This is a genomic window from Streptomyces sp. NPDC032472, assembly GCF_040636955.1.
GTDB lineage: Bacteria > Actinomycetota > Actinomycetes > Streptomycetales > Streptomycetaceae > Streptomyces.
Genome location: NZ_JBEZVK010000030.1, coordinates 1 through 57,671 on the forward strand (window position 1 = coordinate 1; position 57,671 = coordinate 57,671).

The 57,671-nt window shown below is 71.6% G+C and carries 52 protein-coding genes (1 of these 52 running past the window's edge); 5 read left to right on the top strand and 47 right to left on the bottom strand.

What is annotated here, in order from left to right:
* Positions 1 to 1,525 precede the first annotated feature (1,525 nt).
* Positions 1,526 to 2,986: a transcription antitermination factor NusB gene (locus AB0F11_RS21115; RefSeq protein ID WP_362175828.1), complete on the bottom strand. Its 1,461-nt coding sequence runs from the start codon at positions 2,984 to 2,986 to the stop codon at positions 1,526 to 1,528.
* A gap of 81 nt (positions 2,987 to 3,067) precedes the next feature.
* Entirely contained in the window at positions 3,068 to 4,012 is a 945-nt protein-coding gene (fmt, locus tag AB0F11_RS21120; RefSeq protein ID WP_362175831.1) for a methionyl-tRNA formyltransferase, read from the bottom strand.
* A 333-nt stretch (positions 4,013 to 4,345) separates the two neighbouring features.
* Here fmt and AB0F11_RS21125 point away from each other — a divergent pair, with 333 nt between their 5' ends.
* Complete coding sequence (locus AB0F11_RS21125) at positions 4,346 to 4,867, top strand: hypothetical protein (protein ID WP_362175834.1); 522 nt, start codon at positions 4,346 to 4,348, stop codon at positions 4,865 to 4,867.
* A 205-nt stretch (positions 4,868 to 5,072) separates the two neighbouring features.
* Here AB0F11_RS21125 and AB0F11_RS21130 read toward each other — a convergent pair whose 3' ends face one another.
* The 15 genes from AB0F11_RS21130 to pyrR form a co-directional block, all read right to left on the bottom strand.
* The gene (locus AB0F11_RS21130; protein WP_362175837.1) at positions 5,073 to 7,205 is read right to left on the bottom strand and encodes a primosomal protein N'; all 2,133 of its coding nucleotides are present in this window, start codon (positions 7,203 to 7,205) and stop codon (positions 5,073 to 5,075) included.
* A 95-nt stretch (positions 7,206 to 7,300) separates the two neighbouring features.
* On the bottom strand, positions 7,301 to 7,801 hold the full coding sequence (locus AB0F11_RS21135; RefSeq protein ID WP_362175840.1) for a hypothetical protein: 501 nt from the start codon (positions 7,799 to 7,801) through the stop codon (positions 7,301 to 7,303).
* Between the two features lie 60 nt (positions 7,802 to 7,861).
* Positions 7,862 to 9,070, bottom strand: a complete 1,209-nt coding sequence (metK, locus tag AB0F11_RS21140) for a methionine adenosyltransferase (RefSeq protein ID WP_362175842.1) — start codon at positions 9,068 to 9,070, stop codon at positions 7,862 to 7,864.
* 195 nt (positions 9,071 to 9,265) lie between these two features.
* Complete coding sequence (coaBC, locus tag AB0F11_RS21145) at positions 9,266 to 10,480, bottom strand: bifunctional phosphopantothenoylcysteine decarboxylase/phosphopantothenate--cysteine ligase CoaBC (RefSeq protein ID WP_362175845.1); 1,215 nt, start codon at positions 10,478 to 10,480, stop codon at positions 9,266 to 9,268.
* 129 nt (positions 10,481 to 10,609) lie between these two features.
* Positions 10,610 to 10,882 (bottom strand): DNA-directed RNA polymerase subunit omega, encoded by a 273-nt coding sequence (gene rpoZ / locus AB0F11_RS21150; protein WP_004948662.1) that lies wholly within the window; start codon positions 10,880 to 10,882, stop codon positions 10,610 to 10,612.
* Positions 10,883 to 10,951: 69 nt separating this feature from the next.
* Complete coding sequence (gene gmk / locus AB0F11_RS21155; protein ID WP_362175848.1) at positions 10,952 to 11,515, bottom strand: guanylate kinase; 564 nt, start codon at positions 11,513 to 11,515, stop codon at positions 10,952 to 10,954.
* Positions 11,516 to 11,576: 61 nt separating this feature from the next.
* Positions 11,577 to 11,900, bottom strand: a complete 324-nt coding sequence (locus tag AB0F11_RS21160) for an integration host factor (RefSeq protein WP_008740406.1) — start codon at positions 11,898 to 11,900, stop codon at positions 11,577 to 11,579.
* A gap of 303 nt (positions 11,901 to 12,203) precedes the next feature.
* Positions 12,204 to 13,034: an orotidine-5'-phosphate decarboxylase gene (gene pyrF, locus AB0F11_RS21165; protein ID WP_362176027.1), complete on the bottom strand. Its 831-nt coding sequence runs from the start codon at positions 13,032 to 13,034 to the stop codon at positions 12,204 to 12,206.
* Positions 13,035 to 13,087: 53 nt separating this feature from the next.
* On the bottom strand, positions 13,088 to 14,200 hold the full coding sequence (locus AB0F11_RS21170; RefSeq protein ID WP_362175851.1) for a quinone-dependent dihydroorotate dehydrogenase: 1,113 nt from the start codon (positions 14,198 to 14,200) through the stop codon (positions 13,088 to 13,090).
* An 86-nt stretch (positions 14,201 to 14,286) separates the two neighbouring features.
* Positions 14,287 to 17,595 (bottom strand): carbamoyl-phosphate synthase large subunit, encoded by a 3,309-nt coding sequence (gene carB, locus AB0F11_RS21175; RefSeq protein WP_362175854.1) that lies wholly within the window; start codon positions 17,593 to 17,595, stop codon positions 14,287 to 14,289.
* Positions 17,588 to 18,736, bottom strand: coding sequence for a glutamine-hydrolyzing carbamoyl-phosphate synthase small subunit (carA, locus tag AB0F11_RS21180; RefSeq protein WP_362175857.1), 1,149 nt, complete (start codon positions 18,734 to 18,736; stop codon positions 17,588 to 17,590). Before carA ends, carB begins: the two co-directional genes overlap by 8 nt.
* On the bottom strand, positions 18,733 to 19,323 hold the full coding sequence (locus tag AB0F11_RS21185; RefSeq protein WP_362175860.1) for a hypothetical protein: 591 nt from the start codon (positions 19,321 to 19,323) through the stop codon (positions 18,733 to 18,735). The genes carA and AB0F11_RS21185 overlap by 4 nt, the downstream gene beginning before the upstream one ends.
* Positions 19,320 to 20,609: a dihydroorotase gene (locus AB0F11_RS21190; RefSeq protein WP_362175863.1), complete on the bottom strand. Its 1,290-nt coding sequence runs from the start codon at positions 20,607 to 20,609 to the stop codon at positions 19,320 to 19,322. The genes AB0F11_RS21185 and AB0F11_RS21190 overlap by 4 nt, the downstream gene beginning before the upstream one ends.
* A gap of 2 nt (positions 20,610 to 20,611) precedes the next feature.
* Complete coding sequence (locus AB0F11_RS21195; RefSeq protein ID WP_362175866.1) at positions 20,612 to 21,607, bottom strand: aspartate carbamoyltransferase catalytic subunit; 996 nt, start codon at positions 21,605 to 21,607, stop codon at positions 20,612 to 20,614.
* A 107-nt stretch (positions 21,608 to 21,714) separates the two neighbouring features.
* On the bottom strand, positions 21,715 to 22,263 hold the full coding sequence (gene pyrR / locus AB0F11_RS21200) for a bifunctional pyr operon transcriptional regulator/uracil phosphoribosyltransferase PyrR (protein ID WP_362176030.1): 549 nt from the start codon (positions 22,261 to 22,263) through the stop codon (positions 21,715 to 21,717).
* Between the two features lie 298 nt (positions 22,264 to 22,561).
* On the opposite strand from pyrR, the gene bldD reads away from it, so the two are divergent.
* The gene (bldD, locus tag AB0F11_RS21205) at positions 22,562 to 23,062 is read left to right on the top strand and encodes a transcriptional regulator BldD (RefSeq protein ID WP_030841550.1); all 501 of its coding nucleotides are present in this window, start codon (positions 22,562 to 22,564) and stop codon (positions 23,060 to 23,062) included.
* A gap of 160 nt (positions 23,063 to 23,222) precedes the next feature.
* Here bldD and nusB read toward each other — a convergent pair whose 3' ends face one another.
* The 15 genes from nusB to rpsD form a co-directional block, all read right to left on the bottom strand.
* Positions 23,223 to 23,654 (bottom strand): transcription antitermination factor NusB, encoded by a 432-nt coding sequence (gene nusB / locus AB0F11_RS21210; protein ID WP_362175869.1) that lies wholly within the window; start codon positions 23,652 to 23,654, stop codon positions 23,223 to 23,225.
* 2 nt (positions 23,655 to 23,656) lie between these two features.
* Entirely contained in the window at positions 23,657 to 24,223 is a 567-nt protein-coding gene (gene efp / locus AB0F11_RS21215; protein ID WP_362175872.1) for an elongation factor P, read from the bottom strand.
* 59 nt (positions 24,224 to 24,282) lie between these two features.
* Positions 24,283 to 25,392: an aminopeptidase P family protein gene (locus tag AB0F11_RS21220; RefSeq protein ID WP_362175875.1), complete on the bottom strand. Its 1,110-nt coding sequence runs from the start codon at positions 25,390 to 25,392 to the stop codon at positions 24,283 to 24,285.
* 237 nt (positions 25,393 to 25,629) lie between these two features.
* A complete protein-coding gene (locus AB0F11_RS21225; RefSeq protein WP_362175878.1) occupies positions 25,630 to 26,421 on the bottom strand; it encodes an AAA family ATPase in 792 nt (263 codons plus the stop codon).
* Positions 26,422 to 26,532: 111 nt separating this feature from the next.
* Positions 26,533 to 26,973 carry a type II 3-dehydroquinate dehydratase gene (gene aroQ, locus AB0F11_RS21230; protein ID WP_362175881.1) on the bottom strand — a complete coding sequence of 147 codons (441 nt, stop codon included), beginning with the start codon at positions 26,971 to 26,973 and terminating at the stop codon, positions 26,533 to 26,535.
* A complete protein-coding gene (gene aroB, locus AB0F11_RS21235) occupies positions 26,970 to 28,061 on the bottom strand; it encodes a 3-dehydroquinate synthase (RefSeq protein ID WP_361909123.1) in 1,092 nt (363 codons plus the stop codon). The genes aroQ and aroB overlap by 4 nt, the downstream gene beginning before the upstream one ends.
* A complete protein-coding gene (locus AB0F11_RS21240) occupies positions 28,058 to 28,576 on the bottom strand; it encodes a shikimate kinase (RefSeq protein ID WP_361909120.1) in 519 nt (172 codons plus the stop codon). Before AB0F11_RS21240 ends, aroB begins: the two co-directional genes overlap by 4 nt.
* Positions 28,573 to 29,757 carry a chorismate synthase gene (gene aroC, locus AB0F11_RS21245; RefSeq protein WP_362175885.1) on the bottom strand — a complete coding sequence of 395 codons (1,185 nt, stop codon included), beginning with the start codon at positions 29,755 to 29,757 and terminating at the stop codon, positions 28,573 to 28,575. Before aroC ends, AB0F11_RS21240 begins: the two co-directional genes overlap by 4 nt.
* Positions 29,758 to 29,965: 208 nt before the next feature.
* A complete protein-coding gene (locus AB0F11_RS21250) occupies positions 29,966 to 30,793 on the bottom strand; it encodes a shikimate dehydrogenase (RefSeq protein WP_362175888.1) in 828 nt (275 codons plus the stop codon).
* Between the two features lie 7 nt (positions 30,794 to 30,800).
* Complete coding sequence (mltG, locus tag AB0F11_RS21255) at positions 30,801 to 32,501, bottom strand: endolytic transglycosylase MltG (protein ID WP_362175891.1); 1,701 nt, start codon at positions 32,499 to 32,501, stop codon at positions 30,801 to 30,803.
* A gap of 126 nt (positions 32,502 to 32,627) precedes the next feature.
* The gene (gene ruvX, locus AB0F11_RS21260) at positions 32,628 to 33,098 is read right to left on the bottom strand and encodes a Holliday junction resolvase RuvX (RefSeq protein WP_361909109.1); all 471 of its coding nucleotides are present in this window, start codon (positions 33,096 to 33,098) and stop codon (positions 32,628 to 32,630) included.
* Between the two features lie 2 nt (positions 33,099 to 33,100).
* Positions 33,101 to 35,770 (bottom strand): alanine--tRNA ligase, encoded by a 2,670-nt coding sequence (gene alaS, locus AB0F11_RS21265; protein WP_362175894.1) that lies wholly within the window; start codon positions 35,768 to 35,770, stop codon positions 33,101 to 33,103.
* Positions 35,770 to 36,126: a hypothetical protein gene (locus tag AB0F11_RS21270; protein WP_362175897.1), complete on the bottom strand. Its 357-nt coding sequence runs from the start codon at positions 36,124 to 36,126 to the stop codon at positions 35,770 to 35,772. The genes alaS and AB0F11_RS21270 overlap by 1 nt, the downstream gene beginning before the upstream one ends.
* A gap of 8 nt (positions 36,127 to 36,134) precedes the next feature.
* Positions 36,135 to 36,569, bottom strand: a complete 435-nt coding sequence (locus AB0F11_RS21275) for a DUF948 domain-containing protein (RefSeq protein WP_362175900.1) — start codon at positions 36,567 to 36,569, stop codon at positions 36,135 to 36,137.
* A gap of 239 nt (positions 36,570 to 36,808) precedes the next feature.
* Entirely contained in the window at positions 36,809 to 37,420 is a 612-nt protein-coding gene (rpsD, locus tag AB0F11_RS21280) for a 30S ribosomal protein S4 (RefSeq protein ID WP_361909097.1), read from the bottom strand.
* Positions 37,421 to 37,986: 566 nt separating this feature from the next.
* Here rpsD and AB0F11_RS21285 point away from each other — a divergent pair.
* Positions 37,987 to 39,507, top strand: coding sequence for a UvrD-helicase domain-containing protein (locus AB0F11_RS21285; protein WP_362175903.1), 1,521 nt, complete (start codon positions 37,987 to 37,989; stop codon positions 39,505 to 39,507).
* A gap of 31 nt (positions 39,508 to 39,538) precedes the next feature.
* Here the strand turns inward: AB0F11_RS21285 and AB0F11_RS21290 are convergent, their stop codons facing one another.
* From AB0F11_RS21290 to AB0F11_RS21305, 4 genes are all read right to left on the bottom strand, one after another.
* Complete coding sequence (locus tag AB0F11_RS21290) at positions 39,539 to 40,897, bottom strand: replication-associated recombination protein A (RefSeq protein WP_362175906.1); 1,359 nt, start codon at positions 40,895 to 40,897, stop codon at positions 39,539 to 39,541.
* A gap of 40 nt (positions 40,898 to 40,937) precedes the next feature.
* Positions 40,938 to 41,543 carry a vitamin K epoxide reductase family protein gene (locus AB0F11_RS21295; RefSeq protein WP_361909090.1) on the bottom strand — a complete coding sequence of 202 codons (606 nt, stop codon included), beginning with the start codon at positions 41,541 to 41,543 and terminating at the stop codon, positions 40,938 to 40,940.
* A 191-nt stretch (positions 41,544 to 41,734) separates the two neighbouring features.
* Positions 41,735 to 42,997, bottom strand: a complete 1,263-nt coding sequence (hisS, locus tag AB0F11_RS21300) for a histidine--tRNA ligase (RefSeq protein ID WP_362175909.1) — start codon at positions 42,995 to 42,997, stop codon at positions 41,735 to 41,737.
* 10 nt (positions 42,998 to 43,007) lie between these two features.
* Positions 43,008 to 43,718, bottom strand: a complete 711-nt coding sequence (locus tag AB0F11_RS21305; RefSeq protein WP_362175912.1) for an MBL fold metallo-hydrolase — start codon at positions 43,716 to 43,718, stop codon at positions 43,008 to 43,010.
* Positions 43,719 to 43,882: 164 nt separating this feature from the next.
* Here AB0F11_RS21305 and AB0F11_RS21310 point away from each other — a divergent pair, with 164 nt between their 5' ends.
* Positions 43,883 to 44,665, top strand: coding sequence for a peptidylprolyl isomerase (locus AB0F11_RS21310; RefSeq protein ID WP_362175915.1), 783 nt, complete (start codon positions 43,883 to 43,885; stop codon positions 44,663 to 44,665).
* Positions 44,666 to 44,856: 191 nt separating this feature from the next.
* The gene (locus AB0F11_RS21315; RefSeq protein WP_361909078.1) at positions 44,857 to 46,086 is read left to right on the top strand and encodes a DUF349 domain-containing protein; all 1,230 of its coding nucleotides are present in this window, start codon (positions 44,857 to 44,859) and stop codon (positions 46,084 to 46,086) included.
* Positions 46,087 to 46,160: 74 nt separating this feature from the next.
* On the opposite strand, the gene AB0F11_RS21320 is transcribed toward AB0F11_RS21315, so the two are convergent.
* The 11 genes from AB0F11_RS21320 to pdxS all read right to left on the bottom strand — a co-directional run.
* Complete coding sequence (locus AB0F11_RS21320; RefSeq protein ID WP_362175918.1) at positions 46,161 to 48,584, bottom strand: bifunctional (p)ppGpp synthetase/guanosine-3',5'-bis(diphosphate) 3'-pyrophosphohydrolase; 2,424 nt, start codon at positions 48,582 to 48,584, stop codon at positions 46,161 to 46,163.
* Between the two features lie 421 nt (positions 48,585 to 49,005).
* The gene (locus tag AB0F11_RS21325) at positions 49,006 to 49,557 is read right to left on the bottom strand and encodes an adenine phosphoribosyltransferase (RefSeq protein WP_362175921.1); all 552 of its coding nucleotides are present in this window, start codon (positions 49,555 to 49,557) and stop codon (positions 49,006 to 49,008) included.
* A complete protein-coding gene (gene secF, locus AB0F11_RS21330; RefSeq protein WP_362175924.1) occupies positions 49,554 to 50,615 on the bottom strand; it encodes a protein translocase subunit SecF in 1,062 nt (353 codons plus the stop codon). Before secF ends, AB0F11_RS21325 begins: the two co-directional genes overlap by 4 nt.
* A 3-nt stretch (positions 50,616 to 50,618) precedes the next feature.
* On the bottom strand, positions 50,619 to 52,409 hold the full coding sequence (gene secD / locus AB0F11_RS21335) for a protein translocase subunit SecD (RefSeq protein WP_362175927.1): 1,791 nt from the start codon (positions 52,407 to 52,409) through the stop codon (positions 50,619 to 50,621).
* Positions 52,410 to 52,565: 156 nt separating this feature from the next.
* A complete protein-coding gene (gene yajC / locus AB0F11_RS21340; protein ID WP_362175930.1) occupies positions 52,566 to 53,045 on the bottom strand; it encodes a preprotein translocase subunit YajC in 480 nt (159 codons plus the stop codon).
* Positions 53,046 to 53,209: 164 nt separating this feature from the next.
* Entirely contained in the window at positions 53,210 to 54,286 is a 1,077-nt protein-coding gene (ruvB, locus tag AB0F11_RS21345) for a Holliday junction branch migration DNA helicase RuvB (RefSeq protein ID WP_362175933.1), read from the bottom strand.
* Positions 54,287 to 54,499: 213 nt separating this feature from the next.
* Positions 54,500 to 55,135, bottom strand: a complete 636-nt coding sequence (ruvA, locus tag AB0F11_RS21350; RefSeq protein WP_362175936.1) for a Holliday junction branch migration protein RuvA — start codon at positions 55,133 to 55,135, stop codon at positions 54,500 to 54,502.
* The gene (gene ruvC / locus AB0F11_RS21355) at positions 55,132 to 55,662 is read right to left on the bottom strand and encodes a crossover junction endodeoxyribonuclease RuvC (RefSeq protein ID WP_362175939.1); all 531 of its coding nucleotides are present in this window, start codon (positions 55,660 to 55,662) and stop codon (positions 55,132 to 55,134) included. The genes ruvA and ruvC overlap by 4 nt, the downstream gene beginning before the upstream one ends.
* A 119-nt stretch (positions 55,663 to 55,781) precedes the next feature.
* Positions 55,782 to 56,534 (bottom strand): YebC/PmpR family DNA-binding transcriptional regulator, encoded by a 753-nt coding sequence (locus tag AB0F11_RS21360; RefSeq protein WP_362175941.1) that lies wholly within the window; start codon positions 56,532 to 56,534, stop codon positions 55,782 to 55,784.
* 58 nt (positions 56,535 to 56,592) lie between these two features.
* A complete protein-coding gene (gene pdxT / locus AB0F11_RS21365; RefSeq protein WP_362175943.1) occupies positions 56,593 to 57,186 on the bottom strand; it encodes a pyridoxal 5'-phosphate synthase glutaminase subunit PdxT in 594 nt (197 codons plus the stop codon).
* Between the two features lie 13 nt (positions 57,187 to 57,199).
* Positions 57,200 to 57,671: the 3' portion of a pyridoxal 5'-phosphate synthase lyase subunit PdxS gene (pdxS, locus tag AB0F11_RS21370; RefSeq protein WP_362175946.1), read on the bottom strand. It continues 440 nt past the right edge of the window; the window shows 472 of its 912 coding nt (coding positions 441–912); its start codon lies off the right edge, out of view; the stop codon is at positions 57,200 to 57,202.

Sequence of the window (57,671 nt, forward strand, 5' to 3'; positions counted from 1 at the left end):
GCGATCGCCTTCGGCGACCCTTGACAAGCCGACACGAACCGAAATGCCAAAGAGCTGCCGGGAAGCCCCCGAAGGATGGCCAGGGGGTCAAGTCCAGCCTCCACTCCCGTCAGAGAGAGCAGCCCGGATCCCGATGTGCAGAATCCTTCCTCCCGGGACCCCACCCCTGCCCGGCACCGGGCATGCGGGTAGCCGAGCCCCCAGGGCCCGAAAGATGGCCCTCTCCGAAGCCAAGGGGCTCCAACCTGCACGAAACGACGAAGAAATGGCTGCCAGGAGCGGGGAGACGCCCCAGATCGCTACGCGCTCCTCTTTTCTCGGCGCCCGACGGCCGTCTGGGGCTGGTAGCGCACTAGATCGCTACGCACTGCCTCACTGCTCGGCGGCTGACCGCCGCCTGGGGCTGGCAGACGCGTCAGATCGCTACGTACTGCCGGCCTACAGACGACCGACGACCGTCCGTGGCTGGTGGGCGAGCCAGCTCGCTTCGCACTTCTGTCACCTCGGCGACGCGCCGGCGTCACGGGTGCCCTTGCACCCCGCCGCTGGGAGTTTTGTCCGCATTTGGATGCCAGGTGGGAGGCGAAGGAGCGTCAGACGGAGTCTGGCGTCACGAGAGTTGCCATCCGATTACCTAAGGGCTCTTCTTCGACTCGCATGTCGAGACGTCGTCAGACGTTGTGAGGGGGAAGGCTGTGACCGTCGGCGGCCTTTGCCCAGCTCCAGAGGGCCGTCGGACGCCGAGAGTCCGGCAGCGCGTACCCATCTGACGCGCCTACCAGCCACGGACGCCCCACGGACGCCGATTAACCCTCAGTACGTAGCCGTAGGGCGCCGACCAGCCCCAGACGGCCGCCGGACGCTGAGACGTGACGGACCACGTAGCGATCCGTTGCGCCACCAGCCACGGACGGCCGGCGGACGCCGAGAAATGAGGAGCGCGTAGCGATCTCGCGCGCCTCCCCGCTCCTGACGGTCATATTGTCGAAGTCTGGTGCAGGTTGGGGCCCCTCGGCTGCGGAGAGGGCCATCTTTCGGGCCCTGGGGGCTCGGCTACCCGGATGCCCGGTGCCGGGACGCGGTGATGGTCCTGGAAGGAAGGATTCTGCACCTGGGGCGGGAGAGCGGCGTCTCTGACGGGAGTGGAGGACGGACTTGACCCCCTGGCCATCCTTCGGGGGCTTCCCGGCAGCTCTTTGGCATTTCGGTTCGTGTCGGCTTGTCAAGGGTCGCCGAAGGCGATCGCGCAGCGACGCGACGCAGGAGCGCCCTTGACGAGCCGGCGCGAACCGAAAGGACAATGGGCGGCCGGGAAGCCCCCGGACACCCACCGACCCTGCCCCACCGTGACCCCGTTCCCACAAGGCACCGCCCAGCAAGCCGAACCCGTCCCGGTGCTCGCTGCCCGCCGTTGCCACCGCCCCACTCACCGCCGCAGGACCGCGTGACGGCCGCCCTGCGGCCCCCAGGGCGGCCAACCCGTCCCGGCCAGCCGAAGCCCCTCGCCTCGGCTCCCGCCCCGCCCCTACGCCGTCCGGCGCAGCAGGGCCAGGTACATCGCGTCCGTGCCGTGGAGGTGGGGCCACAGCTGGACGTCCGGGCCGTCGCCCAGGCCCGGGACGCCCTGCATGTACGGGCGGGCGTCGATCAGTTCGGCCGACACCGGGCGGGCGCCCGCGCCGCGGCCGCGCAGGACGTCCTCGACCACCACCCGGGTCTCCGCCAGGTGCGGCGAGCACGTCGCGTAGCCCACGACCCCGCCGACCCGCACCGCGGCCAGCGCCTCCCGCAGCAGGGCGCGCTGCAGCGGCGCGAAGCCCTCCAGGTCCTCCGGGCGGCGCCGCCACCGCGCCTCGGGCCGGCGGCGCAGCGCGCCCAGCCCCGAGCACGGCACGTCCATCAGCACCCGGTCGAAGGATCCCGGCAGCCACGCCGGGCGGGTGCCGTCGGCGGCGATGACCTGGTACGGGCCCGGGTTGCCGGCCAGCGCCCGTTCGACCAGGCGCGCCCGGTGCGGCTGCTTCTCGGAGGCCAGCAGGAACGCCCCGCGCTCGGCAGCCAGCGCCCCCAGCAGGGCCGCCTTCCCGCCCGGTCCCGCGCAGCCGTCGAGCCAGCGCTCGTCGCGGCCCTCGACGGGGGCCGCCGCCAGGGCCATCGCCACGAGCTGGCTGCCCTCGTCCTGGACGCCGGCGCGCCCCTCGCGCACCGCCTCCAGCGCGCCCGGCTCGCCGCCCTCGGCCATCCGGACGGCGTACGGCGACCAGCGGCCCGGCAGCGCCGCGTCCTCGCCGACCGCCTCGACCAGCTCCTGCGGCGTGGACCGCCCCGGCCGGGCGACGAGCGTGACCTCGGGCCGCTCGTTGTCGGCCTCCAGCAGGTCCTCGATGCCGGCCCGCCCGCCGCCGAGGGAGTCCCACAGCGCGCTGACGACCCACCGGGGGTGCGAGTGGTAGACCGCGAGGTGTTCCTCGGCGTCGTCCTCGTACGGCGGGGCCACCTGCTCCAGCCAGGCGTCCAGGTCCTGCGCCGCGATCTTCCGCAGCACCGCGTTCACGAACTTCGCGCGCCCGTCGCCCAGCACCACCCGGGCCAGCTCGACGCTGGCCGAGACCGCCGCGTGCGTCGGGATCCGGGTCCCCAGCAGCTGGTGCGCGCCGAGTGACAGTACGTCCAGCACCGGCGGGTCCACCTCGCGCAGCGGCCGGTCGATGCAGGCGCTGATGATGGCGTCGTACGTGCCCTGCCGGCGCAGCGTGCCGTACACGAGCTCGGTGGCCAGCGCGGCGTCGCGGGCCTGGAAGTCCTCGTTCTGGCGGGCCTTGCGCAGCAGCGGCGGGAGCACGAGGTTCGCGTACGCGTCGCGTTCGTCCACCGCCCGCAGTGCCTCGAAGGCCAGCATCCGGACCGGGTCCTTCTTGGGCCGGCGGTACGGCTTGGGCTGCTTGCCGCCGGCTGCGGCGGGACGACGGCGGGGCTGTTCGCTCACGTGAAAGGTGCTCCGGAGATACGAGACAAAAGGGGTGATGCAGGCGAAATCAAATTACGACGACACGGCCTACGGCTGCTCTCAGCCTACGTCCGCCCCGCCCAGCCGCTCGCCCGGAGCGATGCGTACCCCGCGGGCCCAGTCGGCGGCGCGCATCGGCTTCTTGCCCTGGGGCTGCACCCAGAGCAGCTCCACGGCGTGCGAGCCGGTGCCGACGTGGACGTGGTTCTTGGCGGGGGCGAGCACGCCCGGCTCCAGGTCGGTCCGGTCGGTGACCAGGCCGAGGGAGATCACCTTGAGCCGCTCGCCGCGGAAGACGGTCCAGGCGCCCGGCGCCGGGGTGCAGCCGCGGACGACGCGGTCGGCGCGCAGCGCGGGCGCCGTCCAGTCGATGCGGGCGTCCTCAACGGTGATCTTGGGCGCGAGGGAGATCCCCTCGGCGGGCTGCTCCACGGCGCGCAGGGTGCCGTCCTCGATGCCGTCCATGGTGGCGGCGAGCAGCCCGGCGCCGGCGAAGGCGAGGCGGGTGAGCAGGTCGCCGCTGGTGTCGGTGGGGCGGATCTCCTCGGTCAGGACCCCGTAGACCGGTCCGGAGTCGAGGCCCTCCTCGATCCGGAAGGTGGAGGCGCCCGTGACCTGGTCGCCCGCCATGATCGAGTGCTGGACGGGGGCGGCCCCGCGCCAGGCGGGCAGCAGCGAGAAGTGCAGGTTGACCCAGCCGTGGCGGGGGATGTCGATGGCGCTCTTCGGGATGAGCGCGCCGTACGCGACGACCGGGCAGCAGTCGGGGGCGATCTCGCGCAGCCGCTCCTGGAACTCCGGGTCGCGCGGCCGGACGGGCTTGAGGACCTCGATCCCGGCCTCCTCGGCGCGCTCGGCGACGGGGCTGGCGACGAGCCGGCGGCCACGGCCGGCCGGGGCGTCGGGCCGGGTGACGACGGCGGCGACCTCGTGGCGCCCGGAGGCGATCAGGGCGTCCAGGGCGGGCACGGCGACCTCGGGGGTGCCTGCGAAGACGAGCTTCACTGGGGTCCTACCTCGCTATCTCGGCTGTCAGCAGCGCACCAGTCTATGGGGCTCGTACGCACCCGGGCCGCCCGGGCCGCCGACCGGCCGGACAAGCGCCGCTGCCCCGCCGCTGCCCCGCCGAACCGCCCCACTCGCCTCATCCGTCCCTTCAGGGGGCGTACGTACACCCACGCGCGTCTCGCATATGCCGACACGCCCCCGGTGCGTGACTTCCTCGCCCGGTGGCGCGTTGGTCAAGAGAGATTGACCGAAACCGGGCCGCTACCAGAACGACGAGAACGGTGTCTGCGGCCCGATCCGCTCTTCAGCACCGGTTCGAGAGGCTTCTTCATGGCCGACCACGCCACCCACGACGCCCAAGCACGGGCCAGCCTGCACCTCCTGGTGCGGGACATCGAGCGGGTTCGCCGGCAGGTGGATGCTCTGCGTACGCTCACCGCCCAGCTCGGCAACGTGTACCGCCCGCGCCGCTCCGGTCCCTCCACGGGCTTCGTCGTCTATGGCCGGGCCCCCGCGCCCACCGTCCGCCTCGCCCAGGAGCTGCGGGACAGCGTCGAGACGCTGGTCACCGCCGCCGTGGACTTCGACCGCTCGCTCGGCTTCTCCTGGGACGCGGTCGGCTCGGCGCTCGGCGTCACCAAGCAGGCCGTGCACCGCAGGTACGGGGCCCGCCGCGCCCAGGCCGCGGAGTCTGCCGAGCCGGTGGCAGAGGGGAGCACCACGCGGACCATCGGCCCGCTCCCGACGGTGCCCGCGGCCCGCTCGGTGCCGCCGCAGCCGCTGCGCGAGGAGTCCCAGGCGGCCGCGGCCGGGTCCCGCTCCGCGGCCTTCCCCGGGCCCCGCAACGGCTGATCCGCCGCCCGCCGCCGGGACGCCGACCCCCGCCGGCCGGTACGGCTGACGCCGAGGCCGAGCCCAGTCCAAGCCCCGTCCGGGGCTGAGACCCTCCGAGGCCGAGCCCCCTCCGACGCGCCCCCGACGGGAGCGGCCCCCCACGCCGCCCCCGTCGGGGGCGTTCGGCCGTCGGGCACCGACCCGCCCGGGCGCCCGCCCCGCCTCAGCCGATGTCCGGCGGGTCGATCCGCACCCGGACCCGCTCCGAGGCCGGGACGCCCCGGGCCAGCCGAGCCGCCTGGGCCGCCTTCAGGGCCGCGGCCAGGGCGGCCCCGCTGCCCGGCGGGACCCGGACCAGGGCCCGCTCCCCCGGCGACGGCTCCCCGCGCCGCCCCGGCAGCGGCACCGGGCCCAGCACCTCCGCATCCGGCGGCAACTGCACGCCGGCCAGGAAGGACTCCACGGCCTCGCCCCGCCCGGCCACGGCCGCCATCCGGGACACCGGCGGGAAGCCGAGCTGGGCCCGCTCCGCGAGCTCGCGCACCGCGTGGCCGACCGGGTCCCACCGTACGAGCGCCTGGACCGGCCGCAGCGTCGGCTCGGCGACCACGACGACCTGCCCGTCCCCCCGTACCAGCGAGGCGGCCGCGATCCACCGGCGCAGGGCGTCCTCGCCGGCCCGCAGGTCGGGCCGGGTCAGCATCGCCCAGCCGTCCAGCAGCAGCGCCGCCGCGTACCCGGCGCCCGCGGCGACCGGTTCGGCGCCCGGGGTGGACACCACCAGCGCAGGCCGGTCCGGCACCTCGTCCAGGACGTGGTCGCGCCCCGAGGTCCGTACCGGAACGGCCGGGAAGGCCCGGCCCAGCTCCTCGGCGGTCCGGCGGGCTCCGACCACCTGGGCGCGCAGCCGGAACGACCCGCACTCCTCGCAGTGCCAGGCGGGCTCCGGACGCCCGCACCACCCGCACTGGAGGTCCCGCGCGTCGGGGGCCTCCAGGGGGCCGGCGCAGACCGTGCAGCGGGCGGGGGTGCGGCAGCGTTCGCAGGCGAGCCGGGGCACGTAGCCGCGGCGCGGGACCTGGACCAGCACCGGCCCGGTCTTCAGCCCGTCCCGGACGGTCTCCCAGGCCAGGCTGGGCAGGCGGGCGGCCCGTGCGGCCTCGTCCCGGGCCAGCAGTTCGTCGCCGACGGTGCGGATGCGCGGGGCGCAGGCCCGGACCGTCTCCCGGTCGGCGACGAGCGGGCGGGCCCAGCCGGATTCGACGAGCTGGGCGGCCTCCACGGTGCAGCTGGTGCTGCCGGCGAGGAATCCGCAGCCGTCGCTGACGGCGCGCAGTTCCAGCACCTCCCGCACGTGCGGGAAGGGGGCGTGGTCGTCGCTGTGGCTGGAGTCGCCGTCGTCCCATATCGCGACGAGCCCGAGGTCGCGTACGGGGGCGAACATGGCGGCGCGGGTGCCGATGACGGCGCGCACGGAGCCGCGGTGGACGGCGAGCCACTGGCGGTAGCGCTTCTCGGGGCCGGACTCGGCGGTGAGCAGGGCGTGCCGGCCCTCGCCGATCAGGGCGGTGAGGGCGGCGTCGAGGCGGGCGGCGGTCCGCCCGTCGGGCAGGACTGCGAGGGCGCCGCGGCCGGAGGCGAGGGTGGCGGCCATGGCGCGGGCCAGCTCGTCGGCCCAGCCGGGGCCGGGCAGGGCGGTCCACACGGCGCGCGGGATCCCGCCGGTGGCGAGGGCGCGCAGGAAGGCGGGGCCGGCGCCGTACCGGGCCCAGCCGGCCGGGTCGGGCGCGGCGGGCGGGGGCAGGGGGGCCGGGGAGGGCTTGGCCTCGGCGCGGGCGTTGCGCGGGGGCAGGGCCAGCTGGAGCACGTCGGCGAGGCTGCCGGCGTACCGGTCGGCGACGGCGCGGGCGAGGGCGAGCATGCCGGGGGTGAGGACGACCTCGGGCGAGACCACGTGGGCGAGGGCCGCCAGGGCTCCCGTGTAGTCGGACTCGGCGCGGCGCTCGACGATGAACCCGTCGATCAGCCCGCCGCCCTCGCGGCGGCCGCCGTGGACGTGGTGGGAGCCGGCTCCGAAGCGGACGCGGACCCGGACGCCGGGCTGCGCGGCCTCGGAGAGCTCCTCGGGGACGGCGTAGTCCCAGAGCTGGTCGAGGTGCAGAACACCCTTGTTGACGAGGACCCGGGCGACGGGCAGGTCCTGGGCGAGGGCGGCGCCCCGCCAGGTGCGCGGCTTGGCCTTGGGGGCCTTGGCCTTCGCCTCGGCGACCATTTCGCGGATGAGCGCGAGCTGCTCGGGCGGTCCGCCGGGACTCCCGTCCCCGCCCCGCCGACCGCCCTCGTTCTCGCTGCTCACACCGCATTCTTACCAAAGCCCACCGACAACGCCGGCCCCCGAGGCCGCTCGCGAGGCCTCCGCCGGCGACGGGGGTCGCCCCGGGGACAGCACGGCTAGTGCGCAGGTCCCGGTCGGGCGGCGTCGGCCCGATGCAACGCCGTCGCGCTCTCCGGGCACCAGCGCAGCTCCTCCGCTGCATGCGCAGCTTCCTCGCGCACGCCGGGGTGCGGATGGCCGAGGAACCGCTCGACGGTCGGCAGCGCCGCCTCGTCGTGGGTGGCGCCCAAGGCGGCCAGAACGTACCCCAGGAGCAAGGGTTCGATGCCGTCCGCCACGTCGGCGAGCGGCTCCACCACCCGGTAAGGCAGCTCGTACCGCATCGCGGCCCCGCAGACGGCGTGCAGAGCGGACTCCCGTACCGGGAAGAGCTCGTCGGAGAGTGCGACCGCGACGAGGCGCTCGACCACCGGCTCGGCGTCCTTCTGCACCAGCCGGCCGGTCTCCAGAACGTCGCCGACGACGTCGAGGCATAGGTCCCGGCGGCCCGTCTCCGCGCCTGCGAGTTCCTTCCAGGCCGACTCGATCAGCTCCGTCATCCTCCGGTACGCGTCCACGGCCGGAGAATAGGCGAAGGGCCCCGGACCAGTGGTCCGGGGCCCGCAAGCGGGGGCCGGTTACAGGCCCGCGGCCTCGCGGAGGGCGTCCACGCGGTCCGTGCGCTCCCAGGTGAAGTCCGGCAGCTCGCGGCCGAAGTGGCCGTACGCGGCGGTCTGGGCGTAGATCGGGCGCAGCAGGTCGAGGTCGCGGATGATCGCGGCCGGGCGCAGGTCGAAGACCTGGGCGATGGCGTCCTCGATCTTGCTCACCTCGACCTTGGCGGTGCCGAAGGTCTCCACGAACAGACCGACCGGCTCGGCCTTGCCGATGGCGTACGCGACCTGGACCTCGCAGCGCGAGGCGAGGCCGGCGGCGACCACGTTCTTGGCGACCCAGCGCATCGCGTACGCCGCGGAGCGGTCGACCTTCGACGGGTCCTTGCCGGAGAAGGCGCCGCCACCGTGGCGGGCCATGCCGCCGTAGGTGTCGATGATGATCTTGCGGCCGGTGAGGCCGGCGTCGCCCATCGGGCCGCCGATCTCGAAGCGGCCGGTCGGGTTGACCAGCAGGCGGTAGCCGTCGGTGTCCAGCTTGATGCCGTCCTCGACGAGCTCCTTCAGCACGTGCTCGACGACGAACTCGCGGATGTCGGGCGCGAGCAGCGAGTCCAGGTCGATGTCGGACGCGTGCTGCGAGGAGACGACGACCGTGTCGAGGCGGACGGCCTTGTCGCCGTCGTACTCGATGGTGACCTGGGTCTTGCCGTCGGGGCGCAGGTACGGGATGGTCCCGTTCTTGCGGACCTCGGACAGGCGGCGGGAGAGCCGGTGCGCGAGGTGGATCGGGAGCGGCATGAGCGCGGGGGTCTCGTCGCACGCGTAGCCGAACATCAGGCCCTGGTCGCCGGCGCCCTGCTTGTCGAGCTCGTCCTCGTCGCCCTCGACGCGCTTCTCGTACGCGGTGTCGACGCCCTGCGCGATGTCCGGGGACTGCGCGCCGATGGACACCGAGACGCCGCAGGAGGCGCCGTCGAAGCCCTTCTTGGAGGAGTCGTAGCCGATCTCGAGGATCTTGTCGCGGACGAGCTGCGCGATCGGCGCGTACGCCTTCGTCGTCACCTCGCCGGCGATGTGCACCAGACCGGTGGTGATGAGCGTCTCCACGGCCACACGCGAGGTCGGGTCCTCGGTGAGGAGTGCGTCGAGGATCGTGTCGCTGATCTGGTCAGCGATCTTGTCGGGATGGCCCTCGGTGACGGACTCCGAGGTGAACAGGCGGCGGGACACATCGCTCCCTGGGGTTGCAGCGGCTGCTGGCTGATCATTTGGCGAAACACTACCGGGGGCTGCGCCCGGACACGTTCCGAATGCAGTTTATCGGTCGCCACCGTTCGGCGGACCACCCGTCTCGCGTTGTGGGAGCCCTGTGACCTGCGGCACTCCATTCTGGCTCATGGAATCGGGTTCGAGAAGGGCCGTGGGTCACGCGCGTCGCGGCGCGAGGCGCGCGGCCACCTGGTCCCAAATCACGTCCGCCAGGGCTTCCTTCGGACCATAAGGCACTGCCACCTCGGCCCCATCGGAGCCCAGGATCACCGCTTCGTTCTCCTCGGATCCGAAGGTCTTGGATTCGCCGACCTCGTTCACGACGAGAAGATCACATTGCTTGCGCCGGAGCTTGGCACGCCCGTTGGCGAGGACGTCGTCGGTCTCGGCGGCGAAGCCCACGACGACCTGGCCCTCGCGGGCCCGGTCGGCGGACACCTCGGCGAGGACGTCGGGGTTGCGGACGAGCGCGACGGGGGCGGGGTCCTGCCCGTCCTGCTTCTTGATCTTGCCGGAGGCGTACTCGGCCGGCCGGAAGTCGGCGACGGCCGCGGCCATGACCACGGCGTCGGCGTCCGCGGCGGCCTTGAGGACGGCCTCGCGCAGCTGGACTGTCGTCCCGACGCGGACGACGTCCGCCCCGGCCGGGTCGGCCAGGGCCGTGTTGGCCGCGACGAGGGTGACCCGGGCGCCGCGGGCGACGGCGGTGCGGGCGAGCGCGTAGCCCTGCTTGCCGGAGGAGCGGTTGCCGAGGAAGCGGACCGGGTCGAGCGGTTCGCGGGTGCCGCCCGCGCTGATCACCACGTGCCGCCCGGTCAGGTCGGCCTCGGCGGCGCCGCGCGCCAGGACCCGGCGGCAGACCTCGTAGATCTCCTCGGGGTCGGGCAGGCGCCCCTTGCCGGTGTCCTTGCCGGTGAGCCGGCCGACGGCGGGCTCGATGACGACGGCGCCGCGGCGGCGCAGCGTGGCCACGTTCTCTTGGGTGGCGGGGTGCTCCCACATCTCGGTGTGCATGGCGGGGGCGAAGACGACGGGACAGCGCGCGGTGAGCAACGTATTCGTCAGGAGGTCGTCGGCGAGGCCGTGGGCGGCCTTGGCCAGCATGTCGGCGGTGGCCGGGGCGACGACGACGAGGTCGGCGCCCTGCCCGATGCGCACGTGCGGGACCTCGTGGACGCTCTCCCAGACCTCGGTGCCGGCCGGGTTCCCGGAGAGGGCGGCCCAGGTGGCCTCGCCGACGAAGTTCAGGGCCGACGCGGTGGGCACCACGCGTACGTCGTGTCCGGACTCGGTCAGCCGTCGCAGCAGCTCGCACGCCTTGTACGCGGCGATCCCGCCGCTGACCCCGAGCACGACCTTCGGCTTACGCACCACACACGCCCTTCTCGCGACACATCCCGGTGACCCGCCCGATGGGACGGCGGGTGACACACCTATGACACACCACAGGCCCGGCAGGTGTGCTGCCGGGCCTGTGGTGCAAGGATTTTTCTCGGTGCCTTACTGGGCCGGGGCCTCGATGGCCTCGGAGGTCAGCAGGCCCGCGTTGATCTCGCGCAGCGCGATCGAAAGCGGCTTCTCGTGGACGTGGGTGTCCACCAGCGGGCCGACGTACTCGAGCAGGCCCTCACCGAGCTGCGAGTAGTACGCGTTGATCTGACGCGCGCGCTTGGCCGCGTAGATCACGAGGCTGTACTTCGAGTCCGTGGCCTCGAGCAGCTCGTCGATCGGCGGGTTGATGATGCCCTCGGGCGCAGTGATGGAAGAGGACACGCTCTACCTTCCGAAGATGGATGAAAGATCAGACATCGACCGGTTGCACACCTGTCAACCGATCAACGGTTACACAACGTCCATCAAGGCTAGCAGCTCACGTGCCACGTCCTCGACGGAGGTGTTGACCAGGGTGGTGTCGAACTCGGACTCGGCGGCGAGCTCGATCTTGGCGGTGGCCAGCCGGCGGTCGATGACCTCGGCGGACTCGGTGCCGCGGCCGGTGAGCCGGCGGACCAGCTCCTCCCAGCTCGGCGGGGCCAGGAAGACCAGCTGTGCCTCGGGCATCGACTCGCGGACGAGCCGGGCGCCCTGGAGGTCGATCTCCAGGAGGACGGGTTCGCCGTTCTCCAGGCGCTCCGACACCGCGCCGCGCGGGGTGCCGTAGCGGTTGCCCGCGAATTCGGCCCACTCCAGCAGCTCGCCGTTGGCGATCAGCTTGTCGAACTCGTCGTCGTTGACGAAGAAGTAGTGGACTCCGTGTCGCTCACCGGGCCGCGGCTTGCGGGTGGTGGCCGACACCGAGAGCCACACCTCGGGGTGGACCTTGCGCATATGCGCGACGACCGTGCTCTTGCCGACCCCCGAAGGGCCGGAGAGCACGGTCAGCCGCGGACGAACCTCTGCTGCCATAGAGCGATTATCCAGGTTCTCGGGACTGCCTGAGAACGCCGGAGGAACTCCGGGCGACGCGTCAGCCGGCAGGAGTGCCGAACTCACGCTCCAGGGAGGCGATCTGGTTGGAGCCGAGACCTCGAACACGCCGGGACTCGGAGATGCCGAGGCGCTCCATGATCTGCTTGGCGCGGACCTTGCCCACGCCCGGCAGGGACTCCAGCAGGGCGGAGACCTTCATCTTGCCGATGACGTCGTTCTCCTGGCCCGTCTTGATGACCTCCTGGAGGGAGGCGCCGGAGTGCTTGAGTCGATTCTTCACCTCGGCCCGCTCCCGGCGAGCCGCGGCGGCCTTTTCGAGCGCGGCTGCGCGCTGTTCAGGGGTAAGGGGCGGAAGAGCCACGCCTACGTCACCTCGGATGTCGAACTGTCGGATACGGACCGGTGGGGAACCCTAGGGCGCCACACCAGGCGAATGCCCGAACAGCGGTGGAACTCGTTCGCTGCTCGTTCACTCTGGTCGGAGACTAGCGGCCAAGGCCGCTCCAGTCAGCGAGAACGGACGAAAAGTCCTGGTCAGCCTCCACTGAACCGTACATCACGGACAAACCACCCTGGTTTTGTCCGGTGAAAGACGTTGGATTTTCGTCAGACCGTACGACGACCACCCGACGACCACCCTGCGACCGCACGCGGTCCGGGCGGCTCAGGCGGAGACGGCCTCGCGGATCTCCTCGGCGAACCGGGCGGCCGAGTCCCGCAGGGCGGCGGCGTCCGGTCCGTGCTTGAGGATGCCCCGCGAGACGTTCGGGACGACGTTGCGCACCGCCGCGCCGAAGACCCGCGGAAGGTCGGCGGCGGTGGCGCCCTGGGCGCCGATGCCGGGGGCGAGCAGCGGGCCGTTGATGTCCAGGTCGAAGGAGGACAGGTCGCCCAGGGTGGCGCCGACGACCGCGCCGAAGGAGCCCATGGGCTCCTCCCCCGCGTTCTCCTCGGCCAGGTGCTTCAGCATGGTCGCGCCGATCGTGAGGCCGTCCCCGCGGACCGCCCGCTGCACCTCGGCGCCCTCCGGGTTGGAGGTCAGGGCCAGCACGAAGAGCCCGGCGCCGGACTCGCGGGCCAGGTCCACGGCCGGCTTCAGCGAGCCGTAGCCCAGGTACGGGGTGACGGTCAGCGCGTCCGAGAAGAGCGGCGAGTCCTTGCGGAGGAAGGCCTCGGCGTACGCGGCCATCGTCGAGCCGATGTCCCCGCGCTTGGCGTCCATGACCACCAGGGTGCCCGCGGCCCGGGCGTCGGCCACGGTCCGCTCCAGCACCGCCAGGCCCCGCGAGCCGAACCGCTCGAAGAAGGCCGCCTGCGGCTTGAAGACCGCGACGGAGTCCGCCAGCGCCTCGACCACGGTGCGGGAGAAGGCCTCCAGACCGGCGACGTCGTCGTTCAGGCCCCAGGAGGCCAGCAGGGCGGCATGCGGGTCGATGCCGACGCACAGGGGGCCCCGCTCGTCCATGGCGGAGCGCAGGCGGGTACCGAACGGCAGGGGCCGCCCGGAGGGCGTCGTTGAGGGGTGGCGGTCGGGCGACGGGTGGGCGGTCACTTGGTGGCGGCCTTTCGGGTCTCGGCGCCGACGGCCTCGGCGAGGGTGGCGTACGGGCTGGCGGCCAGGCGGGCGGCCAGGCCCTTGTGGATCGCGCGGGCGTAGAAGGGGCCCTCGTAGATGAAGGCGCTGTAGCCCTGGATGAGGGTCGCGCCCGCCAGGATGCGCTGCCAGGCGTCCTCGGCGTTCTCGATGCCCCCGACGCCCACGAGGACCAGGCGGTCGCCCACACGGGCGTACAGGCGGCGCAGGACCTCCAGGGAGCGCTGCTTGACGGGGGCGCCGGACAGGCCGCCGGTCTCCTTGACGAGGGCGGGGTCGGACTTCAGGCCGAGGCCCTCGCGGGCGATGGTGGTGTTGGTGGCGATGATGCCGTCGAGGCCGAGCTCCAGGGCGAGGTCGGCGACGGCGTCGACGTCCTCGTCGGCGAGGTCGGGGGCGATCTTGACCAGGAGCGGGACGCGGCGGTCGGTGACCGTGCGGTCCGCGGCCTCGCGCACGGCGGTGAGCAGCGGGCGCAGCGACTCGGTGGCCTGGAGGTTGCGCAGGCCGGGGGTGTTCGGCGAGGAGACGTTCACGACGAGGTAGTCGGCGTGGCGGGCCAGGCGCTCCGTGGAGGTGACGTAGTCGCCGACGGCCTCCTCCTCGGGCACGACCTTGGTCTTGCCGATGTTGACCCCGACGACGGTCCTGAAGACCGGGCGGCGGGTGGCGAGGCGCTGCGCGACGGCCGCCGAGCCCTCGTTGTTGAAGCCCATCCGGTTGATCAGCGCGCGGTCCGGGACGAGCCGGAAGAGGCGCTTCTTGGGGTTGCCGGGCTGGGCCTGGGCGGTGACGGTGCCGATCTCGACGTGGTCGAAGCCGAGCATGGACATGCCGTCGATGGCGACGGCGTTCTTGTCGAAGCCCGCGGCGAGGCCGAAGGGGCCGTGCATGCGCAGGCCGAGGGCCTCGGTGCGCAGTTCCTTATAGCGCGGGGCCAGGGCGGCCGCGGCGAAGGTGCGCAGCACGGGCGTGCGGGCGGCGAGGCGGATCCAGCGGAAGGCCAGGTAGTGGGCCTGCTCGGGGTCCATCCGCTTGAAGACCAGGTTGAAGAAGAGCTTGTACATCGTCCGAAATGTCCCTCGTGCGCTCATGAAGAGGGGGACACCGCCGCGCGCTTGCGCTCGTGGTGTCCCCCTCCTCGTACGGACTGCTAGTCGCGGGCCGCGGTCAGGTGCTCCGCGTGCTCCTGGAGCGAGCGGACGCCCACGTCGCCGTGGCCGAGCGCCTCGATGCCCTGGACGGCCGCGGCGAGCGCCTGGACCGTGGTCAGGCACGGCACGCTGCGCGCCACCGCGGCGGTACGGATCTCGTAGCCGTCGAGGCGGCCGCCGGTGCCGTACGGGGTGTTGACGATCAGGTCGACCTGGCCGTCGTGGATCAGCTGGACGATGGTCTTCTCGCCGTTCGGGCCCTCGCCCTCGCTGAGCTTGCGCACGACGGTGGCGTTGATGCCGTTGCGGCGCAGGACCTCGGCGGTGCCGGAGGTGGCGAGCAGCTCGAAGCCGTGGGCGACGAGCTCGCGGGCCGGGAAGATCATCGAGCGCTTGTCGCGGTTGGCGACGGAGATGAACGCGCGGCCCTTGGTGGGCAGCGGGCCGTAGGCGCCGGCCTGCGACTTGGCGTACGCCGTGCCGAAGACCGAGTCGATGCCCATGACCTCGCCGGTGGAGCGCATCTCCGGGCCGAGGACCGTGTCGACGCCGCGGCCGTGGATGTCGCGGAAGCGCGACCACGGCATGACGGCCTCCTTGACGGAGATCGGCGCGTCCAGCGGCAGGGTGCCGCCGTCGCCCGTCTTCGGCAGCATGCCCTCGGCGCGCAGCTCGGCGATGGTCGCGCCGAGCGAGATGCGGGCGGCGGCCTTCGCGAGCGGGACCGCGGTCGCCTTCGAGGTGAAGGGGACGGTGCGGGAGGCGCGCGGGTTGGCCTCCAGCACGTAGAGGATGTCGCCCGCCATCGCGAACTGGATGTTGATCAGGCCGCGGACGCCGACGCCCTTGGCGATGGCCTCGGTGGAGGCGCGCAGGCGCTTGATGTCGAAGCCGCCGAGGGTGATCGGGGGCAGGGCGCAGGCGGAGTCGCCGGAGTGGATGCCGGCCTCCTCGATGTGCTCCATGACGCCGCCGAGGTAGAGCTCGGTGCCGTCGTAGAGCGCGTCGACGTCGATCTCGATCGCGTCGTCGAGGAAGCGGTCGACCAGCACGGGGCGGGTCGGGGAGATCTCGGTGGACTCGGCGATGTACGCCTCCAGGCGCGCCTCGTCGTAGACGATCTCCATGCCGCGGCCGCCGAGCACGTAGGACGGGCGGACGAGGACCGGGTAGCCGATCTCGTCGGCGATGGCCTTCGCACCCGCGAAGGTGGTGGCAGTGCCGTGCTTGGGGGCGGGCAGGCCGGCGTCGGCCAGGACCTGGCCGAAGGCGCCGCGGTCCTCGGCGGCGTGGATGGCCTCCGGGGAGGTGCCGACGACCGGCACGCCGTTGTCCTTGAGCGCCTGGGCGAGACCCAGCGGGGTCTGGCCGCCGAGCTGGACGACGACGCCCGCGATCGGGCCCGCGAGGGACTCGGCGTGGACGATCTCCAGCACGTCCTCGAGCGTGAGGGGCTCGAAGTACAGGCGGTCGGAGGTGTCGTAGTCGGTGGAGACGGTCTCCGGGTTGCAGTTGACCATCACGGTCTCGTAGCCGGCGTCGCTCAGGGCGAAGGAGGCGTGGACGCAGGAGTAGTCGAACTCGATGCCCTGGCCGATGCGGTTCGGGCCGGAGCCCAGGATGATCACCGCGGGCTTCTCGCGGGGCGCGACCTCGGACTCCTCGTCGTAGGAGGAGTAGAAGTACGGGGTCTTCGCGGCGAACTCGGCGGCGCAGGTGTCGACCGTCTTGTAGACCGGGCGGACGCCGAGGGCGTGGCGGACCTCGCGGACGACGTCCTCGCGCAGGCCGCGGATCTCGGCGATCTGGGCATCGGAGAAGCCGTGACGCTTGGCCTCGGCGAGCAGCTCGGGGTCGAGCTTCTCGGCGGCGGCGAGCTCGTCGGCGATCTCCTTGATCAGGAAGAGCTGGTCGACGAACCACGGGTCGATCTTGGTGGCCTCGAACACCTCCTCCGGGGTGGCGCCGGCGCGGATGGCCTGCATGACGGTGTTGATGCGGCCGTCGGTCGGGCGGACCGCGGTGAGCAGCAGCTCGTCCTTGTCGCCCGGCTCGCCGGTGAAGGCGAACTGGGAGCCCTTCTTCTCCAGGGAGCGCAGGGCCTTCTGCAGGGCCTCGGTGAAGTTGCGGCCGATGGCCATGGCCTCGCCGACCGACTTCATGGTGGTGGTGAGGGTGGCGTCGGCGGCCGGGAACTTCTCGAAGGCGAAGCGCGGGGCCTTGACGACGACGTAGTCGAGGGTCGGCTCGAAGGAGGCCGGGGTCTTCTCGGTGATGTCGTTGGGGATCTCGTCGAGCGTGTAGCCGACGGCCAGCTTCGCGGCGATCTTGGCGATCGGGAAGCCGGTGGCCTTGGAGGCGAGCGCCGAGGACCGCGAGACGCGCGGGTTCATCTCGATGACGATGATGCGGCCGTCGTCCGGGTTCACCGCGAACTGGATGTTGCAGCCGCCGGTGTCGACGCCGACCTCGCGGATGATCGCGATGCCGATGTCGCGCAGGCGCTGGTACTCGCGGTCGGTCAGCGTCATCGCCGGGGCGACGGTGATCGAGTCGCCGGTGTGGACGCCCATCGGGTCGAAGTTCTCGATGGAGCAGACGACCACGACGTTGTCGGCCTTGTCGCGCATCAGCTCGAGCTCGTACTCCTTCCAGCCGAGGATGGACTCCTCCAGGAGCACCTCGGTGGTCGGGGAGAGCGTCAGGCCCTGGCCGGCGATGCGGCGCAGCTCCTCCTCGTCGTGGGCGAAGCCGGAGCCGGCGCCGCCCATGGTGAAGGAGGGGCGCACGACGACGGGGTAGCCGCCGAGGGTGTCGACGCCCTTGATGACGTCGTCCATGGAGTGGCAGATGACCGAGCGGGCGGACTCGCCGTGGCCGGTCTTGCGGCGGACCTCCTCGACGACCTCCTTGAAGAGGTCGCGGTCCTCGCCCTTGTTGATGGCCTCGACGTTGGCGCCGATGAGCTCGACGTTGTACTTCTCCAGCACGCCCTGCTCGTGCATGGAGATGGCGGTGTTCAGGGCCGTCTGGCCGCCGAGGGTGGGCAGGAGGGCGTCGGGGCGCTCCTTGGCGATGATCTTCTCGACGAACTCGGGGGTGATCGGCTCGACGTACGTGGCGTCGGCGATCTCCGGGTCGGTCATGATCGTCGCGGGGTTGGAGTTCACCAGGATGACCCGCAGGCCCTCGGCCTTGAGGATGCGGCAGGCCTGGGTACCGGAGTAGTCGAACTCGGCGGCCTGGCCGATGACGATCGGGCCGGAGCCGATGACCAGGACGGACTGGATATCGGTGCGCTTAGGCACGCTCGGCCTCCATCAGAGAAACGAAGCGGTCGAAGAGGTACGCGGCGTCGTGCGGGCCCGCGGCCGCCTCGGGGTGGTACTGGACGCTGAAGGCCGGCTGGTCGAGCAGCTGGAGGCCCTCCACCACGTTGTCGTTGAGGCAGACGTGGGAGACCTCGGCGCGGCCGAAGGGGGTCTCGGAGACCTTGTCGAGGGGCGCGTCGACGGCGAAGCCGTGGTTGTGCGCGGTGACCTCGACCTTGCCGGTGGTGCGGTCCTGGACCGGCTGGTTGATGCCGCGGTGGCCGTACTTCAGCTTGTAGGTGCCGAAGCCGAGCGCGCGGCCGAGGATCTGGTTGCCGAAGCAGATGCCGAACAGCGGGGTCTTGCGCTCCAGGACGCCCTGCATGACGGAGACCGCGTGGTCGGCGGTGGCCGGGTCGCCGGGGCCGTTGGAGAAGAACACGCCGTCCGGGGAGACCGCGTAGATGTCCTCGGCGGTGGCGGTCGCGGGCAGGACGTGCACCTCGATGCCGCGCTCGGCCATGCGGTGCGGGGTCATGCCCTTGATGCCGAGGTCGACGGCGGCGACGGTGAAGCGCTTCTCGCCGATCGCGGGGACGACGTACGTCTCCTTGGTGGCGACCTCGGCGGAGAGGTTGGCGCCCTTCATCTGGGGGGATTCCTGGACGCGGGCCAGCAGGGCCTCGTCGCGGACGCCCTCGAAGGCCTCGCCGGAGAAGATGCCGACGCGCATGGCGCCGCGCTCGCGCAGGTGGCGGGTCAGGGCACGGGTGTCGATGCCGCTGATGCCGACGACGCCCTGCGCGGCGAGCTCCTCGTCCAGCGAGCGCTTGGCGCGCCAGTTGGAGGGGATGCGGGCGGGGTCGCGGACGACGTAGCCGGACACCCAGATGCGGGAGGACTCGGGGTCATCGTCGTTGACACCGGTGTTGCCCACGTGCGGGGCGGTCATCACGACGACCTGCCGGTGGTAGGACGGGTCGGTGAGGGTCTCCTGGTAGCCGGTCATGCCGGTGGAGAACACGGCTTCGCCGAAGGTCTCCCCCACTGCGCCGTAGGCACGGCCGCGGAAGATCCGACCGTCCTCCAGGACGAGTACGGCGGGAGCTTTGGCTGCTCCCCTGGTGGAGGTCGTCATCGTTCGGCGCCTTCCGTCGTGATGGATGAGTGCTGTGTTACGAGAGTGGTGATGCCCTCGACCCAGGCGGCGTGCTCGGCCGCCCGGTCGGAGCGGAATCCGGAGTCGATCAGCGTGTCGCCGTGCGCCCAGGTGACGACGAGCAGACCGCCCTCGGTGAGTACCTTGCCCGCGATTCCCTTGTCGAGGCGGGCGCCGCGCAGTTGCGCGGCCGGTACGAAGAAGTCGTTGGCACCCGGACGGACCACTTCCAGGCCCGCCTCGGTGAGCGTGAGCTCGACCCGGCTGCGCACGCCCAGCCCGTGGGCGACGATCCGGTCGAGCCACTGCCCGGCGGTCGTCGACCCGTGGTACCGGCCGGTGAGGGCGAGCCGGTGCTCGGGCAGACCGCCGGGGGCGACGGGGAGCTCGGGCAGATCGCTCTGCAGGGCCCCTCGCCATTTCCAGCCCTGCCGCATCAGCCAGTAGACGAAGGCGATGAAGACGAGCAGACCGACCACCCACGCGATGCGGGCGCCCCAGTCCGTCACCTCCGCCGACTTGCGTTCGGCGGCCTCGGCGGCCAGTTGGATTACTGCAGGTGTCACGCCAGCTTCCCGTCCACGACCGTTGTACGGCCCCGCAGGAAGGTGTGAGTGACGCGACCCGGCAGCTCGCGGCCCTCGTAGGGCGTGTTGCGGCTGCGGGAGGCGAAGTGTGCGGGGTCCACGACACCACGGTACGAGGTATCGACCAGGGTCAGGTTCGCGGGTTCACCAGCCGAGACGGGGCGTCCGTGGAGGTGGGACAGGCCGCCGATGCGGGCCGGGGCGAAGGACATGCGCTCGGCGACGCCCGCCCAGTCCAGCAGGCCGGTCTCCACCATCGTCTGCTGGACGACGGAGAGCGCGGTCTCCAGGCCCACCATGCCCATGGCGGCGGCTGCCCACTCGCAGTCCTTGTCCTCGTGCGGGTGCGGGGCGTGGTCGGTGGCGACGATGTCGATCGTGCCGTCGGCGAGCGCCTCGCGCAGGGCCAGCACGTCGCGCTCGGTGCGCAGCGGCGGGTTGACCTTGTAGACGGGGTTGTAGGAGCGGACCAGCTCGTCGGTGAGGAGGAGGTGGTGCGGGGTGACCTCGGCGGTGACGTCGATGCCGCGGGACTTGGCCCAGCGGACGATCTCGACGCTGCCGGCGGTGGAGAGGTGGCAGATGTGGACGCGGGAGCCGACGTGCTCGGCGAGGAGGACGTCGCGGGCGATGATCGACTCCTCGGCGACGGCGGGCCAGCCGCCGAGGCCCAGCTCGGCGGAGACGATGCCCTCGTTCATCTGGGCGCCCTCGGTCAGGCGGGGCTCCTGGGCGTGCTGGGCGATGACCCCGCCGAAGGCCTTCACGTACTCCAGGGCGCGGCGCATGATCACGGCGTCGTCGACGCACTTGCCGTCGTCGGAGAAGACGGTGACGCGGGCGGCGGACTCGTGCATGGCGCCGAGCTCGGAGAGCTTCTTGCCCTCCAGGCCGACGGTGACGGCGCCGATCGGCTGCACGTCGCAGTAGCCGGCCTCCTGGCCGAGGCGGTAGACCTGCTCGACGACGCCGGCGGTGTCGGCGACGGGGAAGGTGTTCGCCATGGCGAAGACGGCGGTGTAGCCGCCGGAGGCGGCGGCGCGGGTGCCGGTCAGGACGGTCTCGGAGTCCTCGCGGCCGGGCTCGCGCAGGTGGGTGTGGAGGTCGACGAGGCCGGGGAGGAGGACCTGGCCGGCGGCCTCGATGACGGTGGCGCCGTCGGCGGAGAGGTTCTGGCCGACCTCGGCGATGGTCTCGCCGTCGATCAGGACGTCCTGGGCCTCGCCGCCGAGGACCTTCGCACCGCGGATCAGGATCTTGCTCATGGTTACTTGTTCTCCTCGGCGGTGCGGGCGGCGGGGCTGGTGGTGGTGACGGCGGGCTCGGAGCCGCCGAGCAGCAGGTAGAGGACGGCCATGCGGATGGAGACGCCGTTGGCGACCTGCTCGACGACCGTGCAGCGGTCGGAGTCGGCGACCTCGGCGGTGATCTCCATGCCGCGGACCATGGGGCCGGGGTGCATGACGATGGCGTGCTCGGGCATCTTCGCCATCCGCGCGGCGTCCAGCCCGTAGCGGCGGGAGTACTCGCGCTCGGTGGGGAAGAAGGCCGCGTTCATCCGTTCGCGCTGCACACGCAGCATCATGACGGCGTCGGACTTCGGCAGCACCTCGTCGAGGCTGTACGAGATCTCGCAGGGCCAGGTCTCGACGCCGACGGGGACGAGGGTGGGCGGGGCCACGAGGGTGACCTCGGCGCCGAGGGTGTGCAGCAGGTCGACGTTGGAGCGGGCGACGCGGCTGTGCAGGACGTCGCCGACGAGGGTGATGCGGCGGCCGGCGAGGTCCTTGCCGAGGCCGGCGTCGCGGCCGACGAGGCGGCGGCGCATGGTGAAGGCGTCCAGCAGGGCCTGGGTGGGGTGCTGGTGGGTGCCGTCGCCGGCGTTGATGACGGGGGCGTCGATCCAGCCGGAGTTGGCGAGCCGGTAGGGGGCGCCGGAGGCGCTGTGGCGGATGACGACGGCGTCGACGCCCATCGCCTCCAGGGTCTGGGCGGTGTCCTTGAGGGATTCGCCCTTGGAAACCGAGGAGCCCTTGGCCGCGAAGTTGATGACGTCGGCGGACAGGCGCTTCTCGGCGGCCTCGAAGGAGATCCGGGTGCGGGTGGAGTCCTCGAAGAAGAGGTTGCAGATCGTGCGGCCGCGCAGGGTGGGCAGCTTCTTTATCGGCCGGTCGGCGACCCGGGCCATCTCCTCGGCGGTGTCGAGGATGAGGACGGCGTCGTCGCGCGTGAGGTCGGCGGCCGAGATGAGGTGGCGCTTCATCTGGGTGCTCCGTAGGTCGTGGAGGTCTTCAGCGGTGGGCGTGCCGGCTGTGGGCAGGCAGGCGTGCGCGCGGGCCCCGGCACCCCGGGGCCCCGCACTCGTACGGGCTACAGCCCTGCTGCCGTGGCGGTCCGCTGGCCGAGCAGCACGGCGTCACGGCCGTCCTCCTCCTGGAGCTGGACCTTGACGATCTCCCGCAGCGACGTGGGGAGGTTCTTGCCGACGTAGTCGGCGCGGATCGGCAGTTCGCGGTGGCCGCGGTCGACGAGGACGGCGAGCTGCACGGCGCGGGGGCGGCCGATGTCGCCGAGGGCGTCGAGGGCGGCGCGGATGGTGCGGCCGGAGAAGAGGACGTCGTCAACCAGGACGACGAGGCGGCCGTGGATGTCGTCGCCCGGGATCTCGGTGCGGCCGATGGCGCGGGCCGGCTTCATCCGCAGGTCGTCGCGGTACATGGTGATGTCGAGGGAGCCGACCGGGATCTTCGTGCCGGTGATCTCTTCGAGCTTGGCGGCCAGCCGGCGGGCGAGGAACACCCCGCGGGTGGGAATGCCGAGGAGCACCACGTCGTCGGCGCCCTTGGCGCGTTCGACGATCTCGTGGGCGATGCGGGTCAGGACCCGCGCGATGTCCTGTGCCTCGAGCACGGGGCGCATCGCCTCGATGCCGGGGGCGCCGGAGGCACTGGGGGCATCGACGTTCTGAGCAGCCTGAGCGTCCATGGAAAAGGACCTCCTTCTCCGCCTCACGGGACGGACCTTAAAGGACGTCTGTTGTAACGCCGTCCACGGTACCAGGGGTATCGGCGGCGGGCCGCACCGGGTCCGGGCCGCGGCCCTCGTCAGGGGGCGTTGGGCGGCATTCGGCTTGACGCAGCCAAGTAACGCTGCGTAACCTCACAGTGAGTTACCAGACCGCGCGGCGGAGCCGCCCGTAGTTACGTCCGGGAGCGTTATGTCCAGCGAATACGCCAAACAGCTCGGGGCCAAGCTCCGCGCCATCCGCACCCAGCAGGGCCTCTCCCTCCACGGTGTCGAGGAGAAGTCCCAGGGCCGGTGGAAGGCCGTGGTGGTCGGTTCGTACGAGCGCGGGGACCGCGCCGTGACCGTCCAGCGCCTCGCCGAGCTGGCGGACTTCTACGGGGTGCCGGTGCAGGAGCTGCTGCCGGGTACGACCCCCGGCGGTGCGGCCGAGCCGCCGCCGAAGCTGCGCCTGGACCTGGAGCGGCTGGCCGGCGTGCCCGCCGAGAAGGCCGGCCCGCTGCAGCGCTACGCGGCGACGATCCAGAGCCAGCGCGGGGACTACAACGGCAAGGTGCTGTCGATCCGCCAGGACGACCTGCGCACCCTGGCCGTGATCTACGACCAGTCCCCCTCGGTGCTGACCGAGCAGCTGATCAGCTGGGGCGTGCTGGACGCGGACGCGCGGCGTGCGGTGGCGCACGAGGACGCCTAGTCCTCGGCCCCAGGACCAGCAGAAACGTTACCGGTGAGGACCGGGAGCCTGATGTGGCTCCCGGTCCTCACCGGTTTTCGCGTCTCTCCGGCACATACGACGGCAGGGCCCGCAGCGCGGTGGCGCAGCGGGCCCTGCCGTCGTACCGGGCCGGGCGGGGCTACTCGCCCCGGCGCAGGCTCGGCTTCAGGTCCTTGAAGCGGGCCAGCAGTCCGTTCACGAACGAAGGCGATTCGTCCGTGGAGAACTCCTTGGCCAGCTGCACGGCCTCGTCGATGGCCACGGCGTCCGGGGTGTCGTCCACCCAGATCAGCTCGTACGCCCCGAGCCGCAGGATGTTCCGGTCGACGACCGGCATGCGGTCGAGCTCCCAGTCCACGGCGTAGGTCACGATCAGGTCGTCGATGCGCTTCACCTTGTCGGCGTAGCCCTCGACGAGGTCCATCGTGAAGGCGTTGACCGGCGGCTGCCGGTCGTCCGACCGCGAGTGACGGACCCAGTCCGCGAGGACCTCCCGCACGGGAACCCCGCGCTGGTCGGCCTCGAACAGGATCTGGAAGGCGCGCTTGCGCGCGTTGCTGCGGGCAGCCACGGTTAGCTGCTCACCCGGCCGAGGTAGTCGCTGGTGCGGGTGTCGACCTTGACCTTCTCGCCGGTGGTGACGAAGAGCGGGACCTGGATCTCGTGGCCGGTCTCCAGCTTGGCGGGCTTGGTGCCGCCGGTGGAGCGGTCGCCCTGGACGCCCGGGTCGGTGTGCTCGATGACCAGCTCGACGGCGGCCGGGAGCTCGACGTAGAGCACCTCGCCCTCGTGGCGGGCCACGGTGGCGGTGAAGCCCTCGATGAGGAAGTTGGCGGCGTCGCCGACGGCCTTGCGGTCGACGTGCAGCTGGTCGTAGGTCTCCATGTCCATGAAGACGAAGTACTCGCCGTCCATGTAGGAGAACTGCATGTCGCGGCGGTCGATGGTGGCCGTCTCGACCTTCACGCCCGCGTTGAAGGTCTTGTCGACGACCTTGCCGGACAGCACGTTCTTGAGCTTGGTGCGCACGAAGGCCGGGCCCTTGCCGGGCTTGACGTGCTGGAACTCGACGACGGACCAGAGCTGGCCGCCTTCGAGCTTGAGCACCATGCCGTTCTTGAGGTCGTTCGTGGAAGCCACGGTTGCGGAATCTCCTGCACTGGAAGACCACGGGTGCACGCACGGCCCGGCACAGCGGACTACAGCGCGAGCAGCTCCTTGGTCGTAATGGTGAGTAGCTCGGGACCGCCGTCCGCCTCGGGGCGTACGACGAGCGTGTCATCGATCCGGACCCCGCCCCGGCCCGGAAGGTGGACCCCCGGTTCGACGGTGACCGGCACGCAAGCGTCCAGTTTACCCATTGCCGTAGGTGCAAGCTGCGGGTCCTCGTCGATTTCGAGACCCACGCCGTGTCCGGTCCACGGAGCGAGGGCTTCCCCGTATCCGGCCGAGTCGAGCAGGGAGCGGGCCGCGTGGTCGACGTCGCGGTACGCGGCTCCGGGCAGGAGGGCCTCGCGGCCGGCCCGCTGGGCGGCGAAGACGAGGTCGTACAGCTCGATCTGCCAGTCGGCGGGGGTGGTGCCGATGACGAAGGTCCGGCCGATCTCGCACCGGTAGCCCCGGTAGTTCGCACCGAGGCAGACGGACAGGAAGTCGCCCTCCTCCACGCGCCGGTCGGAGGGCCGGTGCCGGGAGCGGCCGGAGTGGGGCCCGGTGCCGACGGAGGTGGGGAAGGCCGGCCCGTCCGCCCCGTGGTCGACGAGCCGGCGCTCCAGCTCCAGGGCGAGGTGGCGTTCGGTGCGCCCGACGAGGATCGACTCCAGCAGCTCGCCGAGGGCCTGGTCGGCGATCTCGGCGGCGATCCGCAGGCAGGCGATCTCCTCCTCGTCCTTGACCAGGCGCTGCTGTTCGACGGCGTGGCCGAGGTCGGCGAGGCGCAGCCGGGGCGCGACGGAGCCGATGGCGCGGTGGCGGGCCACGGTGAGGTGGTGCTCCTCCACGGCGAGCGAGTCGGCCCGCTCGGATCCGGCCAGGTCGGCGGCGGCGACGGCCGCGTCGGCGCCGGGGACGGGCAGGACGTTGAGGCCGAGCCGCTCGTCGAGGCGGCCCTCCTCGGCCTCGCCGCTGGGCGGGCCGACGGTGAACAGCACGTCCTGGCCATCCGGGCCGAGGAGGAGGACGGCGCCGCGCGGGGATCCCCCGGCGAGGTAGCGGACGTTCGCCGGACGCGTGATCAGTGCGGCGACGTTCCCGGCGGCGGCACAGCGGTCGCGAAGCAGGCCCCGGCGGGCCGCGTACACGTCTGACATGTCTTCGAGCCTACGAGCGAACGGCCCGTCCGGCCTGATGGGCGCCGCCGTACGGGGCCGGGCCCGGGCGGCGGGGCCGGGGCGGCGAACGTACGGCGGAAGCCGGGACCGGGAGTGAGGGCACCCACCCCGGCAGCAGCGCACAGCCGGCGGCTCAAGGAGGGTGATTCCATGGCGACCGGCAGACACCTCACAGCGGCGGCGGCAGGCGGGGCCTGCGGGGCCCGTGGCTCCCTCTCAGGGGGCGGGGGCCGTGATGGCGCGCGCCAGGGCCTCGTCCAGGGCGCGGGCGGTGCCCTCCACGTCGAGGTCGGAGTTGTCGATGATCGGCAGGCCGGAGCCGTACCAGCCGGCCATCCGGCCGTGGATCCGCGCGACCTCCTCGTCGGAGAGGCGGCGGTTGCCGGAGCGCTCGGCGTTGCGCTCCAGGACGATCTCCAGTCCGGGCAGCAGCACCACGGGCAGCAGGGCCGGGCCGACGTGCCGTTTCCAGCCACCGAGGCCCACGACGGGGCGGTCGGGGAAGACGGCGTCGTCGAGGATGCAGGAGATCCCGTTGGCCAGGAAGTTGCGGGCGGCGAAGCCGCAGGTGCGGCGGGCGAGGCGGTACTGGGCCTCGGAGTGGTCGTTCCAGCCGGCCTGCGGGTCGGCGAAGCCCGAGCAGACCCATTCGCGGACGTCGTCGAGGCTGATGTGCGCGGTCGGCACCGGGCGGGTGCTCGCCCAGTGCCGGGCCACGGTGGTCTTGCCCGCGCCGGCCGGGCCGATCAGCAGCACGGCCAGCACGGCCGCGCCGGTGCCGCCGCCCGCCGGGCCGTGGCCGGGGGAACCGGCCACGGCGGGCGGCAGCGGGATGTGCCCGGTGGTGTCGGGTCCGGGCGGCGGCAGGTGCGGGGGCACGTGCGGAGGCGGCGGCGGTGCCGTCGGCCACCCCTGCGGCGCAGGGGGTATCGGCGGCTGCGGGGGCACCGCCGGCTGGTGTCCCGGCGGGCCCCAGCCTCCGCTGGCGCCCCCGACTCCCTGGTGCATCCGCTGCCACTCCGTCTCGTTCCGGCCGACTGATGCGAGAACGTTATATGACCACGGAGGCTGCGGCGCCCACCGGCGCCCCTTGACGCGCCTTGGCGCCCCTCGGCGCCGTCAGACGGCCAGTTCGTCCGCCAGAGCGCGCAGGGCCAGCCGGTAGGAGCCGATGCCGAAGCCCGCCACCGTCCCGGTCGCCACCGCGGCGATGACCGAGGTGTGCCGGAACTCCTCGCGCGCGTACGGGTTCGAGATGTGGACCTCGATCAGCGGGGCGGTCCGCTGGGCGGCCGCGTCTCGCATCCCGTACGAGTAGTGCGTGAAGGCACCGGGGTTGATCACCACGGGGATCTTCCCGTCCGCCGCCTCGTGGAGCCAGCGGATGATCTCGCCCTCGTCGTTGGTCTCGCGGACCTCGACGTCGAAGCCGAGCTTCCCGCCCAGCTCCCGGCAGGTCTCCACGAGCCCCGTGTACGAGGTGGCCCCGTACACGTCGGGCTCGCGCGAGCCGAGCCGGCCCAGGTTGGGGCCGTTCAGGACGAGCACCTTTCGGCTCATGCCGACACCTCGCCGTACGCGGCGATCAGGTGGGCCGGGTCGGGGCCCTCCAGCACGGTCGGCTTGGCCAGGCCGTCCAGGACGATGAAGCGCAGCAGGTTGCCGCGGGACTTCTTGTCCACCTGCATGGTCTGCAGCAGCTTGGGCCACTGGTCGCCGCGGTAGGTCAGCGGCAGCCCGACGGAGGCCAGGATCTGCTTGTGCCGCTCGGCGGTGGCGTCGTCGAGGCGGCCGGCGAGCCGGCCGAGCTCGGCGGCGAAGACCATGCCGACCGACACGGCCGCGCCGTGGCGCCACTTGTAGCGCTCGTTCTTCTCGATGGCGTGCGCGAGGGTGTGCCCGTAGTTCAGGATCTCCCGCAGCCCCGATTCCTTCAGGTCGCTGGAGACCACGTCCGCCTTGACCTGGATCGAGCGGACGATCAGCTCGGCGGTGTGCGGGCCGTCCGGGGTGCGGGCGGCGGCCGGGTCGGCCTCGATCAGGTCGAGGATGGCCGGGTCGGCGATGAAGCCCGCCTTGATGATCTCCGCGAGGCCGCTGACGTAGTCGTTGACCGGCAGCGACTCCAGCGCCGCGAGGTCGCACAGGACGCCGGCGGGCGGGTGGAAGGAGCCGACGAGGTTCTTGCCCTCGGCCGTGTTGATGCCGGTCTTGCCGCCGACGGCCGCGTCGACCATCGCCAGCACCGTGGTGGGCACCGCGATCCAGCGCACCCCGCGCAGCCAGGTGGCCGCGACGAAGCCCGCCAGGTCGGTGGTGGCGCCGCCGCCGACGCCGACGATCACGTCGGTGCGGGTGAAACCGGACTGGCCGAGGGCCTTCCAGCAGTACGCGGCGACCTCGGCCGTCTTGGCCTCCTCGGCGTTCGGCACCTGGATGGCGATCGCCTCGTAGCCCTGCTCGGCGAGGTCGTCGCGCAGCGCCTCACCGGTCGAGGCGAGCGCCTCGGGGTGGATCACGGCGACCCGCTGGGCCTTCGTACCGATGAGGCCGCCGAGCTCGCCGAGCAGTTGGCGGCCGACCAGTACGTCGTACGCGTCGTGGCCGGCGCTGGCGCCGACGTGGATCCGCGTCACCTGGTCTGTCATACGTCCTTCAACTCCAGAGCGTCGAGGACCGCCTGGGCGACCTCTTCGGGGGTGCGGTCGTCGGTGGGCACCTCGACGCGCGCGACTTCGGTGTACAGGGGGCGGCGGGCCTCCATCAGCTCGCGCCACTGGCGGCGCGGGTTGACGGCGAGCAGCGGGCGCGCGGCGCCCAGCCCGACGCGCCGGACGGCTTCCTCGACGTCCATCGAGAGGTACGCCACGGGCAGGCCGGCCAGCAGGGCGCGGGTGCCCGCGTCCAGGACGGCGCCGCCGCCGAGTGCGAGGACTCCGGTGTGCTCGGCGACGGCGGTGGCCACCGCCTGCCGCTCCAGCTCACGGAAGTACGGCTCGCCCTCGTCGACGAAGATGTCGGAGATCGCACGGCCCTGCGCCGCGACGATGTCCGCGTCCGTGTCCCGGTAGGGGACGCCGAGCCGCCGGGCCAGCAGCTCCCCCACCGTGGACTTGCCGGACCCCATGGGGCCGACGAGGACGACCAGGGGTGATCCGGTCACCGGATCTGCAGGTTGTCGAGGTAGGACTGCACGTTGCGCCGGGTCTCGGCGACGGAGTCACCGCCGAACTTCTCCACGACGGCGTCGGCGAGGACCAGGGCGACCATGGCCTCGGCGACGATGCCGGCGGCGGGGACGGCGCAGACGTCGGAGCGCTGGTGGTGCGCGGCGGCCGCCTCGCCGGTGGCGACGTCCACCGTGGCCAGGGCGCGCGGGACGGTCGCGATGGGCTTCATCGCGGCGCGGACGCGCAGGAGTTCACCCGTGGTCAGGCCGCCCTCGGTGCCGCCGGAGCGGCCGGAGGTGCGCTTGATGCCCTCGGGGGTGGAGACGATCTCGTCGTGGGCCTGCGAGCCCGGCACGCGGGCCAGGTCGAAGCCGTCGCCGACCTCGACGCCCTTGATGGCCTGGATGCCCATCAGCGCCGCCGCGAGGCGGGCGTCCAGACGGCGGTCCCAGTGCACGTGCGAACCGAGGCCGACCGGCACGCCGTAGGCGAGGACCTCGACGACACCGCCCAGGGTGTCGCCGTCCTTGTGGGCCTGGTCGATCTCCGCGACCATCGCCTTCGACGCGTCCGCGTCCAGGCAGCGCACCGGGTCGGCGTCCAGCTTCTCCACGTCCGCCGGGGTCGGGTAGACACCGTACGGGGCCTTCGCAGCGGCCAGTTCGACCACGTGCGAGACGATCTCGATGCCGGCGGCCTCCTTCAGGAAGGAGCGCGCCACGGCGCCGAGGGCCACGCGGGCCGCGGTCTCACGGGCGCTGGCGCGCTCCAGGATCGGCCGGGCCTCGTCGAAGCCGTACTTCTGCATGCCCGCCAGGTCGGCGTGGCCCGGACGCGGCCGGGTCAGCGGGGCGTTGCGGCCGGTCTCCTTCAGCTCCGCCGGGTCGACGGGGTCGGCCGACATGACCTTCGTCCACTTCGGCCATTCGCTGTTGCCGACCATCACGGCCACCGGCGAACCGAGGGAGAGCCCGTGGCGGACACCGCCGAGGAACGTCACCTCGTCCTGCTCGAACTTCATCCGCGCACCACGGCCGTACCCCAGCCGGCGCCGCGCCAGGTGGTCGGCCACCAGCTCCGTGGTGACCGGAACGCCGGCGGGAAGCCCCTCCAGCGTCGCCACCAGCGCCGGACCGTGCGACTCCCCAGCGGTCAGCCAACGCAACCTGCTCAACGATGCTCCTCATGCTCGCGCCTGGTACTGCGGCGGCGCGGCCGGGTGCGCGGCCCGGACCCGCCATACCCGATCCTCCCACGTCCGGGCCGGTGCGCCGCCCCCGGTCCAGCAGGCGGACGGCGGTGCACCCGCCCCACCCTGGCCGGTGCGACTGGAGCGGGGCAATATTTCCCGCCGCAGTTCATCAGGTACGCGGCGCGGCGGCTCAGTGGCGCGCTGTGAGGGCGGCCTCGCCGGCGGCGCGCATGGCGGCCAGCGGTCCGGCCGGGCAGCCGGTCATCTGCTCGACCTGGAGCACGGCCTGGTGCACCAGGAGGTCCAGGCCGCCGAGCAGGCGCCCTCCGCGCTCCGACCAGGCGGCGGCGAGGGCGGTCGGCCAGGGGTCGTACAGGACGTCGAAGAGCGTGCCGGGTGCGTCGGGGACGGCCGGCGCCAGGGCGTCGGTGGCCCCGGCCGGGGTCGTGGCGATCACCAGGGGCGCGGCGAGCGCCTCCGGGGCCTGCGACCAGTCGGCCGTGCGGACGCGGACGCCGAGCCGCGCGCCCCACTGGTGCATCTCCTCGGCGCGGGCGCGGGAGCGGACGTACGCGGTGATCTCGCCGGTGCATATCCGCTTGAGCGCGGCCAGTGCGGAGGAGGCCGTGGCGCCGGCCCCGAGGATGGCGGCGCTGTCGACGCTGTCCACGCCGCGCTCGTGGAGCGCGGCGATGATCCCGGGGATGTCGGTGTTGTCGCCGAGGCGGCGGCCGTCCTTCGTCAGGACGACCGTGTTGACCGCCTCCACGGAGGCGGCGGTGTCGCTGATGGCGTCGAGGAGCGGGATGACCGCCCGCTTCAGCGGCATGGTCAGCGACAGTCCGGCCCATTCGGGACCGAGGCCGGCGATGAAGCCGGGGAGCGCGGCCTCGTCCATCTCGAAGCGGTCGTACGACCACTCGGCGAGGCCGAGCTCCTGGTACGCGGCGCGGTGCAGCACCGGTGAAAGGGAGTGCTCGATGGGCGAACCCAGCACCGCGGCCCGTATGCGTGACATCTGTTACCTACCCACCCGACTTCTTGCTCTGACGTTCGTTGAACTGCGCCACCAGTTTCTCGTGTTCCGCGAACGTCTTGGTGAAGGTCGTCGTGTTGCCGTCGACCGACACGAAGAACATCCAGCCGCCCTTGTCGGGGTCGAGCGCGGCGTTGATGGCTTCGCTGCCCGGGTTGCTGATGGGTCCGGGCGTGAGGCCCTTGTAGAAGTACGTGTTGTACGGGTTGTCGAGCTTGCGCGTCTCCTCGCGGGTGACGTTGATGTCGCTCGTGCCCTTGAGGTAGTTGATCGTCGAGTCGAACTCGAGCTTCTGGTTCGTGACGTCGTTGGTCTTCTTCAGGCGGTTGTAGATGACCTCGGACATCTTGCGGTAGTCCTCGTGCTTGTTGCCCTCGACCTGGACGAGGCTCGCGACCGTGACCAGCTGGAGCGGGTTCTCCAGGCCGAGCGCCTTCGCCTTCTCCTCGATGCCGATGGCCGCGTACTTGTCGTTCGCGTTGCGGATCATCTGCTTGAGGAGGGACTGCGGCGTGGTGTCCTTGGACAGGTCGTAGCGCGCCGGGTAGAGGAAGCCCTCCAGCGGGTCGCGGATCTTCGCGTTGTTCGCGGCCCAGGTGGGCAGGCCGAGGTTCTTGGACTCCTGCTTGGCGATCTGGGCGGTGGTGCCCTCGGGCTTGCCGAGCTTCTTGTCGATCGCCTTGTAGACGTCGACGGCGCGGGTGCCCTCGGGGATGGTGAGCACGTTGAGCTTGGAGGGGTCGACCATCACCGCGACGGCGGACGCGGCCGACATCTTCTTCTTGAGCGTGTAGACGCCGGCCTGGATCGAGGTGCCCTTCTTGCTCGCCTGGGCTGCGGCGATGAACGCGTCCGTGCTGGCGACGACCCCGTGTTCCTTGAGGATGTTGCCCATCTGGGCCAGGGTGGCGTTCTGCGGGATCTGCACCTCGACGGACTCGTCGGTTCCGGCACCCGTGTAGTCCTCGGCGGCACCGAAGCGCGCCTTGAGGTAGCTGTAGCCGTAGTAGCCGCCCCCGCCGACCACGCCGAGGATCACGACTGCGGAGACGAGGCAGGCGGCCTTGCTGCTCTTCTTCTTGCCCTTGCCCTTGCCGCCCTTGCCGCCCTTGCCGCGGCCCGCGCGGCGGCCGCCGCCGGCCGGGGCGTCGGAGTCATCGTCCGAGGAGGCCTCGGCCTCCTCGTCCTCCTCCAGGCTCGGCTCGGGGTCCGGGCGGCGGCGGCCCGGGGGCTCCGGCGGCGGGTAGGCCTCGTCGGTGCCGTAGAGGTCGGGGGTCTCGCCGGGGAAGCCGCCGATGGGCTGCTGGGCGTACGGCTCGGCGCCCGCGTACGGGTCGACGGTCTGGACGGGGTCGGCGTACTGGATCTGGCCGGTGTCCCAGGTCTGGCCCTGGCCTGCGTACGTCTGCTGCATCTGCGGCTGCATCTGCTGCGGCTGCTGCATCTGCTGGGCCGGGTGGGGCTGCTGCGGGGCATAGCCCTGCATCGGCTGCCCGTACTGGTCCTGCTGCTGGACGTGCTGGACGTACTGCTGCTGGTACTGCGGCTCCTGCGGATACTGCTGCTGCGGGCCACCGCCGTAGGGCATCTGACCCTGCTGGGCCTCGTGCCCGCCCCACCCGGGGTCCCCGTACAGGGGGTCCTCCGGGTGCCACGGTTCGGGGCCAGAGCCCCGTCCATACTCAGTCATGGATCCCCTAGAGCCGCGAGACGGAGTACCTGGCAACGGCCGCCAGGCACCCGGTTCCGCCTCTGAAGTGGTGGGCGACGGCTGTTCGAATGCCGCCACGTCTCGCGGAACGTTACCGTATCGCGATCAGACAACCACTTCGACGCACTCGCCGGGCGGATTACCCGATACCCGTTCGGTCTCAAGAGCGTTCTGGAGGATCACCACAGCGGCTGCCTGGTCGATCACCGACCGGCCCTTCTTGGCGTTGCGCCCGGAGGCCCGAAGGCCCTGGGCGGCGGTGACCGTGGTCATCCGCTCGTCCACCAGGCGGACCACCACCGGCTTGATGCCCTTGGCGAGTTCCGTGGCGAAGGCACGCACCTTGGCCGCGGCCGGCCCCTCCCGCCCGCTGAGCGAGCGGGGCAGGCCGACCACGACCTCCAGGGGTTCGTACTCCTCGACGAGCTGCCGCAGCCGCCGGTGGGCAGCGGGGATGTCCCGGCCGGGGACGGTCTCCACCGGAGTGGCCAGCACCCCGTCGGGGTCGCAGGAGGCGACCCCGATCCGGGCGTCCCCGACGTCGATGGCCAGTCGGCGGCCGCGGCGCAGCGTCATGGTCAGACCGTCTCCACCACGAGGCGCTCGACCGCGGCGATGGCCTCCGGGACCGCGGCCGGGTTCTGGCCGCCGCCCTGGGCGACGTCCGGCTTGCCGCCACCGCCGCCGCCGAGGGTCTTGGCGGCGGTGCGGACCAGGTCGCCGGCCTTCAGGCCGCGCTCGCGGGCGGCCTCGTTGGTGGCGATCACGGTCAGCGGGCGGCCGCCCGCCACGGTGAACAGGGCCACGACGGCCGGGCGGTCGCCCTGGATGCGGCCGCGGACGTCGAGGACCAGCTTGCGCAGGTCGTCGGCGCCGGTGCCGTCCTGGACCTGGCCCACGACGAGGGCGACGCCGCGGATGTCCTGGGCGTTGTCGGCGAGGCCGGCGGCGGCCTGGAGGACCTTCTCCGCGCGGAACTTCTCGATCTCCTTCTCGGCGTCCTTCAGCTTGCCGAGCATGGAGGCGATCTTCTCCGGCAGTTCCTCCGGACGGCCCTTGACCAGCTCCTGGAGCTGGGCGACGACCGTGTGCTCCTTGGCGAGGAAGTTGTACGCGTCCGCGCCGACGAGCGCCTCGACACGGCGCACGCCGGAGCCGATGGAGGACTCGCCGAGCAGCTTGACCAGACCCAGCTGGGAGGTGTTGCCGACGTGCGTGCCGCCGCACAGCTCCTTGGAGAAGTCGCCGATGGTCACGACGCGGACCTGCTCGCCGTACTTCTCGCCGAACTCGGCGATGGCGCCCTGCTTCTTCGCCTCGTCGATGCTCATGATCTCGGCGGTCACGTCGAGCTCGCGGGACAGCACGTCGTTGATCTTCTGCTCGACGTCGGTCAGGACCGTGCCGGGGACGGCGTTCGGCGAGCCGAAGTCGAAGCGGAAGCGGCCCGGGCTGTTCTCGGAGCCGGCCTGGGCGGCGGTCGGGCCCAGCGCATCGCGCAGCGCCTGGTGGGTCAGGTGCGTCGCGGAGTGGGCGCGGGCGATGGCCCGGCGGCGCCGGACGTCGATCGCGGCGTACGCGGAGGCGCCGACGGTGACCTCGCCGACCTGGACCGAGCCCTTGTGGACGGAGACGCCCGGGACCGGCTGCTGCACGTCGCGGACCTCGATGACCGCGCCGGTGTCGAGCTTGATCCGGCCCTGGTCGGCGAGCTGGCCGCCGCCCTCGGCGTAGAACGGGGTGCGGTCGAGGACGACCTCGACCTCGTCGCCCTCGGAGGCGGCCGGGGAGGAGACGCCGTTGACGAGCAGGCCCACGATGGTGGCCTCGCCCTGGTTGGTGGCGTAGCCGGTGAACTCGGTGCCGCCGGCAGTGTCGGCGATCTCGCGGTAGGCGGAGACGTCGGCGTGGCCGGTCTTCTTGGCCTTGGCGTCGGCCTTGGCCCGGTCGCGCTGCTCCTGCATCAGGCGGCGGAAGCCGGGCTCGTCCACGGTCAGGCCCTGCTCGGCGGCCATCTCGAGGGTGAGGTCGATCGGGAAGCCCCAGGTGTCGTGGAGCAGGAACGCCTTGTCGCCGGAGAGGACGGTGCCGCCGGCGGCCTTGGTCTCGGTGACGGCGGTGTCGAGGATGTTGGTGCCGCCCTTGAGGGCCTTGAGGAAGGCGGCCTCTTCGGCGAGCGCGACGGTCTCGATGCGCTTGCGGTCGGTGATCAGCTCGGGGTACTGCTGGCCCATCGTGTCGATGACGACGTCGATGAGCTCCTTCACGACCGGGCCGGTTGCGCCCATGAGGCGCATGTTGCGGATGGCGCGGCGCATGATGCGGCGCAGCACGTAGCCGCGGCCCTCGTTGCCCGGGGTGACGCCGTCACCGATGAGCATGACGGAGGTGCGCATGTGGTCGGCGACCACGCGCATGGAGACGTCGGTCTCCTTGGCGGCGCCGTACTGGACCCCGGTCAGCTCGGTGGCCTTGTCCATGACCACGCGCAGGGTATCGGTCTCGTACATGTTCTGCACGCCCTGCAGGATCATCGCCAGGCGCTCGAGGCCGAGACCGGTGTCGATGTTCTTCGACGGCAGGTCGCCGAGGATCGGGAAGTCCTCCTTGCCGTCGCCGGCGCCGCGCTCGTACTGCATGAAGACCAGGTTCCAGATCTCCACGTAGCGCTCGTCGTTGACGGCCGGGCCGCCCTCGACGCCGAACTCCGGACCGCGGTCGTAGTTGATCTCGGAGCAGGGGCCGCAGGGGCCGGGGACGCCCATGGACCAGAAGTTGTCCTTCTTGCCCAGGCGCTGGATGCGCTCGGCGGGGACGCCGATGACGTCGCGCCAGATCTGCTCGGCCTCGTCGTCGTCCTGGTAGACGGTGATCCAGAGCTTCTCCGGCTCCAGCCCGTAGCCGCCGTCGGCCACCGGGGTGGTCAGCAGCTCCCAGGCCAGCTTGATGGCGCCTTCCTTGAAGTAGTCGCCGAAGGAGAAGTTGCCGCACATCTGGAAGAAGGTGCCGTGGCGGGTGGTCTTGCCGACCTCTTCGATGTCCGGGGTGCGCACGCACTTCTGCACGCTGGTGGCCCGCGGGGCCGGCGGCTTGGTCTCACCGAGGAAGTACGGCTTGAACGGGACCATGCCCGCGTTGACCAGCAGCAGAGTCGGGTCGTCCGCGATGAGCGACGCCGAAGGGACAACGGCATGACCGCGCTCCTCGAAGAAGCTCAGCCAGCGGCGGCGGATTTCAGCCGACTCCATCAGTGGTCCTCATTCCGGTTGATGTACGTAAGGTTCGGTCGGTCGGTGGCCCGGAGGCGCTTGTCGTTCTGGATGGCCCGCGGCCGCCGCGGCCCGGGAAGGGCGGTGACGTTGTCGGGCCGGTCGGGGTCCTGGTGCAGCCCCAGTGCGTCGTTCAGCTCGTCCTCGCGCTGGATCATTCCCGCCTTGACGTCGAGGGCGAAGTCCTTGAGGCGGTGGCCGGCCTCGACGGCCTTGTCGGCGGCCAGGGCGGCGAGGCTCTCCGGCGTCAGCTTCTTCAGCTGCCGGTTGACCTTGGTGGTGGCCCACACGCCGGCGGCAGCGCCTGCGGTGAACCAGAAGGCTCGGCGGAACATCGGCGTCTTCAGCCCTTCTGCTTGCGGCGCCGGGCCGCCGGCACCGTACGGCCAACGATCACGGTGCGTCGCTCCGTGCCGGCGCGCGGCGCCCCGTCCTGCGTCCTGCCGAGCGCCTTGCGGACTCCGTAGCCGAAGGCGGCGACCTTGACCAGCGGGCCGCCGAAGGTGGAGGCCACGGTGGAGGACAGGGCGGAGGCGTTGGAGGTGACCTCCTGGACGTCGCTCGCGATGGCGTCGACCCGGTCGAGCTGGGTGCGCGCGGAGCGGACGGTGGTGGAGGCGTCCGCGAGCAGCGGGACGGCCTGCTCGGTCACGTCGGCCACCAGCTTGGTGGCCGCCTTGAGCACCTGGGCCAGCCTCGCCAGCGCCAGGGCGAGGAAGGAGACCAGGACCGCCCAGAAGACGGCCACGAGGATCCCGGCCACCTCTCCACCGGACACGTTGCACCGCTCTCTGCATGTTGATCACTACGGAGGAAGAATTCGTTCTCCGACCCTATCGCGCCGGAGATCCGCTGCCGTACCGGAACGGGGGACCGGCCGTGGCGGGCGGGCCGGCCGTCTACGCAGGGCGCCCGGAGCGGCACTCTCCGTTCCGCAGGACGGGGAAAAGGAAGCCCGCCGGCTCCCCCAGAGGGGAACCGGCGGGCTGACCAGCCTGTGGTGCTACGGCCGCCGGATCAGCGGGCGTAGTACTCGACGACGAGCTGCTCGTCGCAGATGACCGGGATTTCCTTGCGGTTCGGGTCGCGGTCCAGGCGGAAGGCCAGGGCCTTCAGGTTGACCTGCAGGTAGCGCGGGGTCTCGCCCTCGCCTGCGTAGCCACCCTCACGGGCGATCTGGAACGGAACCTTCTCGCGGCTGCGCTCGCGGACGGTGATGACGTCGTCCGGACGAACGCGGAAGGACGGCTTGTCGACCTTGGCGCCGTTGACCTCGATGTGGCCGTGGACGACCATCTGGCGGGCCTGGTAGATGGTGCGGGCGATGCCGGCACGCAGGACCAGGGCGTCGAGACGACGCTCGAGCTCGACGACCAGCGCCTCGCCCGTCTTGCCCTCGGCCTTCTTGGCGCGGTCGTACGCGCGGGCCATCTGACGCTCGGAGATGTCGTACTGAGCGCGCAGACGCTGCTTCTCGAGCAGACGGACCTTGTAGTCCGAGTTCTGCTTGCGGCCACGGCCGTGCTCGCCCGGCGGGTAGGGGCGGGCCTCGAAGTACTTGACGGCCTTCGGCGTCAGGGCGATGCCGAGAGCGCGCGACTTCTTGACCTTGGGTCGCTTCTGGTTCACGGGGAACCTACCTCCATAAAAGTTAGGTGAGGCTTACCTTGTCGAGGAGGACGTAATGTCTCGACCACATGGGATCCCCCTGCCCAGAGCGCATCGGAGTTCGGATTCCAACGAAACGGAATCCGCTTTCGACGACGATAAGCAAGGTCAGCCGCGTCCCAGGGAAGGCGTTCGGCAGCTCACCGGAGCCGAACGCGTACGAACCCTCGTAGAGTCCAACGCCTCAGTATCCCTCACGCCGCCGGGTGCTCTCGACCAGGGGCGGCCGCTGTGACCAGGCGAAGTGCGGGACAGGGGGGCCGGCCGCTCGGACCGCCACCCCGGACGGGGACGTGCTCCCCCTGCTGCCAGGGGAATCCGCGGCTGCACGGCAGCCACTCACGCCCAGGACGACGACCTCACACCCGTGACCGAGATCACGGAACGACGCCGGCGTCCGCGCCCCATCGTATCCGAGGCCGCAACGGCGCCGCAGGAGCGGGGAAACCGTGATCGCCGGACACGGATGATCTCCCTGTGCCACCGTGATCCCGCCCGGCGACGTCACAGCGACACGGAGGAGCACGATGACCGTCCCGACCCCTGAGCAGAGCGCGGCCGTCGACTCCTTCCGGAACGGGGACCACCTGGTCCTCCAGGCGGGCGCCGGGACGGGCAAGACCACGACCCTGGCCATGCTCGCGAAGGGCACGGGCGCCCGCGGCCGGTACATCGCCTTCAACAAGTCCATCGCCGTCGACGCGGCCCGCAAGTTCCCCGACACCGTGGACTGCCGTACCGCCCACTCCCTCGCCTTCGGCGCGGTGGGCCGGCACTATGCCTCCCGGCTGAACGCCCCGCGGGTTCCCGGCTGGAAGACCGGCGCCTTACTCGGCATCGCGGTCAACATGCGCGTGCGGATCGGCGAGCGCAAGGTCACCAACAAGGCGCTGTCCTACACGGCGCTGCGGACCGTCACCCGCTTCTGCCAGTCGGCGGACAGCACCATCGGGCGCCACCACGTCCCGCGGCTGCGCGGCATCGAGGCCGAGCACCTGCACGCCCAGCTCGTCGACATCGTGCTGCCGTACGCCGCCAAGGCCTGGGAGGACCTGCAGAACCCGCACGAGGGCGTGGTCCGGTTCGACCACGACCACTACCTCAAGATCTGGGCCCTCACCGACCCGGTCATCCCGGCCGATTTCCTGCTGCTGGACGAGGCGCAGGACACCAACCCGGTGGTGGAGAAGATCTTCACTGCGCAGCGCCACCACGCCCAGCTGGTCATGGTCGGCGACTCGGCCCAGGCCATCTACGGATGGCGCGGTGCCAGGGACGTGATGACCGGCTTCGACGGGACGCAGCTGGCCTTGTCCCGGTCCTTCCGCTTCGGCTCCGCGCTCGCCGAGGAGGCCAACCGGTGGCTCCACCTCGCCGCATCGCCGCTCCGGCTGACCGGAACCCCGGCCATCGACACCCGGCTGGAGCGGGTGGAGCAGCCGGAGGCCATCCTGTGCCGGTCCAACGTCGGGGCCATGCTCGAAGTGATGCGGCTGCTGGAGGGCGGCCGCAGGGTCGGCCTGGTGGGCGGCGGCGAGGCGCTCAGCGCCCTCGCCCGGGCTGCCCGCGACCTCAAGGCCGGAAAGCGCAGTACGCACCCCGAACTGATCCTCTTCGAATCCTGGGGCGAGCTCCAGGAGTACGCCGAGTACGACCCGTCCGGCCGGGACCTGCTGCCGCTCGTCGACCTGGTGGACGAGCACGGCGTCGAGGTCATCCTGGCCGCCGTGGAGCGGCTCTCGGCCGAGCAGGGTGCCGAGATCGTGGTCTCCACCGCCCACAAGGCCAAGGGCCGTGAATGGGCCTCGGTCCGCATCGGTGAGGACTTCACCGAACCGGTGGACCCGGAGGAGACCGACGAGAACGGGGTTCCGCTGCCGGGCGAGATCGACGATGCCGAGGCGCGCCTCGCCTACGTGGCCGTCACCCGTGCACGCCTGCGACTTGACATCGGCGGCCTCGGCTGGATCAACCGGCGCCCCGAAGGACGTCCGGGCCGCGGCGGGCCCGCCGACCCCTGGGACGCCCTGGGACCTGCTTCGGGGTGAGGCCACCCGGCGACGGAGCCCGGCGGTGCGGTCAGGAGCCGGTGGTGCCGCGGAGGCGGTCTCGGACCTTTTCCACGATGTCCGCGTAGCGGGCTTCCGCGCCGTAGCGGGTCGGTTCGTAGTAGCGCTTGCCGTGGACCGCGTCGGGGGCGTACTGCTGGGCGGCGATCGCGCCCGGCACGTCGTGCGGGTACACGTAGCCCACGGCGTGCCCCAGCTTCGCGGCGCCCTTGTAGTGGCCGTCGCGCAGGTGCGCCGGCACCGATCCGGCCAGGCCCGCCCGCACGTCCGCGAGGGCCGCGCCGATCGCGGTCGTCGCCGTGTTCGACTTCGGGGCCAGCGCCAGGGCGATCGTCACGTGCGACAGCGTCAGCGCCGCCTCCGGGAAGCCGATCATCGCGACCGCCTGGGCCGCGGCCACCGCGAGCGGCAGGGCCGTCGGGTCCGCCAGGCCGATGTCCTCGCTCGCCGAGATCATCAGGCGCCGCGCGATGAACCGCGGGTCCTCCCCCGCTTCGATCATCCGGGCCAGGTAGTGCAGGGCTGCGTCCACGTCCGAGCCGCGGATCGACTTGATCAGCGCGCTCGCCACGTCGTAGTGCTGGTCGCCGTCCCGGTCGTAGGCCACGGCGGCCCGGTCGACGGTCTCCTCGACCGTCCGCAGCGTGATCTCGTCCTCGCCCTTGGCGATCGCCGAGCCGGCCGCGGCCTCCAGCGCCGTCAGCGCCCGCCGGGCGTCGCCGCCCGCGATCCGCAGCAGGTGCGCCTCGGCGTCCGCCGGGAGGGACACCGCCCCGCCGAGCCCCCGTTCCTCGGTCAGGGCCCGGTGCAGCAGCCCGCTGAGGTCCTCGTCGGTCAGCGGCTCCAGCGTCAGCAGCAGCGAGCGCGACAGCAGCGGGGAGATCACGGAGAAGTACGGGTTCTCGGTGGTCGCCGCGATCAGCGTCACCCACCGGTTCTCCACGGCCGGGAGCAGCGAGTCCTGCTGGGCCTTGCTGAAGCGGTGGATCTCGTCGAGGAAGAGGACGGTCTCCTTGCCGTACCCGCCGGCCGCCCGCTTGGCGCCCTCGATGACCGCCCGCACCTCCTTCACGCCCGCCGTGATGGCGGACAGCTCCACGAAGCGCTTCTGCGTCGCCTGGCTCACCACGTACGCGAGCGTGGTCTTGCCGATGCCGGGCGGGCCCCACAGGATCACCGACGACGCGCCGGCCGGACCGCCGGCGCCCTCCCCGACCAGCCGCCGCAGCGGCGATCCGGGCTTCAGCAGGTGCTGCTGGCCGACGACCTCGTCCAGGGTGCGCGGGCGCATGCGTACGGCGAGCGGGGAGCTCGCCGGATCCTTCTCCCGGCGGTCTTCGGCTGCGGCGGTGAACAGGTCTGGTTCCACACGGGAAGCCTATGCGCTCCCACTGACAGACCCGGCGGGCTCAGGAGGTCCAGAAGTCCCACCAGCGGGTCAGGATCAGCATGCCGATGATGCCGACGTGCAGGACCGGCAGCACCCAGGTGAACTCGTCGAGGAAGCCGCGCAGCCAGCCGGGGGCGGGCAGCAGGCCCTCGCGCACGTTGTGCGCCGTGACGTACCAGAACAGGAAGATCGTGGCGACCCAGGCCAGGCAGCACCACAGGCAGAGCGCGTTGATGTTGTACAGCGACTGGTAGGTCAGCCAGGCGCAGAAGACGACGCCGAAGAGGCAGCCGGCGTTGAAGGTCAGCCAGTACCAGGGCCGGAACCGGGCCCCGGCCAGCAGGCTCATGCCGACGCAGATCACGATCCCGTACGCGACGAGGCCCATCATCGGGTTGGGGAACCCGAAGGCGGAGGCCTGCTCGCTCTTCATGATGTTGCCGCAGGAGACGATCGGGTTGAGGCTGCAGCCCGGCGTGAAGTTCGGGTCTTCCAGCAGCTTGAACTTGTCGATCGTGATCACCCAGGCCGCGACCAGCCCGGCCGCGCCGGTTATCACCAGCAGCCAGGCCAGCGCCCGGCTCGCGCCGACGGTCCGCACGGTTTCCTCGCCTGTAGTCGTCATGCGGTGCATTCTGCCGCACGGGTCTGTGGGCCCTGCCGGGGAGCAACCACGTACGGCCGTCCGTCGTTGTGCGGTCGACTGCTCCCCGCCCGTGCGGGGGTGACCCCGCGTTCGAAACCAAGGGCGGTGCATGCTCCCCGCAACTCGCGGGGGTCGAGGCCGGACGGTATGCGCCGTCCGGCCTCCGCACGTCACGCGAGCTTCGCGCGCACGCTCTCGATGAGCCCGTCCAGAGCCACTGCGGTCTGTTCGCCGGACTCCATTTCCTTGACCTGGACGACTCCCTCGGCCAGGTCCCGCTCGCCCGCGATGATCGCCAAGCGCGCACCCGAGCGGTTCGCGCCCTTCATCGCCGCCTTCAGGCCCTTCCCTCCGTACGAGAAGTCGGAGGCGATGCCAGCCGCGCGCAGCTGCGTGACCACGCCGAACAGCACGCGCTTCGCCTCGTCGCCCAGCGGGACTGCGTACACCTCGGCAACCGGCGGGATGTCCAGCTCGACGCCCTCGGCCTCCAGTGCCAAGACCGTGCGGTCCACGCCCAGCGCCCAGCCCACCGACGGCAGCGCGGGGCCGCCGATCATCTCGGACAGGCCGTCGTAGCGGCCGCCGCCGCCGACAGCGGACTGCGAGCCCAGGCCGTCGTGGACGAACTCGAAGGTGGTGCGCGTGTAGTAGTCCAGGCCGCGCACCAGCTTCTCGTCGTCCTCGAAGGCGACCCCGGCGGCCGTGATCAGCGCCCGGACCTCCTCGTGGTACGCCTTGCAGGCGTCGCAGAGGTAGTCGCGCAGCAGCGGGGCGTCGACCAGCTGCTTCTGGACGTCGGCCCGCTTGTCGTCGAGCACCCGCAGCGGGTTGATCTCGGCGCGGCGCAGCGTCTCCTCGTCCAGGTCCAGCCCGCGCAGGAAGGTCTGGAGCGCCTCCCGGTAGACCGGGCGGCACTCCTTGTCGCCGAGGGAGTTCAGCAGGATGCGGAAGTTGCTGAGGCCCAGCGAGCGGTATGCCTGGTCGGCCAGGATGATCAGCTCGGCGTCCAGAGCCGGGTCCTCGGCGCCGATGGCCTCGGCACCGACCTGGGAGAAGTGGCGGTAGCGGCCCTTCTGAGGGCGCTCGTAGCGGTAGTACGAACCGGAGTACCAGAGCTTGACCGGCAGACCGCCGGCCTTGTGGAGGTTGGCCTCCAGCGCCGCGCGCAGGACGGATGCCGTGCCCTCGGGCCGGAGCGCCAGGTTGGCGCCGCCCTTCGTGGTCAGGGTGAACATCTCTTTGGTCACGATGTCGGTCGATTCACCGACACCGCGCGCGAAAAGCTCTACGTCCTCGAAGCCCGGCGTCTCGACGTACCCGTAGCCGGCCTTGCGCAGCGGGCCGGAGATGGCCTCGCGGACGGCCAGGTACTTCGCCGAGAACGGCGGGATCAGGTCGTACGTGCCCTTGGGGGCCTTGAAGGTGCTCACGAAAGTCTCGTCACATTCCTCGTCGCGGGGCGGCGGTGCCTTCCCCGAGGCCGGCGGCGACCTCCCGCAGGTACGGGTTGGTCGCGCGCTCGCGGCCGATGGTGGTCTGGGGACCGTGGCCGGACAGCACCACGGTCGAGTCGTCGAGCGGCAGGCACACGCGGGCCAGCGATTCGAGCATCTCGGCGTGGGAGCCGCCGGGCAGGTCGGTGCGTCCGATGGAGCCGGCGAAGAGCAGGTCACCCGAGAAGAAGACCGAGGGGATGTCGGACTGCTCGGGCATCCGGAAGGTCACCGACCCCTTGGTATGGCCGGGCGCGTGCGCCACCGTGAAGTCCAGTCCGGCCAGCTTCAGCCCGGCGCCGTCGGTCAGCTCGCGGACGTCGTCCGGCTCGCCGATGGTGAGCTCGCCCATCAGGGGCATCCCGATGGAGCGGCCGAGGGCCTTCTCCGGGTCGCTCATCATGTAGCGGTCCTCGGGGTGGATCCAGGCCGGCACGTCGTGCGCTCCGCACACCGGGACCACGGAGGCCACATGGTCGATGTGGCCGTGGGTGAGGACCACCGCGACGGGCTTGAGCCGATGCTTCTTCAGCGTTTCCTCGACGCCCTGGGTCGCCTGGTGGCCCGGGTCGATGATCACGCATTCCTCGCCTGCGGCGGGGGCGACCACGTAGCAGTTGGTCCCCCAGGCCCCGGCGGGGAAGCCGGCAATCAGCACGTTCGTCCTCATTCGTCGTCCGGCGGGAGCGGCAGCAGCGACCCGTCTCGGCAATGCTGCTGCTCAGAGCCTACCGGCGCGGCTCGTTTCACAGCGAACCCATATACGGTACGGCCTTACCGAGCCCGGACAGCGGTACCAGAGACGCACAAGGAGACGACCCGGTGGTCACGAGCGATCAGCGGCGGCGACAGCTCGCCAGGGAGAAGTACGAGCGCCAGCAGAAGCGCCGGGCGGAGGCCCGCCGCAAGGCGCGCCAGCGGGCGGCGGTGATCGGCGCGGCGGTCGCCGTGGTGATCGCGACGCTGGTGGGCCTGATCGTCGGCGGTGTCTTCGACAAGGACAAGAAGGAACAGGCGGCCGAGCCGAACGCGAACCCGTCGGCGTCGGCGAGCCCGAAGACCTCCCCGGCGCCCGCGATGGCGATCGACCAGAAGGCCAAGTACACCTTCGACCTGAAGACGAGCGCCGGTGAGATCAAGGCCGAGATGGACGCGGCCAAGACCCCGGAGACCGTCAACTCGTTCAAGTCGCTCGCGGACAAGGGCTTCTTCGACAACACCAAGTGCCACCGCCTGACCACCTCGGGGATCTTCGTCCTCCAGTGCGGCGACCCGGAGGGCACGGGCATGGGCGGCCCCGGCTACACGATCGCGGACGAGAACCTCGACGCCCTGGGCAAGCCCAACGAGCAGGGCCAGGTCGTCTACCCGGCGGGCACGGTGGCGATGGCCAACACCGGCCGGCCGCACACCGGCGGCAGCCAGTTCTTCCTGGTCTACAAGGACAGCCCGCTGGCGCCGTCGTACACGCCGTTCGGCAAGATCGACGCGGCGGGTCTGAAGGCGCTGGAGGAGATCGCCAAGGCCGGAACCGCCGACGGCGGGCAGGACGGGGCCCCGAAGACCCCGGTGACCGTGGAGAAGGCCGCCGTCACCAAGAACTGACGGGCCCGGCAGCGGCGCGCCCGGCCGGCCGCGCGCCCCCTGCGGCGATATTCCGTCGTGCGGGATGCGGACAGCCGGCCCGGCGGTCGCCTATGTTGGCGTTGTGCAGGGCGGGCGCTGCCCGCCCCAGGAAACTGTGGACGATGCCCGGGGGGTGAACCCCCTCGCGGGCATCAGGTGGAGGAGGCGCTGTGAGCAGCGACCCGTGGGGCCGCGTCGACGAGACGGGCACCGTGTACGTGCGTACTGCCGAGGGGGAGAAGGTCGTCGGCTCGTGGCAGGCGGGCACCCCCGAGGAGGCCCTGGCCTACTTCGAGCGCAAGTACGAGGGCCTGGTGGTCGAGATCGGCCTCCTCGAACGGCGGGTGCGGACCACCGATCTGTCCGCCAAGGACGCGCAGACCGCGATCGACCACCTGCGCACGCAGGTGGAGGAGCACCATGCGGTGGGCGACCTGGACGCCCTGCGCGTCCGGCTGGACAAGCTGGTCGCGGCGGTGGACTCGCGGCGCGAGGAGCGCCGAGCCCAGAAGGCCAAGCAGACGGACGAGGCCCGCGCGGCCAAGGACGCGCTGGTGGCCGAGGCCGAGGAGCTGGCGCAGAGCGACCAGTGGCGGGCCGCGGGCGAGCGGCTGCGCGCCCTGGTGGACACCTGGAAGGGTCTGCCGCGCCTGGACCGCAAGTCGGACGACGAGCTGTGGCACCGCTTCTCGCACGCCCGGTCCGCCTTCTCCAAGCGCCGCAAGGCGCACTTCGCCTCGCTGGACGCGCAGCGCGAGGACGCCCGCAAGGTCAAGGAGAGGCTGGTCGCCGAGGCCGAGTCGCTGTCGAAGTCGACGGACTGGGGTCCGACGGCCGCCCGCTACCGCGAGCTGATGGCGGACTGGAAGGCGGCGGGCCGTGCGCAGCGCGAGGCCGAGGACGACCTGTGGAACCGTTTCCGCGGTGCGCAGGACGTGTTCTTCGCGGCGCGCTCGGAGGTGTTCGCGGAGCGTGACGCCGAGCAGGTCGAGAACCTGAAGCTGAAGGAGGAGCTGGCCGAGGAGGCCGAGAAGCTCGTCCCGGTGACGGACCTGAAGGCGGCGCGGGCCGCGTTCCGTTCGATCAACGAGCGCTGGGAGGCCATCGGCCACGTGCCGCGCGACGCCCGCCCGAAGGTCGAGGGCCGGATGCACGCGGTGGAGCGGGCCATCCAGGAGGCCGAGGAGGGCGAGTGGCGGCGTACGAACCCGGAGGCGCGGGCCCGTGCGGCCGGCCTGACGGGTCAGCTGCAGGCAGCGGTCGACAAGCTGCGCGAGCAGATCGACGCGGCCCGCGCGGCGGGCAACAACGCGAAGGCCGACAAGCTGTCGCGTGAGCTGGAGGGCCGCCAGGCCCTGCTGGACCAGGCGCTGAAGGGCCTGGAGGAGTTCGGCGGCTGAGAAGGCCGCCCGGGCAACGCGAGGGCCCCGGTACGCGCAATGCGTACCGGGGCCCTGTGACGTGCGGGCGGCAGCTACGGCCGGCGGGCCGAGGTGACGCGGTAGACGTCGTAGACGCCCTCGACGCCGCGTACGGCCTTCAGGACGTGGCCCAGGTGCTTCGGGTCGCCCATCTCGAAGGTGAAGCGGGAGGTGGCCACCCGGTCGCGGGAGGTCTGGACGGCCGCCGAGAGGATGTTCACGTGCTGGTCCGACAGGACCCGGGTGACGTCCGAGAGCAGGCGGGAGCGGTCCAGCGCCTCGACCTGGATGGCGACCAGGAAGACCGAGGACTGGGTGGGCGCCCACTCGACCTCGAGGATCCGCTCGGGCTGCTGCGAGAGGGAGTCCACGTTGACGCAGTCCGCGCGGTGAACCGATACGCCACTGCCGCGGGTGACGAAGCCGATGATCGGGTCGCCGGGGACCGGGGTGCAGCAGCGGGCCAGCTTGACCCAGACGTCGTCGACGCCCTTGACGACCACACCGGGGTCGGCGCTGCCGCGCCGCTTGGTGCGGGCGCGGGACGGCGGGACGCTCTCCTCGATGTCCTCGTTGGCGGCCTCCTCGCCGCCGAGGGCCTGGACGAGCTTCTGTACGACGCCCTGCGCGGCCACGTGGCCCTCGCCGATCGCCGCGTACAGGGACGAGATGTCGGGGTAGCGCATCTCGTGGGCGAGGGTGACGAGCGAGTCGCCGGTCAGGATGCGCTGGATCGGCAGGTTCTGCTTGCGCATGGCCCGCGCGATGGCGTCCTTGCCGTGCTCGATGGCCTCGTCGCGGCGCTCCTTGGAGAACCAGGCGCGGATCTTGTTGCGGGCGCGCGGCGACTTGACGAAGCCGAGCCAGTCGCGGGAGGGGCCGGCGCCCTCGGCCTTGGAGGTGAAGACCTCGACGAGGTCGCCGTTGTCGAGGGTGGACTCCAGCGGCACCAGGCGCCCGTTGACGCGGGCGCCTATGGTGCGGTGGCCGACCTCGGTGTGGACGGCGTACGCGAAGTCCACGGGGGTGGCGCCGGCGGGCAGGGCGATGACGTCGCCCTTGGGCGTGAAGACGAAGACCTCGTTGCGGGAGAGGTCGAAGCGCAGCGAGTCGAGGAACTCGCCGGGGTCCTCGGTCTCCTTCTGCCAGTCCAGCAGCTGGCGCAGCCAGGCCATGTCGTTGACGGTGTCCTGGCCGGCGCTGCCCTTGGCGGCCTGCGGGACGTCGGTGCGGATCTTGGAGGCGCCGGCGACGGTCTGCTGCTTGTACTTCCAGTGGGCGGCGATGCCGTACTCGGCGCGGCGGTGCATGTCGAAGGTGCGGATCTGGAGTTCGACCGGCTTGCCGTTGGGCCCGATGACCGTCGTGTGCAGCGACTGGTACATGTTGAACTTGGGCATCGCGATGTAGTCCTTGAACCGGCCGGGGACCGGGTTCCACCGCGCGTGCACGGTGCCGAGGGCGGCGTAGCAGTCGCGGACGGTGTCGACGAGGACGCGGATGCCCACCAGGTCGTAGATCTCCGCGAAGTCACGGCCGCGGACGATCATCTTCTGGTAGACGCTGTAGTAGTGCTTGGGCCGGCCGGTGACGGTGGCCTTGATCCGGGCGGCTCTGAGGTCGACCATCACCTCGTCGGTGACGATGGCGAGGTACTCGTCCCGCTTCGGGGCGCGCTCGGCGACGAGCCGGACGATCTCGTCGTACATCTTGGGGTAGAGGATCGCGAAGGCGAGGTCCTCGAGCTCCCACTTGATCGTGTTCATGCCGAGGCGGTGGGCCAGCGGCGCGTAGATCTCGAGGGTCTCGCGGGCCTTCTTCTCCTGCTTCTCCCGCTTGAGGTAGCGCATGGTGCGCATGTTGTGCAGGCGGTCGGCGAGCTTGATGACCAGGACACGGGGGTCCTTGGCCATGGCCACGACCATCTTGCGGACGGTCTCGGCCTGGGCGGCCTCGCCGAACTTGACCCGGTCGAGCTTGGTGACGCCGTCGACGAGGAGGGCGACGGCGTCGCCGAAGTCGCGGCGCAGGTCCTCCAGCCCGTACTCGGTGTCCTCGACGGTGTCGTGCAGCAGGCCCGCCATCAGGGTGGCCGGGTCCATGCCGAGCTCGGCGAGGATGGTGGTGACCGCGAGCGGGTGGGTGATGTACGGGTCGCCGCTCTTGCGCTTCTGGCCGCGGTGCCAGCGCTCGGCGACCTGGTAGGCCTGCTCGATCTGGCGCAGGGTGGCCGTCTCGATCTTCGGGTCGTTGCTGCGGACTATGCGCAGCAGGGGTTCCAGTACCGGGTTGTACGGGTTGGAACGCTGGACTCCGAGGCGCGCGAGCCGGGCGCGCACACGGTTGGAGGACCCCGCGGACTTCGCCGGCGAGGGCCTCAGGGGCGGGGCCTTCGGGGGCGTGGCGGGAGGCGCCGCGGCCTTGTCTGCCTGCGGGTCGGGCTGCGCGGCGGAGAGTGGCTGGACCTCGTCTGGCAAGAGCGCTCCTCTGGGGGTCCCCCCGGAGTCCGGGGGACGATCCGGTGCCCCGGTCAGGTCCGGATAACCCATGGTAGCGAGCGTTCCGCCGACCCGTTCCCCCCGCCCGCATGGCGGGCGCCCCCCACCACCCGGCCCCACCCCCACCACCCAGCCCCGCGGCACCATCCAACCCGCCGGCACCATCCAGCCCCTCCGACACCATTCAGCCCCGCCGGCACCATCCAGCCCCGCCGGCGTTTGAGGCGCGGGGTCCGGGGCGGAGCCCCGAGCATCCAGCCCCGCCGGCGCTTGAGGCGGAGACGGAGAAAGGGCGGGGCGGGGAGAAAAGCCCCGCGCAGCGGACCCGCACACGCCGAAGCGGCGGGCACCCGGGGCAGACCCGGACACCCGCCGCTTCGGCAAGCAGAGGCAGAGGCCGTCAGACCACGATCAGCGCATCCAGCGGAGCCCCGGCAAGCGCGTCGGCCAGCTTCGCGCGCCCCGGCAGGAACGACAGCTCCATGAGCACCGCCACACCGGCGACCTCGGCACCGGCCCGGCGGATCAGCGACAGCGAGGCCTCGGCGGTCCCGCCGGTGGCCAGGACGTCGTCGATGACCATGACGCGGTCGCCGGCCCGGAGGTCCTCGGCGTGGACCTCGATCTCCGCGGTCCCGTACTCCAGGTCGTACGCCTGGGACAGCGTCGCGCCGGGCAGCTTGCCGGCCTTGCGGACCGGCACGAAGCCGATGCCCGCGCGGACGGCCACCGGCGCGGCGAGGATGAACCCGCGCGCCTCCAGACCGACGATCTTCGTGGCGCCGTAGGACTCGGCCAGCCCGGTCAGCGTGTCCGTCAGGGCCGTGAAGGCCTTCGGGTCGGCCAGCAGGGGGGTGATGTCCTTGAACATCACCCCCGGCTTCGGGTAGTCCGGGACGTCCTTGATCCGGCTGAGCAGCAGCTCGTGCACCTCGGGCGGCAGTGTGCTCATCGACGCCGCCCCGCCCGGCCCTGGGCCACGATCTGCGGCTGGTCCGTGCCCTCGTACGCCCCGTCGCCGGCCTCGGACTCGCCCTTGGCGGCCGCGGAGGCCCGCTTGGCCAGGACCCGCTTGCGCAGGGCCTTCATCGCCGGCTCTCGCTCCTTGAGGTCCACGACCAGCGGGGTCGCGATGAAGATCGAGGAGTAAGCACCGGCCGCGAGGCCGACGAACAGCGACAGCGAGATGTCGTTCAGCATGCCCGCGCCGAGGAAGCCGCCACCGATGAACAGCAGGGCCGCGACCGGCAGGAGCGCCACGACGGTGGTGTTGATCGAGCGGACCAGGGTGCCGTTGATGCTGCGGTTGGCGATCTCGCTGAAGGTGTAGCGGGTCTGCTTGGTGATGTCCTTCGACTGCTCCTTCAGACCGTCGAAGACGACGACGGTGTCGTAGAGGGAGTAGCCGAGGATGGTCAGCAGACCGATCACGGTGCCGGGGGTGACCTCGAAGCCGACGAGCGCGTAGATGCCGACGGTGATGGTGAGGTCGTGGATCAGTGCGACCAGCGCGGCGACCGCCATCCGCCATTCGAAGGCGATGGCGAGGTAGATCACCACGAGGACCATGAAGACGGCGAGGCCGGTCCAGGCCTTGGCCGCGATCTGCTCGCCCCAGCTGGGGCCGACCAGGTCGGCGTTGATGTCGCCTTCCTTGACCTTGAGGTCGCCGGCCAGCTGCTTCTTCACGCCGGCGGCGTCATCGGTGTCCAGACCGGAGATCTGGATGCGCAGGCCGCCGGTGCCCAGCTGCTGGACGATCGCCTCGTGGCCGGAGGCCTTCTTGGCCTCCTCGGTCGCCCTGGCGACGGACACGGAGGTCTTGGGGGTGGTGAAAACGGCACCGCCCTTGAACTCGATGCCCATGTTGAGGCCCTGGACGGCCAGGCCCACGATCGCCGTGATGGTGATCAGGATGGAAACGCCGTACCAGAGAAAGCGCTTGCCGACGAAGTCGTAGCCGACCTCACCGCGGTACAGCTTGGCGCCGAGATCTCCCAGCTTCGACATCTCTCACGCCTCCTTTGCGTCGACGGGAGCGGTGACGGAACCGGAACCGGTGCGGCGGGACCGGCGCAGCGGCGGCTTGGCGCCGAGCCGCTTCGGGTCGAGCCCGGACCAGGGGTGACCGCTGGAGAAGAACTTCGTACGGGCCACCAGCGTCATGATCGGCTTGGTGAAGAGGAACACCACGACCACGTCGAGGAGGGTGGTCAGACCCAAGGTGAAGGCGAAGCCCTGCACCTTGCCGACGGTGACGATGAAGAGCACCGCGGCGGCCAGGAACGACACGAAGTCGGAGACCAGGATGGTGCGCCGGGCGCGCGGCCAGGCCCGCTCCACCGCGGGGCGCAGCGTGCGGCCCTCGCGGATCTCGTCGCGGATGCGCTCGAAGTACACGATGAACGAGTCCGCGGTGATGCCGATCGCGACGATCGCACCGCACACGGCGGGCAGGTTCAGGGCGAAGCCGATGCCCTTGCCCAGCAGCGCCATGATCGTGTACGTGAGGATCGCGGACACCATGAGGCTGACGATCGCGATGAACGCCAGACCGCGGTAGTACACCAGCAGGTAGACCACGACCAGGATGAGGCCGATCGCACCGGCGATCAGGCCGGCCTTCAGCTGCTCCCCGCCGAGCGCGGAGGTCACGGTGGTGACGCTGTCCTCGCTGAAGGACAGCGGCAGGGCGCCGTACGAGAGCATGTTGCCCAGGTCCTGCGCGGACTGCTGGGTGAAGCCGCCGGAGATCTCGGCGTTGCCGCCGGTCAGCGCCTGGCTGACGGACGGGTCGGAGACGACCTCGCCGTCGAGCACGATGGCGAACTGGTTCTGCGGCATCTGCTTGGTGGCCAGCTCACCGGTGATCTTGGCGAACTTGTCGGCGCCCTTGTCGGTGAACTGCATGGTGACGATCCAGGCGCCGCGCTGCGGGTCGATGACGCCCTTGGCGTCCTTGACGTCGGTACCGGCGACACCGGCCGGGCCGAGGATCCACTTGCCCCAGGCGTTGCCGCGCTTGCCGCAGGCGAGGGTCGGCTCCTCGGGCTTGGCGCTCTTGCCGACGGCGGCGCGCTGCTGCTCGTCGGTGCAGTCCAGGGCCGCGAACTTGGCCTGGAGGTCGGCGGCGGCCGCGTCCGCGCCGGTCGGGGCCGGGGTGGGGGACGGGGCGGTCTTGTTGTCGTCTGCCTTCTTCGACTGGCTCGCCGACGGCGAGGGCGAGGGCGAGGCGGTCGCAGCGGGGGCCTTGAGGGCCTCGCTGATCACACGGCCCTGCGAAGTGGCGCTGGACGACGGGGTGGCCGACGCGCTGGGCTTGCTGCCCTCGGCCTTGGGGGCGCCGGAGGCGCTCGTCGACGGGCTCGGCGTGGCCTGCGGGACTGCCGGGGCGCCGTCGGCGAAGGCCAGGACGGGCCGGAAGTACAGCTGAGCGGTGGTGCCGACCTGCTCGCGGGCCTGCTTCTCGTTCGTCCCCTTGGGGATGTTCACGATGATGTGGTCGCGGCCCTGCGTCTGGACCTCGGACTCCGTGACGCCGAGACCGTTGACGCGGCGCTCGATGATGCCGACCGCCGTGTTCATGTTGGTCTCGTTGATCGCGTCCGGCTTGCCGGGCTCGCTCTTGGCCTTGAGCGTGATGCTCGTGCCGCCCGCGAGGTCGATGCCGAGCCGGGGAGTCGTCTGCTTCGTGAGGAACATCCCCGCGGTGAGCGCCACCATTGCGATCAGGATGACCGCCAGGGCGCGCCCCGGCCTCCCCTGAGCCCCCGTGGGCCGCCGGCCCTTCTTCGGTGCTGCCACCTTGTCGTATCTCCCTGTCCAACCGTCCGGCGCCGGGGTTCGGCGCCCGGACGGCCACGAAATGTGTGGTGGGGACCCCTGCCCCCCGCAGAAGTGTCACTGACGGGGACCGCGCGGGCGCCGGTCGGGCGTTGTCGCGGTCCCCGGCCGCGCGTGTTACTTCGCGCCGGCCTCGCCGTCGCCCTCGGCGTCTCCCTTGCCGTCCTCAGGCTGGTCCTTCTTGCCCAGGTCGAGCTTGGGGGCCTCGTCCTCGTCCTTCTTGGCGAGGTCGGCCTTGGGGGCCTCGTCCTCGTCCTTGGTCAGGGAGGAGATGTCGTCGGGGACGACGGGCGCCTCGTGGTCGGCCGCGGCCTCGGCGCCGTGGACGATGCGGTTGTACTCCGCGTCGTCCAGGACGGCGGCGATGGCCATCTTCGCGTAGATCGCGTGCACGCCGGGGGCGACCTCAAGGGTGACGGTGTCGTCGCCGATCTCCTTGACCGTGGCGTACATGCCGCCGATGGTGCGGATGCCGGTGCCGGGCGTCATGTGGTCGCGCATCTGCGCGGCCTGCTGCTGCTTCTTCTTCGCGGAGCGGGTCATCAGGAACATCGCCCCGATGAGCACGATGAACGGGAGGAGTGTCACGAGATTCACGGGACGGAGATCCTTCGCACGACCGCACGGGAGACGGCCTTTTTCTACGGGGGTGGGCACGCCGACCCGAAGGGTCGGCATCGGCGGAGTCTAGGCGAGTCCGCACCGATGGAACAACGCCCAGCATGGCACCGCAGTTCCTGACCGGGCCAACCTCCGCGCCGTCACGCCCCGAACAGGCCCTGTTGTACGGCGGATCCGCCGCCGCCCTGCTGCGGCGGGACAAGTCCCAGGTGAGCCCATGCGGCGGGGGTCGCGATCCGGCCGCGCGGGGTACGGGCGAGGAGCCCCTCCCGTACGAGGAACGGCTCGGCGACCTCCTCCACGGTCTCCCGCTCCTCGCCGACGGCCACGGCGAGGGTGGACAGGCCGACCGGGCCGCCGCCGAACAGCTTGAGCAGGGCCTCCAGCACCGCCCGGTCGAGGCGGTCCAGGCCGCGCCCGTCCACCTCGTACACCTGCAGGGCCGTCGCGGCCACCTCGCGGGTGATCACTCCGTCGGCCCTGACCTGGGCGTAGTCGCGCACCCGGCGCAGCAGCCGGTTGGCGATGCGCGGGGTACCGCGGGAGCGGCCGGCGATCTCGGCGGCGCCGGCGGGGTCGATCTCCACGTCGAGCAGGCCGGCGGAGCGGCGGATGACGCGTTCCAGCTCCTGGGGGGCGTAGAACTCCATGTGCCCGGTGAAGCCGAACCGGTCGCGCAGCGGCGGCGGCAGCAGTCCGGCCCGGGTCGTCGCGCCAACCAGGGTGAACGGCGGCAGTTCGAGCGGGATGGCGGTGGCGCCGGGGCCCTTCCCGACGATGACGTCGACCCGGAAGTCCTCCATGGCCATGTACAGCATCTCCTCGGCGGGCCGGGACATGCGGTGGATCTCGTCAAGGAAGAGGACCTCGCCCTCCTGGAGGGAGGAGAGGATGGCGGCGAGGTCGCCGGCGTGCTGGATGGCGGGACCGGAGGTGATCCGGATGGGCGCGCCCATCTCCGCCGCGATGATCATCGAGAGGGTGGTCTTGCCGAGGCCGGGGGCGCCGGAGAGCAGGACGTGGTCGGCGGTGGCGCCGCGCTGGCGGGCCGCCTTCAGGACCAGGTCGAGCTGCTGGCGGACCTTTTCCTGGCCGACGAACTCGCCGAGGTCCTTCGGGCGCAGGGCCGCCTCGACGGCGGTGTCCTCGCCGTCGGCTGCCGGCGCCACGATGCGGTCGCCCTCGGCGGGGGCCTCGGTGTCGTCGTCCCAGTTCACGGTGTCAGTCTGCCTTCTCGGTTTCGTGCGGTGCGGTGTTCCTGCGGAGCGGGCCCGGGTCCCTGCGGGGCCGTCCCCTCCCCGCCCCTTCCCGAAACCGGGGCTGCGCCCCGGACCCCGTTCCGGGCGCTTCGCGCCCGGTGCGCTCAAACGCCGCGCGGGCTGGATTTTGCGGCGGCGGGGTGGGGGACGGGCTCCGCGCAGCGGAAAGGGTCAGCGGGTGCGGTTCAGGGTTTGGAGGGCGGCTCGCAGGAGCTGGGGAACGGGGGCCGAGCCGCCGGAGGCGATGGCGGCTTCGGCCTGGGGGGTCACCGCGGCGACGGCCTCGTCCGCCTCGCGGGAGGCGTACCCGAGGCCGATGAGGGCGGCGGAGAGCTGCTCCGTCCAGGGGGCGGGCCCGGACGCGGCGGCGGCCCGCTGCGCCCCGACCAGCGTCCCGGACCCCACCGGCGCGCCCAGCTTGCCCTTCAGCTCCAGCAGCAGCTTCTGCGCCCCCCTCTTCCCGATGCCGGGGACGGCGGTCAGCGCCTTCTCGTCCCCCGATTCCACGGCCACCCGCAGCGCGTCCGGCCGGTGCACCCCGAGCATCGCCTGCGCCAGCCGCGGCCCGACCCCGCTCGCGGTCTGCAGCAGCTCGAAGACCTGCCGCTCGTCGTCGTCGGCGAAGCCGTACAGGGTCAGGGAGTCCTCCCGGACCACCAGGGAGGTGGCCAGCCGGGCCGGCTCGCCGGTGCGCAGGCCGGCGATGGTGTTGGGCGTGCACTGCACGGCCATGCCCACGCCGCCGACCTCGATCACGGCCGCGGTGGGGGTGAGGGCGGCGACGGGGCCGCTGACGAAGGCGATCATCGGGTACGGCCTTTCGGGGTGTGCAGGGCGACCGCCTGCTGGAGGCGGTTCTTGGCGGGGGCCCGCCAGATGTGGCAGATGGCGAGCGCGAGGGCGTCCGCGGCGTCGGCGGGCTTGGGCGGTGCGGCGAGCCGCAGCAGCCGGGTGACCATCGCCCCGACCTGTGCCTTGTCGGCGCGGCCGGAGCCGGTGACGGCGGCCTTGACCTCGCTGGGGGTGTGCAGGGCCACCGGTATGCCCCGGCGGGCGGCGCACAGCATGGCGACGGCGCTGGCCTGGGCGGTGCCCATCACCGTGCGGACGTTGTGCTGGCTGAAGACCCGCTCCACGGCGACGACTTCGGGCCGGTGCTCGTCGAGCCACTGCTCGATGCCCTGCTCGACGGCGACGAGCCGGTCCCCCAGCTCCGCGTCGACGGGGGTGCGGACGACTCCCACGCCGAGCATGGTCAGGGGACGGCCGGCCGCACCCTCGACCACGCCGACACCGCAGCGCGTCAGACCCGGGTCCACGCCGAGCACTCGCACGGCGCCCCTCCCCTCCTCGGAAATTCGCTCGCCAGACTAACCGCTGCCTCTGACAACGCGACGGGCCGACGGGGTGTGTCCCCGTCGGCCCGTGTCACACGTCGGTGGAAGGCGAAGCCTCAGGCGTCGACCTTCTCCATGACCTCGTCCGAGACGTCGAAGTTGGCGAAGACGTTCTGGACGTCGTCGCTGTCCTCCAGCGCGTCGATCAGCTTGAAGATCTTGCGCGCGCCCTCTTCGTCCAGCTCGACCTGCATGGTCGGGACGAAGCTGGAGTCGGCCGAGTCGTAGTCGATGCCGGCTTCCTGGAGCGCGGTGCGGACCGCGACCAGGTCGGTGGCCTCGCTGATGATCTCGAAGGTGTCGCCGTTGTCGTTGACCTCTTCGGCACCGGCCTCCAGGACCGCGCCGAGGACGTCGTCCTCGGACAGGTCGGCCTTGGGCAGGATGATGACGCCCTTGCGGTTGAACAGGTACGAGACCGAGCCCGGGTCGGCCATCGAACCGCCGTTGCGGGTCATGGCGACGCGCACGTCGGAGGCGGCGCGGTTGCGGTTGTCGGTGAGGCACTCGATGAGCACCGCGACACCGTTCGGACCGTAGCCTTCGTACATGATCGTCTCGTAGTCGGCGCCGCCGGCCTCGAGGCCGCCGCCGCGCTTGACCGCGGAGTCGATGTTCTTGTTCGGGACCGACTGCTTCTTCGCCTTCTGCACGGCGTCGAACAGCGTCGGGTTGCCGTCGATGTCGGGGCCGCCCATGCGGGCCGCGACCTCGATGTTCTTGATCAGCTTCGCGAAGAGCTTGCCGCGCTTGGCATCGATCACGGCCTTCTTGTGCTTCGTCGTAGCCCATTTAGAGTGGCCGGACATCCGCCTGTCTCCTTCGCGTAACCAATAGGTGTTCTTCCCCGATCCTACCGGGCGCCGATCAGCGCCCCGTGCGCACCATGTCGACGAAGTAGGCGTGCACGCGGTCGTCGCCGGTCAGTTCGGGGTGGAACGAGGTGGCCAGGACGTTGCCCTGTCGCACGGCGACGGTGTGGCCGTCGTACGTGGCGAGCACCTGGGCGTCGGCGCCGACGGACTCGACCCACGGGGCGCGGATGAAGACGCCCTCGACGGGGCCGCCCTCGATGCCGGTGAACTCGATCGCGGCCTCGAAGGACTCGTTCTGGCGGCCGAAGGCGTTGCGGCGGACGATCATGTCGATGCCGCCGAGCGTCTCCTGGTCCTCACGGCCGTCGAGCAGCTTGTCGGCGAGCATGATCATGCCGGCGCAGGTGCCGTAGACCGGCATGCCGGTCCGGACGCGCTCGCGCAGCGGCTCCAGCATGCCGAACAGGACGGCGAGCTTCGACATGGTCGTCGACTCGCCGCCGGGGATCACCAGGGCGTCGACCTCGGCGAGCTCCTCGGGGCGCCGGACCGCCCTGGCCACGGCGTCCGCCGAGGCCAGGGCGATCAGGTGCTCCCGTACGTCGCCCTGGAGGGCCAGGACACCGATGACGGGGGGGTTGTTCATGGGAAGCAGTGCCTTACCAGCCGCGGTTGGCGTAGCGCTCGGCCTCGGGCAGGGTGTCGCAGTTGATGCCGACCATGGCCTCGCCCAGGTTGCGGGAGGCGTCCGCGATGATCTTCGGGTCGTCGAAGAAGGTGGTGGCCTTCACGATGGCGGCGGCGCGCTTGGCCGGGTCGCCCGACTTGAAGATGCCGGAGCCGACGAAGACGCCCTCGGCGCCGAGCTGGCGCATCAGCGCGGCGTCGGCCGGGGTGGCGACGCCACCGGCGGAGAACAGCACCACCGGGAGCTTGCCGAGCTCGGCGACCTCCTTGACGAGCTCGTACGGGGCGCGCAGCTCCTTGGCGGCGGCGTACAGCTCGTTGTTGTCGAAGCCGCGCAGCTTGGCGATCTCGTTCTTGATCTGGCGCAGGTGGCGGACGGCCTCGACGACGTTGCCGGTGCCGGCCTCGCCCTTCGAGCGGATCATGGCCGCGCCCTCGGCGATG

Bases quoted from the DNA above. Each gene is read 5' to 3' on its own strand.
- AB0F11_RS21125 (WP_362175834.1), top strand. From the start codon at position 4,346: ATGGCCGACCACGCCACCCACGACGCCCAAGCACGGGCCAGCCTGCAC.
- gmk (WP_362175848.1), bottom strand. From the start codon at position 11,515: ATGGCAGCAGAGGTTCGTCCGCGGCTGACCGTGCTCTCCGGCCCTTCG.
- AB0F11_RS21170 (WP_362175851.1), bottom strand. From the start codon at position 14,200: ATGTACAAGCTCTTCTTCAACCTGGTCTTCAAGCGGATGGACCCCGAG.
- carA (WP_362175857.1), bottom strand. From the start codon at position 18,736: ATGACGACCTCCACCAGGGGAGCAGCCAAAGCTCCCGCCGTACTCGTC.
- AB0F11_RS21190 (WP_362175863.1), bottom strand. From the start codon at position 20,609: ATGAGCAAGATCCTGATCCGCGGTGCGAAGGTCCTCGGCGGCGAGGCC.
- AB0F11_RS21195 (WP_362175866.1), bottom strand. From the start codon at position 21,607: ATGAAGCGCCACCTCATCTCGGCCGCCGACCTCACGCGCGACGACGCC.
- pyrR (WP_362176030.1), bottom strand. From the start codon at position 22,263: ATGCGCCCCGTGCTCGAGGCACAGGACATCGCGCGGGTCCTGACCCGC.
- bldD (WP_030841550.1), top strand. From the start codon at position 22,562: ATGTCCAGCGAATACGCCAAACAGCTCGGGGCCAAGCTCCGCGCCATC.
- AB0F11_RS21220 (WP_362175875.1), bottom strand. From the start codon at position 25,392: ATGTCAGACGTGTACGCGGCCCGCCGGGGCCTGCTTCGCGACCGCTGT.
- AB0F11_RS21225 (WP_362175878.1), bottom strand. From the start codon at position 26,421: ATGCACCAGGGAGTCGGGGGCGCCAGCGGAGGCTGGGGCCCGCCGGGA.
- aroQ (WP_362175881.1), bottom strand. From the start codon at position 26,973: ATGAGCCGAAAGGTGCTCGTCCTGAACGGCCCCAACCTGGGCCGGCTC.
- aroB (WP_361909123.1), bottom strand. From the start codon at position 28,061: ATGACAGACCAGGTGACGCGGATCCACGTCGGCGCCAGCGCCGGCCAC.
- AB0F11_RS21250 (WP_362175888.1), bottom strand. From the start codon at position 30,793: ATGTCACGCATACGGGCCGCGGTGCTGGGTTCGCCCATCGAGCACTCC.
- mltG (WP_362175891.1), bottom strand. From the start codon at position 32,501: ATGACTGAGTATGGACGGGGCTCTGGCCCCGAACCGTGGCACCCGGAG.
- ruvX (WP_361909109.1), bottom strand. From the start codon at position 33,098: ATGACGCTGCGCCGCGGCCGCCGACTGGCCATCGACGTCGGGGACGCC.
- alaS (WP_362175894.1), bottom strand. From the start codon at position 35,770: ATGGAGTCGGCTGAAATCCGCCGCCGCTGGCTGAGCTTCTTCGAGGAG.
- AB0F11_RS21270 (WP_362175897.1), bottom strand. From the start codon at position 36,126: ATGTTCCGCCGAGCCTTCTGGTTCACCGCAGGCGCTGCCGCCGGCGTG.
- AB0F11_RS21285 (WP_362175903.1), top strand. From the start codon at position 37,987: ATGACCGTCCCGACCCCTGAGCAGAGCGCGGCCGTCGACTCCTTCCGG.
- AB0F11_RS21295 (WP_361909090.1), bottom strand. From the start codon at position 41,543: ATGACGACTACAGGCGAGGAAACCGTGCGGACCGTCGGCGCGAGCCGG.
- AB0F11_RS21325 (WP_362175921.1), bottom strand. From the start codon at position 49,557: ATGAGCACACTGCCGCCCGAGGTGCACGAGCTGCTGCTCAGCCGGATC.
- secF (WP_362175924.1), bottom strand. From the start codon at position 50,615: ATGTCGAAGCTGGGAGATCTCGGCGCCAAGCTGTACCGCGGTGAGGTC.
- ruvA (WP_362175936.1), bottom strand. From the start codon at position 55,135: ATGATCGCCTTCGTCAGCGGCCCCGTCGCCGCCCTCACCCCCACCGCG.
- AB0F11_RS21360 (WP_362175941.1), bottom strand. From the start codon at position 56,534: ATGTCCGGCCACTCTAAATGGGCTACGACGAAGCACAAGAAGGCCGTG.
- pdxT (WP_362175943.1), bottom strand. From the start codon at position 57,186: ATGAACAACCCCCCCGTCATCGGTGTCCTGGCCCTCCAGGGCGACGTA.